This window comes from Pseudomonas sp. NBRC 111119, from assembly GCF_001320125.1.
Taxonomy (GTDB): domain Bacteria; phylum Pseudomonadota; class Gammaproteobacteria; order Pseudomonadales; family Pseudomonadaceae; genus Aquipseudomonas; species Aquipseudomonas parafulva.
This window is the reverse complement of sequence record NZ_BCAV01000032.1, coordinates 57,525-112,874: the sequence shown is the minus strand read 5'-3', so window position 1 is coordinate 112,874 and position 55,350 is coordinate 57,525. Positions and strand designations below refer to the sequence as shown.

Sequence of the window (55,350 nt, the reverse complement as noted above, 5' to 3'; positions counted from 1 at the left end):
GCGCGCCAACTTCATCACCGCCAACGACCGGCTATGGCTGCGGCGCGTGGACCGGGTGATGCGCAACCAGGAGGATGGCGTGCCCCCAATCGGCAAGTACAACGCCGGCCAGAAGTTGCTGTTCTGGACGCTGCTGGTGTGCATGTTGATTCTGTTGGTCAGTGGCGTGGTGATCTGGCGTGCCTACTTCAGCCAGTATTTCGGCATTGGCGCCATACGCCTGGCTACCTTGCTGCATGCCCTGGCGGCCTTCGTGCTGGTGCTCAGCATCATCGTGCACATCTACGCAGGCATCTGGATCAAGGGCTCGGTTGGCGCCATGCTGCACGGCTGGGTAAGCCGCGCCTGGGCGCGCAAGCACCATGAGTTGTGGTACCGCGAAGTGACGGGTGACAAGACGCCGTCCGATCACCGCAGAAAAGAAGGATGAACGCTTGAGCAGCATACTCGAACCCGGGCAGATCGAAGCGTCGGCGGTCATGCCGCCGTTTCTGCACTTGCCGCCGGCCAACCTGTTCGCCTTGCGCGCCGCCCGCCTGGAGCGCCTGGCTGAAGGCAACCCGCTGCGCCGCTACCTGCTGTTGGTGGCACGGCTGTGCCGCATTCAGCAGCAGCTTGTGGACAACCCACCCTCTGCATTGCCTGTTGCCGAGGACCGTCAGCGCTTGTGTATAAGCCACGGCCTGCCGCCCTTGGCGGCTGACAGCCTGGTCCGCGAAGGGGCCTGGCTGGCATGGTTGCAGGCGCTGTTGGGCCACTTCGACGAGCCTGCCGATAGCCCGCTGGGTACAGCGGTGCAGCTGCTGCGCAGAAGTGATGACAACCAGCGCAAGGGCTGGGGCATCGCCTTGCTCTCGGGGCAGTACGATGCGGTGCCGGCGGCCTTGGTGCCGTTCATGGGGGCTGCCTTGCAAGCGGCATGGTCCAGCTGGCTGCTGGCGTTGCCCGGCACCGAGCTCAAGCCTGCCGCCAGCCTGGCCCAGTGCCCGGCCTGTGGCTCGCCGGCCATGGCTGGGGTGGTGCGCAACCGCGGCAAGCATAATGGCCTGCGCTACCTGGCCTGCTCGCTGTGTGCCTGTGAATGGCACGTGGTGCGCGTCAAATGCGTGTACTGCGAGTCGAGCAAGGGCCTGCGCTACACCACCCTCGACGACGACCGCCACTCCCCGGGCAAGGCGCCGTTGCGCGCGGAGTGCTGCCCAGGCTGCAACAGTTACCTCAAGCAGCATTACCTGGAAAACGACGCGGCGGCTGAGCCACTGGCTGACGACCTGGCAACGCTGGCGCTGGACATGTGCCTGGACCAGGAAGGCTTCCATCGCCTGGCGCCGAACCTGATGCTTGCCCCAGGTCAGGGGTAGAGTGTCTACACTGTAAGACCGAGTCGCCTGCATCGTCGGCAAGCCGGCTCCCATAGGGGTTACAGAAAACGCCTGTGGGGCCGGCTCGCTGGCGACAAAGGCCAGTACCGCAAACGGACCAGCCCAGGGTAGTACCGCATGTCCCTCAGCTTAGCCAGCGACACCCCACGCCTGCCTTCCATCGATACACTGCTGCGTCACCCCGCCTGCCACCCGCTGATCGACCGCCACGGCCGCGACGCCGTCCTGGCCACGTTGCGTCAACTGCTCGACGACCTGCGCGAACCGGCCCGCGCTGGCGAACTCAGCGCCCCCGAGCTGGCTGGCGAAGTGCTGCTGGGCCGTGCCGGCGAGCGGCTGGCCAGCCAGCAACGCAGCCAGGTTCGCCGGGTGTTCAACCTCACTGGCACCGTGCTGCATACCAACCTCGGCCGGGCGTTGCTGCCTGAAGAGGCCATCGAGGCCATGCACACCGCGGCGCGCTACCCGCTGAACCTGGAGTTCGACCTGGCCACCGGCAAGCGCGGCGACCGTGATGACCTGATCGAGGGGCTGGTGCGCGAGTTGACCGGTGCCGAAGCCGTCACCGTGGTCAACAACAACGCGGCGGCGGTCATGCTGGCCCTGAACAGCCTGGGCGCGCGCAAGGAAGGTATTATCTCCCGGGGTGAACTGATCGAGATTGGTGGCGCCTTCCGCATCCCCGACATCATGGCCCGTGCCGGGGTCAAGCTGCACGAAATCGGTACCACCAACCGTACCCACGCCCGCGACTACGAGGCCGCTATCGGCCCGCGTACCGGTTTGCTGATGCGCGTGCATTGCAGCAACTACAGCATCCAGGGCTTCACGCACCAGGTGCCTACCGCAGAGCTTGCGCGCATCGCCCGTCAGCACCAGTTACCACTGCTCGAAGACCTGGGCAGCGGTAGCCTGCTGGACCTCACGCGCTGGGGCCTGCCGGCCGAGCCCACCGTTCGCCAGGCCCTGGCTGACGGCGCTGATATCGTTACCTTCAGCGGTGACAAACTGCTGGGTGGGCCACAAGCCGGCATTATCGTCGGCCGCAAGGAGCTGATCGCCCGTATCAAGAAAAACCCGCTCAAGCGTGCCCTGCGCGTCGACAAGATCACCCTTGCCGCGCTCGAAGCAGTACTGGCGCTGTACCGCAACCCCGACCGGTTGGCCGAACGCCTGCCCAGCCTGCAGTTGCTTACCCGTAGCCAAACGGATATCCAGGCGCAGGCCGAACGCCTGGAACCCGAGCTGAAGGCCCGCCTGGGTGAACAGTGGGCCGTGAGCGTGCAACCTGCCTTGGGTATGATCGGCAGTGGCAGCCAGCCTGTGGCACGCCTGCCCAGCGCCGCGTTGTGCGTGCGCCCGCTGGTGCCCAAGCGATTGCGCGGGCGCAGCCTGCATGCGCTGGAGCGTGCACTGCGCGAGCTGCCAGTGCCGGTCATTGGCCGCATTGACGATGACGCCTTGTGGCTCGACCTGCGCCAACTGGACGACGAGCCCCAGTGGCTGGCGCAGTTGCCCGGCCTGCACGTGGGGCCGGTGCAGTGATCGTTGGCACAGCCGGCCACATCGACCATGGCAAGACTGCCTTGCTGCAGGCGCTCACCGGCCAGGCCGGCGACCATCGCCAGGAAGAACGGGCACGGGGCATGACCATCGACCTCGGCTACCGCTATGCGGCGCTGGCGGAGGGCGCGCCGCTGACGGGCTTTATCGACGTGCCGGGTCACGAGCGTTTCATCCACAACATGCTGGCCGGTGCCCACGGCATCGACCTGGTGCTGTTGGTGGTGGCGGCGGACGACGGGGTCATGCCGCAGACCCGCGAGCACCTGGCGATCATCCAGCTGCTGGGCATCCCCCAGGCCCTAGTGGCGATCAGCAAAAGTGACCGTGTCGAACCTGAACGCCTAGCGCAGGTGCAGCGGCAGGTCAGCGAGCTGCTGGCGCCAGGGCCCTATGCCGGCGCGCAGCAGTTTGCAGTGTCGAGTATCACCGGGGCAGGGGTGGAGGCGCTGCGTCAGGCCTTGGTGATGGCGGGGCGTGATGTGCAGCGCCGCAGCGTGGCCGGCGGTTTTCGCCTGGCGGTAGACCGCGCCTTCGCCGTCACCGGTGCCGGTGTAGTGGTAACCGGTACCGCGTTGGCCGGGCAGGTAAGGGCTGGCGATACGCTGTTGCTGGGCAAGGCCGGCAAACCGGTACGCGTGCGCGGGTTACACGCGCAGAACCAGCCAGCGCTGGTGGCAGAAGCGGGGCAGCGGGTGGCGCTGAATATCGCTGCCGAGCGCCTGGCGGTAGAGCACGTGCGCCGGGGCGACTGGCTGGTGCCCCAGTGGCTGCATGCGCCCAGCGTAAGGGTAGACATCGAGCTGCACTTGCTACCGGGCGAGGGGCGGGTATTCGAACATTTCAATGCTGTGCATGTGCACCTGGGCACTCAGGATGTAACTGCCAGGGTTGCCCTGCTGGAAGGGCCAAGCCTTGCCCCTGGCCAGCGCATGTTCGCCCAGTTGTTGCTGAACGCACCCCTGCAGGCTGTGCATGGCGACCGCCTGGTGCTACGTGACCAGCGTGCCCAGCACACCCTGGGCGGGGGCATGGTGCTCGACCCGTTCGCCCCCAGCCGGCAGCGCCGCAGTGAACAGCGCCTGCAACAGTTGCAGGTGCTGCGTGATGCGCCAGGGCTTGAGCAGGCGCTGCCAGGGCTGCTGGCCAGTGCCGTCGGTGGCATCGACCCCCAGCGCCTGGAGCGGCAATTCAATCGCCTGCGCAATACCTGGGCATTACCCGAGGATGTCCAGGTGATCGCCACACGGCAGGGGCAGTTGTTGTTCGCCAACGCCCAATGGCAGGCACTGCGGCAAGAACTGCTCAGCCAGCTGGCGCTGTTTCACGTACAGGAGCCCGACCAGCTTGGCCCCGACCGCGACCGGCTGAGGCGCTTTGCAGCCATGCCCCTTGAGCGCCCGGCCTTCGTCAGCCTAGTGGATGAGCTGTTGGCGCAGGGCGACCTGGCCAGCAGCGGGGCCTGGCTGCACCTACCGGATCACAAGGTTCAGCTGAGCGACGCAGACACGGCGTTGTGGGCACGCTTGCAGCCCCGGCTGCTGGCAGGGCTGTACGACCCGCCCTGGGTCAGGACACTGGCGAGTGAAGAAAACTGCGCCGAAGCTGACGTCCGCCTGCTGCTGCGCAAGCTGGCCCGGTTAGGGCTGGTGCACCAGGTGGTGCGTGACCTGTTCTACCCGCAAGCCACGCTGGAGCGCATGGCAGAGCTGTTGCAGAGCCACATCGATGCCACGCCGGTAGTGCAGGTTGCGGCGTTTCGCGATATGTTGGGCATCGGTCGCAAGCGCAGTGTGCAGATTCTGGAGTATTTCGACCGTATTGGCCTGACCCGCAGGGTGGCCGACCAGCGCCACATTCGCGCTGACAGCGCCCTGGCCCACCAGCAGGCCAGGCACTGACTCAAAGGAAGGCAATCGCGCCCGGTGGCGCGGCCGGGCTTCAAACCCGGTTGGGGACGGCATCCGTTCCCGGGCAGGTTCGACTCCCGCTGCCTTCCGCCACTTCTACCGCTCCCCGCACAGCTCCAGGGCAAACCACTGCTCGGCCTCGTCGACGTTCAGGCCAGCGCCCAGCAGGGCGAACATCTTGGCCAGCGCAGCTTCGCGAGTCATGCCGCCGCCACTCACCAACCCCGCACCACGCAGGCGATTGCCTGCGGCGTAGGTGTCGAACACCACATCGCCTTCCGGGCACTGGCTGATGGCTGCCAGCAGCACGCCGCGCTGGCGCGCTTCACGCAGAGTGTCCAGTAGTGCCTGGTCATCTGACGGCCCGGTGCCGCTGCCGTAGCATTCCAGCAGAACGCCTTGCACGCCGCTGGCCAGCAACCCCTGCACGTGAGCGGCCTGCAGGCCTGGGAACACCGGTACCACCGCCAGGTTGACCGGCTGGCGAGGGTGGCGATAGGTCAATGCAGCGGGCAGTTCTGCTGCGCGCTCGCTGTGGCGATGACGGGGCAGCGCGGCGAAGGCATCGAAGGCCTCGCTGCGCAGCTTCGAGGCGTGGCAACCGTGCAGCAGGCGACCATGGAAGTAGAGCTGTACGCCGGCTTCAAGGCCCTGTTCGAACTGTTGCAACGCACCGCACAGGTTACCCCAGGCATCGCTGTCGGGGGCGCCTGCTGGCAGCATCGAGCCGGTCAGCAGCACCGGCACCGGCAGGCCCAGCAGCAGGAACGACAGCGCCGCAGCACTGTAGGCCAGGGTATCGGTGCCATGCAGCACCAGCACACCATCATGGCCGGCCACTTCCACCGCCTGCACGATGGCATCGCGCATGGCCAGCCAGTTGCGTTGCTGCATGTTGGCGCTGTCGAGCAGCGGGTTAAGTTCCTGCAAGGTCCACTGGACCTTGGGCGCGTCGGCCATCAGGGCGAAGTGGTCACGCATGCGGGCATCGAAACCGCCAGCGGGGGCCAGGCCCTCGGGGGTTTCAAGCATGCCGATGGTGCCACCGGTGTAGAGCACGAGGAGGTTCTTGACTGCACGCATGGAGAGCATCCGTAGCGGTGAGCGGAGAAAGAAAAGCCGCCCGCGAACGGGGCGGCTTGGCACGGCAGGGTATCAGCGCTGCAGTTCGGCCTGGCCGACTGCTTTGTCAGAAGCTGTGTCCACCTGCGGGTTGGCAGGCCATGCGTTGCGGTCCAGGTCCAGGTCGGCGAACTTGGCCGAGTCAAACACTGGCTGCTTGATACCCGCCTTGCGCTGGGTATCGTAGTCGCGCATTACGCGCAGGCCGACCTTGAACAGCAGGGCCAGGGCCATCAGGTTGACGAAGGCCAGGCAGGTCATGGTGATGTCGGCGAAGGCAAACACGGTCGACAGGTCCTGCATCGAACCCCATACCACCAGGGCCAGTACCAGTACCCGGAACACCATCAGCACTGCGCGGTTGCGGCTCAGGAACTGCAGGCTGTTTTCGCCCAGGTAGTAGTTGTAGAGGATGCAGGTGAACACGAACAGCGACAGCGCCACGCTGACGAAGATGCGGCCCCAGTCACCGACCACGGCGGCCAGCGAGTTCTGGGTCAGCACGATACCGTCACCTTCGAAGCCCGGGGTGTAGAAACCCGACAGCAGAATCAGCAGGGCGGTGCAGGTGCAGATCACGAAGGTATCGAGGAACACGCTGAACGCCTGCACCACGCCTTGCGCACCTGGGTGCTTGACGGCAGCCACAGCGGCCACGTTAGGCGCACTGCCCAGGCCCGCCTCGTTGGCGAACACGCCGCGCTTCACGCCCATGACGATGGCACTGCCCAGCAGGCCGCCAAAGGCAGGGTCGAGGCCGAAGGCGCTCTTGAAGATGGTTTCGAGCATGGCGGGCACGTGTTCGATCTGGGTGCCGATCACGTACAGGGTCACGCCGATGTAGGCCAGGGTCTTGATCGGCACCAGCAGGTCGGACACCGCCGCGATGCGCTTGATACCACCGATGAAGGTGATGGCCAGCAGCACCGCCAGCACGATACCGGTGTGGCGCGGATCGAAGTTGAAGGCGTTCTGCAGCGAGTGGGTCACGGTGTACGACTGCAGCCCGATGAAGGCGAAGCCGTAGGTGACCAGCAGCAGGATCGAGAACACGATCGCCATGCCCTTGTATTTCAGGCCATGCTGGATGTAGTAGGCCGGGCCACCGCGGTACAGGCCATCGCCGTCGGCGCGCTTGTACACCTGGGCCAGCGTACATTCGAAGAAGCTGCTGGACATGCCCACCAGCGCGGTTACCCACATCCAGAACACGGCACCAGGGCCGCCCAGGGTTACAGCGATACCAACACCTGCAATGTTACCGGCGCCAACGCGGCCGGCGAGGCTCAGCATCAGGGCCTGGAAGGAGCTCAGTTGGCCTGCCTGGCCACGCAGCGATTCCTTGAACACACCGAACATGTGTGCAAAGTGGCGGAACTGGACGAATCGGGAACGGATGGTGAAGTAGCTACCCAGCCCCACGATCAGCACGATGAGAAGTTTCCCCGAGAGGAAATCGTTGATTACTTCGAGCATTGGAAAATGACCTCGATTCTTATTCTTCGTATGGAAAGACCAGCGGACGGCAGGCGCACCGCTATTCGTTGGGGCGCATGGTTGGCCATGACAAGAGTGGTTACAATTTCGCGGGTTGCTCACACTTGATGCGACTTGATGCTACACTTGCGCCATTCGCGTCATCCGGGTTTTGCACATGAGCGATCATTTCGCTACCAATCTGAAGCTGGCTTGCAGCCACTACCGCTCTATTTCCGAAGTTTGCCGGCAGCTGTCGATCAACAGGGCCCAGTTCAACAAATACCTGAGCGGGCAGAGCCGTCCGACGGCTTACAACCTCAAACGCATCGGTGACTTCTTCGGGGTCGAGGATTACGAGCTCAACCTGCCTGCCGAGCAGTTCTCGCGTCTGATCGGTGCGCGCGTCTCAACCCTCGTCGAGCAACCTGACGACCCGATCAGCGAGTTGTTCCGGCCGCTGCATGAACACGCTGGCAACCTGTCGCGCTATTGCGGTTACTACTTCGAGTATTCCAACTGCATGTCGGTGCCGGGCACCATCCTGGTGTCGTTGGTGCACCTGTGGGAGGAGCGCGGGCGCTTTCTGTTCGAACGCCAGGAACGCCAGGAGCGCTCCACCGCCACCGACCAGCACGCCGAAGTGCGCTGCCGCTACCTGGGCGCCGCGTTCCAGTTGCAGGACCGGGTGTTTCTCATCGACTACGAGTCGCTGACCTACAACGAGATGAGCCAGACCATCCTGATTCCCAGTTTCAAGAGCCGCATCACGCGCCTGAATGGGCTGAAGTCGGGCGTGTCCAGCGGAGACCGTCGCAACCCTGCGTGTACGCGGGTGGTGTGGGAGTACCTGGGGCAGGAGATCAATCGCATCAACGCCTATCGCCAAGTCAAACTGTACCGCCCGGACGACCCCCGTATAGATGACGATGTACGGGAGCGGCTGAGTGTGGGGCCTCTGCGTAACAGTCTGTTTGAAATCGAGTAAGCGGCCATCTGTACTGAGCGCTCGGTCATGGCGCGTAAAGCGGCCTAACGCTTGACCGAGCCTGTGGTTGGACTTCCCCGCCCGGAAACCGCAAAATGGCCGCTTTCCTTTACTAACCTCTCCGGATCTGCTGACTCTATGCGTATGCGCCTGATGCTGTTGGGTGGTGGCAATGCCCTTGGGCAAGCGCTGATTCGTCTTGGGGCCGAGGAGGACATCGCTTTCCTGGCCCCACGCCCCCCCGAGGATGGCTGGGCGCCGGCCAGCCTCACTCAGCTGCTTGACGATCATCGCCCCGACGCGGTGATCAACCTGGCCTATTACTTCGACTGGTTCCAGGCCGAATCGGTCAGCGAACCGCGCCTGGCTCTACAGGAGCGTGCCGTGGAGCGGCTGGCCGAATTGTGCCAGCACCATCAGATCACCCTGGTGCAGCCTTCGAGCTACCGGGTTTTCGATGGCTCAAGGGCTACCGCCTATAGCGAAAAGGACGAACCGCTGCCACTGGGCCTGCGTGGCCAGGCACTCTGGCGCATCGAGCAAAGCGTGCGGGCGGCGTGCCCCCAGCACGTATTGCTGCGCTTCGGCTGGCTGCTCGATGAAACCCTCGAGGGCTCCCTGGGGCGTTTCCTGACCCGTGCGGAGCAGCCGCACGAGCTGCTGTTGGCTGATGACCGGCGCGGCAACCCAACGCCAGTAGACGATGCGGCCAGGGTCATACTGTCTGTGCTCAAGCAGCTGGACTGCAGTTCACCCCTGTGGGGCACATATCACTACGCCGGCAACGAGGCGACCACGCCGCTGGCGCTGGGCCAGGCCATCCTTGCCGAGGCGGGCAAACACCGCCAGCTGGCCGTGCAGGCGCCTACCGCCCAGGCCCATGCCGCACGCCCGGATGCCAGCGAAGAGCCGCAGAACGCAGTGCTGGCCTGCAAGAAAATCCTTCACACCTTCGGCATCAAGCCGCGGGCCTGGCGTGCCGGCTTGCCGGCCCTACTGGACCGGTTCTACCGTCATGTCTGATTCCCCAATCCTGATCACCGGCGGCGCCGGCTTCATCGGCTCGCACCTGTGCGATGCATTGCTGGATAAAGGCTATGCGGTACGCATTGTCGATGACCTGTCCACGGGCAAGCGCAACAACTTGCCACTGCAACACCCCCGGCTCGAACTGATCGAGGGTGATATTGCAGATGCCGCACTTGTCCAGCGGGCGGTTGAAGGTTGCCAGGCGGTCGTGCACCTGGCTGCTGTGGCCTCGGTCCAGGCCTCGGTGGACGACCCGGTGCGCACGCACCAAAGCAACTTCATCGGCACCCTCAATGTGTGCGAGGCCATGCGCGTGCACGGTGTGCGCCGCGTGCTGTTCGCCTCCAGTGCTGCGGTATATGGCAACAACGGCGAAGGCCAGGCAATTGCCGAGGATACCCCGAAGGCGCCGCTGACCCCCTATGCGGTCGACAAGCTGGCCAGCGAGCAGTACCTGGACTTCTACCGTCGCCAGCACGGCCTGGAGCCGGTGGTGTTCCGTTTCTTCAATATTTTCGGCCCGCGGCAAGACCCGTCCTCGCCCTATTCCGGCGTTATCAGCATTTTCAGCGAGCGTGCATTGCAGGGGTTGCCGATCACGGTGTTCGGCGATGGCGAGCAGACCCGTGACTTCCTCTATGTCGGCGACCTGGTGCGGGTGATGGTGCAGGCGCTTGAGCAAGCGCAGGTAGGGGAGGGCGCAGTGAACATCGGCCTGAACCAGGCGACTTCGCTGAACCAGCTGCTGGCGGCGTTGCAGCAGGTGATAGGCAGCTTGCCGGCCATCAGCCATGCCGCGCCGCGTGCGGGTGACATTCGCCATTCCCGGGCGGATAACCAGCGCTTGCTGACACGCTTCGAATTCCCCCAGGCCACTTCACTGACCGAAGGGTTGGCACAGCTTTTGAGCAACCCCGCTACATCTCGGTAGGAATAGGGGCTGCAATGAAACGGGGCCGCGATGCGGCCCCGGTCATGGGTTGGATCAGAACTTGTAGCCCAGGCCCACCATGTACACCCATGGGTCCACGTCCACATTGACCTTGGTCTTGCTGTAGCCCAGTGCGCTTGGGCCGTTGACGCTCGCCTTGGTGTCGATGTCCACGTACCACACGGCGGCGTTGACCAGCAGGTTGTCGGTGAGCATGTAGTCCATGCCCAGCTGGCCGGCGAAGCCGATGGAGTCTTGCAGTTTCAGGTTGCTGAAGCCTTGTTGTTTACGGTTGCTGCTCAGGTCTTCGTCGAAGAACAGGGTGTAGTTGATACCCACGCCAGCGTAGGGCTGGAACTTCGACGCGGCGTCCATCGGGTAGTACTGCAGCGACAGGGTCGGTGGCAGTTGCTTGATGTCTGCCAGTTTGCCGTCCAGGCCGCCACCCAGGCCTTTAACGCCCACGGTGTGCTGGAACGGGGTTGCAGCCAGCAACTCCAGGCCGACGTGGTCAGTGAGCATGTAGGCAAATGCCAGGCCCAGCTGAGTGTCGCTGTCCAGGGTCGCCTTCGTACCCGAAACCTTGTTGCCATCAAACTTCAGGTCGCTGCTGCTTTCATTGGGTGCGGTGGTGATGGCACCGGCACGGATGATGAAATCACCCGGTTGATAGGCGTGGGCGGCAGGGGCGGCGAGTGCCAGGGCCACGAGTGAGGCACTGAGCAAGGACTTGTTCATGGAAGCTCCCAGAGGACGTTAATAATCATGTAGTCCAATGGTACGGATGCAACTAAACAGAAAGTTTGACCCAGCTCAACGAAGCGTCTTCACCCCCTGCAAACAGCGTTTACTTGAGGTCATAGGCGTAAATTTTTTCGGCTTCCATCTGGTAACCGGCATCGGCAAGTTCACTGCTGGTGGCTTTTACCTGCATTCGGCCCTCGATCCAGTAAGGCTGGTAAAGGTCCTCCACCCGCACGCCCATCTCGCTGAAGATATGCACGATCTGGTTCGAAGGCGGTGGCGGCACGTGGATGCACGCGCCGTAATACGGAACCAGCAGAAACTCGGTGGTGCGGCCTTCCTCGCTCACTTCCAGCGGCACAATGTACCCCGGCAATTTGACCTGCTGCCCGTCCAGGCTCTGCACCACAGGCGCATTTGGCGCCTGCTGGCGGGCAGCGGGGGCAGACTCGGCAGAAAGCGCATTACTGAGCTGCGACATGTCGTGCAGCGGGGTGAGCTGCGGCGGGATGACCGGGGCGCCCTCGGGGATCAGGGCAGGCCAGTCGAGCTCCTTGGGCTCGGCGGCCCAAGCTGGCACCGCGGCGAGCATCAGCAGGGCCAGTAACCAGCGCAGTGCCGGCCTTTTCGCGGGCAAGCCCACACTGCTGTCAAGTAGCTGTCTGATCATTGAGCACGCACTCAAAGGTGGATCGACAAACCATCGGCCAACGATTGCCGATACGCTCGCCATGCCGGTACGCTACCCATCAGCAACGCCGCGCCAAGGATGATAGCCAGCAACGTCCACTCGTGGGCGCTCGGCAGCGCCAACGGCAGGCACAAGCCGTAGTTGGCCTGCACATACCCTTGCGCCAGGGCTATGCCCGCATACAGCAAGCCCAGCCCGGCGACGATGCCGACACCCGCCAGCGCCAGCGCCTCCAGCACCAGCAGCCCTGCAATATGCCACGGCCTGGCGCCCACCGAACGCAAGATCGCCATCTCCCGCCGCCGCTCATTGAGGCTGGTCAGAATCGCCGTAAGCATGCCGATCAAACCGGTCAGCACCACGAACAGCGACACCACGAACAGGGCCTGCTCAGCGGTGCCCATCAGGCTCCACAGTTCCTGCAGGGCCACCCCGGGCAAGATCGCCAGCAGCGGTTCGCTGCGGTACTCGTTGATTTCCCGTTGCAGGCTGAAAGTGGCGATCTTGCTGTTGAGCCCCAGCATGAAGGCGGTAATGGCGGTTGGCTGCAGGTCCATGGTGCGCGCCTGCTCAGCACTGATGCGCCCCGCCCCCCGGGCTGGCACCCCGTTGTGCCAGTCAATGTGGATGGCTTCCATGCCGCCCAGGCTGATGTGCAGGGTGCGGTCTACCGGGGTGCCAGTGCGTTTGAGCACACCGACCACGGTGAACGGCTTGTCGTCGTGTTTCACCAGGCTGATGGCTGCCACCCCGTGGGCCAGCACCAGCTTGTCGCCCAACGTGTAGTGCAGGGCTTCGGCCACTTCTGCCCCAAGCACCACCTCGAACGGGTCGGTGGCGAAGGCGCGGCCCTGGCTCAGTTCCAGGTGTTGACGCCGGCCGTACTGATAGTGCTCGAAGTAGTCGCCGGTGGTCCCCATCACCCGGTAACCGCGGTGCGAGTCGCCCAGCGAAATGGGGATGGCCCATTTCACCCGCGGGTCCTTGGCGTAGTGTTCGTAGCTGTCCCACCGAATATTGTTGGTGGCGTTGCCGATGCGAAACACGGAATACAGCAGCAGGTTGACCGAGCCGGAACGTGCGCCGACGATCAGGTCGGTGCCGCTGATGGTACTGGCGAAGCTGGCGCGGGCTTCGGTGCGCACGCGTTCCACGGCCAACAGCAGGCAGACCGAGAGGGCAATGGCAAACGCGGTGAGAAAGGCGGTAAAGCGCCGGTTGGCCAGGCTGGCCAGGGCAAGGCGAAACAGGTACATCAGACCTCCCGGGGCTTGGCGGCGCGGTTGAGTTCGGCCAGGGAAAGGTGGCGGTCGAACAGGGGCGCCAGGCTCTGGTCGTGGCTCACGAACAGCAGGCTGGCACCCGCCGCGCGGCACTCGGCGAACAGCAGGCTGATGAACGCCTCGCGGGTATCGGCATCCAGGGCCGATGTCGGCTCGTCGGCGATCACCAGTTCGGGCTGGCCGATCAGCGCGCGCGCAGCGGCAACCCGCTGCTGCTGGCCAATCGACAGGCTGTCGGCGCGCCGTGCCTGCAATGCACTGTCATCCAGGCCCAGGTGGGCCAGCAAGGTTTGCGCCGCTTGGGCGACGCTGCCGTGGCGCTGCTCGGCCCGCGTCTTGCGGCTGGCCGAGAAGCGGCACGGCAGTTCGACGTTTTCCCGTACCGATAAAAACGGCAGCAGGTTGAACTGCTGGAAGATATAGCCGGTGTGGTCCACCCGGAAGCGATCCCGGGCGCTTTGCCCCAGGCCGGCCAGGTCCTGGCCCAGCAACCGAATGTGGCCCCGTTCGGGCACGGTCACGCCGCCAAGCAACCCCAGCAACGTGGTTTTGCCACTGCCGCTGGGGCCTTTGAGAAACACGGCCTCACCGGCATCCAATTGGAATGCCGGCACATCCAGCAGCGGCGCCTGGCAAGGCCAGGCGAACACCAGGTCTTGCAGTTGTATCAGCGGCTGGCCCATTCAGAACGTAACCACGGCGTTGGCCGGTGTGGTTTCCAGCCCTTTCTGGCCGTTGGGGCCGATCAGTTGCACGTTGATTTTCTTGGTGGCCGGGAACGCCTTGAACAGCGGTGCCAGGTCTACTTGTGCGAGCTTGCCCGGGTTGCTGCAGGTGAGCTGGTAATGGGCCCCGATATCACTGTGCTGGTGGCTATGTTCATGGGCGTCACCGTCGTTGTCAGCCTTGGCGGCATCGCCGAACAAGGGGCTTTCCAGCGCTTGCTGGTCTTCCTTGCAGCCGGCGGCCGCAGCAAGGCCGAACAGCGTGAGGGGTTGTTCGAGCTGTTTGCGCACCGCCGCTACCTTGGCCTTGTCGGCATCGGTGCTTGCGGCGTGCTCGAAGCCCACCAGGTTCATCGCCGGGCTGTCCAGTTCCAGCTCCAGGCTGTTGCCGTCGAGTACGGCGTTGAGCTTGGCCACCCCGTGTTCATGGGCGCCGAGTGTGCCATGGGCATGGTCGTGATCATGGTCATCGTCATCATGGGCGTGGGCCACGGCCAGTGGCAGCAAGGCGAAGGGCAGGGCGAGCAGCAGACGACGCATGGAATGCTCCAGAACAGGTTGTGGATGTTGCGGTTATGTTATAACGAATTCTCCAGCGGCTACCAGCCTGCGTGGCGCAGGTTTCATGTTGCGGTAGCATGCAATGCATCAACCCGCTTCAAGGAATGCACCGTGAGAATACGTGGACAGATTGGCCAGTGGCCTGTGGACCTGACAATCGAACTGGCCCCTGAAGAGTGGGCCCAGCTCGGCCGGCAGGCTGAGCTGCCGGTTGCCCCGCAGCCTGTCCAGCCCCCAGCCGCAGCGGCGCCCCGCCAGGACGACGGCCAGTGGGCTGCAGCCCGCGATGTGTTGCGCGTGGCGGGGCAAATGAGCGGGCCGGAATTGCTCGACCGCCTGGAGGGCCTGGCCGGGAGCACTGCCGCAGGCAAGCGTCTGTTGGTGCGCTTGCGGCACTGCAGCGAGGTGAAGGTGGCAAGTGGCGAGGATGCGCCGGTGTATCACTGGGTAGGCTGAGAAGCCTAGAACACAGGGGCCGGCTGGCGGCCCCGGCACGGTTAGAACATGGCTGCCGACAGCTTGCGCCGGTAAACCCCCACCAGCGGGTGATCACTGCCCAGCAGCTCGAACACCTGCAACAGGGCTTTTTGAGGCAGGCCGTTTTCGTAAGCGCGGTTACGCTGGAACAGCTTCAACAGACCTTCCAGTGCAGCCTCGTACTGCTGGCGCGCCAGCTGCTGGATACTCAGCTGGTAGGCCGCCTCATCGTCTTCGGCGTTCTGCGCCAGCCGGCTTTTCAGGTCAGCCACTTCCGGCAGGCTCTCGGCCTGGCGCAGGAAGGTCAGTTGCGCCTTGGCACCGGCCAGTGCAGCCTTGTGTTCGTCGCTTTTGACCGCATCCAGCACCACCTGGGCTTCACCCAGCTCACCGCGCTCGGCCAGGCAGCGGGCGTACAAGATCAGCGCTTCAGCGTTGCTGTTGTCCTCAGCCAGCAGTGCCTGCAACAGCGCCTCGGCTTCGGCGAAGCGGCTTTCGGCAAACAGCGCCTTGGCGTGTTCCAGCGGCGACGCAGCGGCCGGGGCGGGCATTTGCACGTGGGGTTCAAGCAGGGCGCGGATTGCCGATTCAGGCTGGGCACCGGCGAAACCGTCCACCGGCTGGCCGTCCTTGAACAGCACCACCGTGGGCAGGCTGCGGATGCCGAACTGGGCCACGACCTGCTGTTCAACGTCGCAGTTGACCTTGGCCAGCAACAGCTCGCCCTGGTAGCCCTCGGCGATTTTTGCCAGCAGCGGCATCAGGGCCTTGCAGGGCGCGCACCACTCGGCCCAGAAATCCACCAGCACGGGCTTATGGAAGGAGTTCTCGATCACCAGCTGCTGGAAGTTGGCATCGGTGACGTCGAAAATGTAGGGCGTGTCTTGGGTCATCGCGACTCTCACAAACGGGTGTATGGCACCACTATAAGGGGTCGCGGCTGGCGTGGTACAGGCTGACCCGGCGGAATTCGTGCGGTTCGGCCAGGTCTGGCAGGGTCAGGGCGTCCAGTACCCCCAGTTGACGGTACAGCGGGTGGCTGAAGTCGCGCACCCTGGAGTCTGCCACCAGCGCCTGGCGGCCGCGGCCGAGAAAGGCATCCAGCAGCGGCAGGTTGGCGCGGTCGTACAGCACGTCGGCTATCAGAATGAGGTCGAAGCGGTCGTCTTCGGCAAAAAAATCGCTGCTGTAACCCAGCGTCACGCCATTGAGCGCCGCATTCGCTTGGCATGCCTGCAAGGCCAGCGGGTCGAGGTCGCAGGCCACAACCTCCAAGGCCCCCGCCCGCGCGGCCGCAATACCGGCGATGCCGGAGCCTGCGCCAAAATCCAGCACTCGCTTGCCCGCTACCCATTGCGGGTGCTCTGCCAGAAAGTGCGCCATGGCCAGGCCGCTGGCCCAGCAGAAGCTCCAGTACGGCGGCTCTTCCAGGATGCGCCGGGTTTCATCACTGCTGAAGGCCCGGTCCATGTTCTGCTCGTCGATCAGCCATAGCCGCAGGTCGCAGCCGGGCAGGTCGCTGACGACCAGGCGGGCTTCACCGATCAGCGCGCCAAGCGCCTGCGTCAGGGCCAGCGGCGCCACTCAAGGCGCCTTTTCGAAGCGCAGCGGGCCGGTGGCCTGGGTTTGCGCCTGGGCGATGGCCACCGGCGGCAGGTGCAGGATCAACTGGCCGGAGCGGCTGGCGCGGCCGCGCAGCTCTACACGTGCGCCGGCCGGGAAGGCTTCGGGGTTGAAACGCAAGTGGTAGGGCAGCGCCTGGCCAGTACCGGTCAGGTTGCTGCTGGCCAGCAGCCGTTGCGGGCGGTTGCGCTCGTCGATCACCAGCAGGGCGAGTTCAACCTCGGCCCCGGCCGGCACCTCCAGCAAGGTACCGCTCAACTCGCGCTGGTAGGCGGGCAGCGGGCCCAGCACTTCGGCAGGCTTGGCTTTGGCAACCGGCGTAGGCGCAGGCGGGGTGTCGGTCTTCGGCCTGTCGCTGCCACACGCGGCGAGCAGGGCGGCGCAGCACAGCACAACGAGTGCTCGGTGGTGCATGGAGGAGTCCTTAGCGGGCAGATTTCCCTTGGATGTTAACCCCTTTGGCTTGTCTTGCCAGTGCAATGCGCTACCATGGCCCTCCCTTTTTTTGTTGCCTGCCACCATGCACTGTCCCTTTTGCGGTGCCAACGACACCAAGGTCATCGATTCTCGCCTCGTTGCCGAGGGCGAGCAGGTGCGCCGCCGCCGCGAGTGCGTGGCCTGCGGCGAGCGTTTCACCACCTTCGAAACCGCCGAACTGGTACTGCCCCGGCTGATCAAGCAGGACGGTACACGCCAGCCCTTCGACGAAGACAAGCTGCGCGCCGGCATGCAGCGCGCCCTGGAAAAGCGCCCGGTGAGCGTCGAGCGCCTGGAAGCTGCGCTGGCGCACATCAAGAGCCGGCTGCGCGCCACCGGTGAGCGTGAAGTGAAATCCCTGGTGGTGGGCGAACTGGTCATGGGCGAGCTGCGCAAGCTCGACGAAGTGGCCTACATCCGCTTTGCCTCGGTTTACCGCCGCTTCCAGGACCTGGACGAGTTCCGTGAAGAAATCGACCGACTGGCCCGCGAGCCAGCCAAAGAGTGAACATGCAAAGCCCCTCTGCCGCCCTTGATGCCCACTACATGGCTCGCGCGCTGGAACTGGCGCGCAAGGGGCTGTACAGCACCCACCCCAACCCCCGCGTGGGTTGCGTCATCGTGCGCGATGGCCAGGTGGTGGGCGAGGGCTGGCACGTGCGCGCCGGCGAGCCCCATGCCGAGGTGCACGCGCTGCGCCAGGCTGGGGAGCAGGCCCGGGGCGCCTGTGCCTACGTGACCCTCGAACCCTGCAGCCACCATGGGCGCACCCCACCGTGCGCCGAAGCCCTGGTCAAGGCCGGCGTGGCGCGGGTGGTCGCAGCCATGCAGGACCCGAACCCGCAAGTGGCAGGGCGTGGCTTGCAGCGCCTGGCCGACGCCGGCATTGAAGTGGCCAGCGGTGTGCTTGAAGCCGAAGCGCGGGCGCTCAACCCAGGCTTTCTCAAGCGCATGGAGCACGGCATGCCGTTCGTTCGCGCCAAGCTGGCCATGAGCCTGGACGGGCGCACCGCCATGGCCAGCGGCGAGAGCCAGTGGATCACCGGCCCGGCTGCCCGCTCGGCCGTGCAGCGCCTGCGCGCCCGCTCCAGCGCGGTGCTGACCAGCGCGGCCAGCGTGCTGGCCGACAATGCGCGCATGACCGTGCGCGGTGATGAACTGGGCCTGGATGCCGACACCACTCAACTTGCCCTCAGCCGCCCCCCCTTGCGCGTGCTGATCGATGGCCGCCTGCGCCTGCCGCTGGACGCGCCTTTTTTCCAGGCCGGCCCGGCCTTGGTGGTGACTGCTGTCGCGGATGACCCGCGCTATGCCGCTGCAGGCCATGAACTGATCAGCCTGCCAAGCGACAATGCCCAGGTCGACCTGCTGGCGCTGCTGCACGCCCTGGGGGCCCGGGGCGTCAACGAAATCCTGCTGGAAGCCGGCGCTGGGCTGGTGGGGGCGTTTGCCCGGTACGGCCTGGTCGATGAGTACCAGCTGTTCGTCGCTGGCACCTTCCTCGGCTCACTCGCCAGGCCGCTGCTGGAGTGGCCATTGAGCAGGATGAGCGAGGCGCCGCGGCTGAAAATCACCGACATGCGTGCAGTAGGCGATGACTGGCGCGTCACAGCCGTCCCGCTGCCGCCGCCCGGCGTATAATGCCCGGCTTGCCCCGCGCAAAGCGTTTTTGAGGAAGACCCATGTTCACCGGCATCATCGAATCCATCGGCACCATACGCAGCCTCACCCCCAAGGGGGGCGACGTGCGTGTATACGTCGAAACCGGCAAGCTCGACCTGGCAGACGTCAAACTGGGGGACAGCATTGCCGTCAATGGTGTGTGCCTGACGGCGGTCGAGCTGCCCGGCAACGGCTTCTGGGCCGACGTCAGCGTCGAAACCCTCAAGCGCACGGCCTTCATCGACCTGAAGAGTGGCAGCAAGGTCAACCTTGAAAAGGCCCTCACCCCTACCACCCGCCTGGGTGGGCACCTGGTCAGTGGCCACGTCGACGGGGTGGGCGAAATCATCTCGCGCAGCGATAACGCCCGCGCCATCCAGTTCCGTGTGCGCGCACCCAGGGAGCTGGCCAAGTACATCGCCCACAAGGGTTCGATCACCGTCGATGGCACCAGCCTCACGGTCAACGAGGTCGATGGCGCCGAATTCGAGCTGACCATCGTCCCGCACACCCTGTCCGAAACCATCATGGCCGACTACCGCGCAGGGCGTCGGGTAAACCTTGAGGTCGACCTGCTGGCCCGTTACCTGGAGCGTCTGCTGCTGGGCGACAAGGCTGCCGAACCGAGCAAGGGCAGTGGCATAACCGAAAGCTTCCTGGCCGCCAACGGCTTCTTGAAATCCTGATTGAGAAGGGGGTGCCAGTGGCGCTCAACAGCATCGAAGAACTGGTCGAAGACATCCGCCAGGGCAAAATGGTCATCCTCATGGACGACGAAGACCGCGAGAACGAAGGCGACATCATCATGGCAGCCGAATGCTGCCTGCCCGAGCATATCAACTTCATGGCCAAGCACGCCCGCGGCCTGATCTGCATGCCGATGACCCGCGAGCGCTGCGAAACCCTGAAGCTGCCCCTGATGGCCCCGCGCAACGGCTCGGGCTTCGGCACCAAGTTCACGGTGTCCATCGAAGCGGCCGAGGGTGTCACCACCGGTATCTCCGCGGCCGACCGAGCACGCACTGTGCAAGCGGCAGCTGCCAAGGACGCCAAGGCCGAAGACATCGTCAGCCCCGGGCACATTTTCCCGCTGATGGCCCAGCCGGGCGGCACCCTGGCCCGCGCCGGCCACACCGAAGCGGCTTGCGACCTGGCGCGCATGGCCGGTTTCGAGCCCAGCGGCGTGATCTGCGAAGTGATGAACGACGACGGCACCATGTCGCGTCGCGCCGAACTGGAAGTGTTCGCTGCCGAGCACGGCCTGAAAATCGGCACCATTGCCGACCTGATCCACTACCGCATGATCCACGAGCGCACCGTGCAGCGGGTGTCCGAACAGCCCGTGGAAAGCGAGTTGGGTGAATTCAACCTGGTCACCTACCGCGACGCGGTGGAAGGCGATGTGCACATGGCCCTGACCCTGGGCAGCATCTGCGCCGAAGAGCCGACCCTGGTGCGCGTGCACAACATGGACCCACTGCGCGACCTGCTGCTGGTCAAGCAGCCGGGCCGCTGGAGCCTGCGCGCTGCCATGGCCGCCGTGGCCGAGGCCGGCAGCGGCGTGGTGTTGCTGCTGGGCCACCCGCTGGACGGCGATGTACTGCTGGCGCATATCCGCGAAAGCGCGGGCGATGCCCCGGTCAAGGCGCCCACCACCTACAGCACCGTCGGCGCCGGCTCGCAGATCCTGCGGGACCTGGGCGTGCGCAAGATGCGCCTGATGAGTTCGCCGATGAAGTTCAACGCGATATCCGGATTCGACCTGGAAGTTGTAGAATACGTGCCCTCCGAGTGACTTGAGGCGGCATTGACGCCCTGCAGCTCGAGTCCATACCCCTGTCGAGGCCGCCAGCAAGCGGCCTCGCGTTTGAAGATGAGAATATCGGAATGAACCTGAAGACCATCGAAGGTACCTTCATCGCCCCCAAAGGTCGCTATGCTTTGGTGGTTGGCCGCTTCAACAGCTTCGTCGTCGAAAGCCTGGTGAGCGGTGCCGTTGACGCCCTGGTACGCCACGGTGTCAGCGAAAGCGACATCACCATCATCCGTGCCCCGGGTGCTTTCGAGATCCCGCTGGTGGCACAGAAGGTCGCCCAGCAAGGTGCCTATGACGCGATCATCGCCCTGGGTGCAGTGATCCGTGGTGGTACCCCGCACTTTGAATACGTAGCGGGCGAATGCACCAAGGGCCTGGCCCAGGTGTCCATGGAGTTCGGCGTACCGGTGGCATTCGGCGTACTGACCGTCGATTCCATCGAGCAGGCCATCGAGCGCTCCGGCACCAAGGCCGGCAACAAAGGTGCCGAAGCCGCCCTGTCCGCTCTGGAAATGGTCAGCCTGCTGGCGCAGTTGGAGGCCAAGTGATTAGCGACGAAAGCGATCGTTTCAACCCGCGCGATCCTAAACCTGCGGATGCCGGCAAGCCGTCGAAGAGCGCCAAGCGTCGTGAAGCGCGCAAGCTTGCGACCCAGGCGCTGTACCAGTGGCATATGGCAAAGCATTCGTTGAACGAGATCGAGGCGCAGTTCCGGGTCGATAACGATTTCACCGATGTCGACGGCGCCTATTTCCGCGAGATCCTGCATGGGGTCCCGGCAAGCAAGGACGAGATCGACAACGCGCTGGTGCCGTGCATGGCCATTGCACTGGATGAACTGGACCCGGTTGAACTGGCCGTGTTGCGCCTGTCCACCTGGGAGCTGATCAAGCGCGTCGACGTACCGTACCGCGTGGTGATCAACGAAGGTGTGGAACTGGCGAAAGTGTTCGGGGCCACCGACGGCCACAAGTTCGTCAACGGCGTGCTGGACAAGCTGGCACCTGTGCTGCGTGAAGTTGAAGTCAAGGCTAACAAGCGCTGACTCCGGCGCTGGCTGCCATGGGTGAGTTCGAGCTGATCAACCACTACTTTGCCTCTGCGGCTTGCGCGCAAGGGGGTGAGGGCGTGGTGCTGGGGATCGGCGACGACTGCGCCCTGCTCAGCCTGCCACCCGGCGAGCAGCTGGCCGTGTCCACCGACACGCTGGTGGCCGGGGTGCATTTTCCCGACGCCTGCGACCCTGGCCTGCTTGGCCAGCGCTCGCTGGCTGTGGCAGCCAGCGATCTGGCCGCCATGGGCGCCACCGCCATCGGCTTCACCCTGGCGCTGACACTGCCCGAGGTCGGCCCGGCCTGGCTGGAGGCTTACGCCAATGGCCTCAGCCGCATGGCCCATCGCTGCCGCATGAGCCTGGTGGGCGGCGACACCACCCGTGGCCCGTTGAGCATCACTATCACCGTTTTTGGCCGTGTGCCCGCCGGGCAGGCACTGCGCCGCAGTGGTGCGCGCCCTGGCGACTTGCTGTGTGTCGGCGGCCCGCTGGGCAACGCGTCTGGCGCACTGCCGCTGGTACTGGGCCAGCGCCAGGCGCCTGCCGAGCAAACCGAGCCGCTGCTCAATCACTACTGGGCCCCCATGCCACAGCTCACCCTGGGGCAATGGCTGCGTGGCTCTGCCACGGCGGCGCTGGACATCTCCGACGGGCTGCTCGCCGATTGCGGGCACATCGCCAAGGCCTCGGGCGTGGCGCTGCAGGTGAACCTGGCCCAGGTGCCAGTGTCTCCTGCTTTGCAGGCATTTCTCGGGCATGACGCTGCGTTGCAGGCAGCGCTTACCGGGGGTGACGACTACGTGCTGGCCTTCACACTGCCGCCCGAGGCCCTGGCGCCGCTGGCCAGCCTGGGCTTTATCGAAGTGCATGTGATTGGCCGCGTACTGGAAGGGCAGGGCGTTACCTTGCTCGACCGCGACGGCCAGGACATCACCCCCGTGCAGCGGGGCTACCAACATTTTAGGGAGACACCGTGACCGACCACCCCAATCAGGTGCCTGCGGAGTTCGTTCCGCCTTCGGTCTGGCGCAACCCGTGGCACTTCATCGCCTTTGGTTTTGGTTCGGGCACTTTGCCCAAGGCTCCGGGTACCTGGGGCTCACTGGTAGCAATACCGTTCATCCCGCTGTGGCAGATGCTGCCAGACTGGGGTTACTGGTTGCTGCTGGGTGTAAGCATGCTGTTCGGCATCTGGCTGTGCGGCAAAGTGGCCACCGACTTGCGTGTGCACGATCACGAAGGCATTGTCTGGGACGAGATCGTCGGCATGTGGATCACCCTCTGGCTGGTGCCGGACGGGTGGCAATGGTTGCTGGCGGGCTTCCTGATGTTCCGTTTCTTCGACATCCTCAAGCCCTGGCCCATTCGCTGGATCGATCGCCACGTACACGGCGGTGTGGGCATCATGCTGGACGATATCCTGGCAGGCGTGTTCGCCTGGCTAGGCATGCAGGTGCTGGTTTGGGCGGTTGCCTGACACAGGGAGCGTAGGGATGGCCGTGAGGGCTGTGTTGCTGGCAATGCTGCTGAGTATTTGCCCTTGGGTGGCAGCAGGTGAACGCCTGCCCCAGCAAGTGCGCCTGGCCAGCGAAGAATGGCTGGACTATACGAATGCTGATGGCAGCGGGCTCGCCTGGGACCTGATGCGCAAGGTATTCGAGCCGGCCGGCGTCAAGGTGGTGGTGCAGAGCGCCCCCTATAGCCGGGCCATCGGCCTGGTCAAACGCGGCGAGGCCGATGCCTGGGTGGGTTCGTACAAGGAAGAGGACGAAGACAACCTCTACCCGCGCTGGCACTACGACATGGACCATATCTACGCCTTGGGACTGGCCAGCAAGCCAGCCCCCACCCTGGCGAACATCGGTGACTATCGCCTGGCATGGGTGCGCGGCTACGACTTTGGCAAGTACCTGCCGCGGGTTCGTGATTTTCGTGAAATCCAGCGCCGTGAAGGCATCTTGCCGATGCTTGAGCACGACCGGGTGGACTTCTACATAGACGCGCTTACCGAAGTCGACTATGTGTTGGGACAAAGTTCGCGGCCCGAGCATTTTCGCCGTACCCACGTGGCCGAACTACCGCTGTACCTGGCCTTTGCCCGTCACGACCAGGGCAGGGCCTTGCGCGACCTGTTCGACAAGCGCATGGGCGAACTGGTACGCAGCGGTGAGCTGAAGGCCATTTTCGAGCACTGGAAGCAGCCGTACCCGTTCGGGGCAGGCAGCGCCCCTCAGTGATCGCCTGCAAGCAGCGGTATATCGAATTTTTCGATATCAACCGCCCGTATTCAGCCAGCGCACAGTCGCCGACCTGCTGATACAATCGGCCCACGAGAAATCACCTACTTATGCCAGGAGCACAACGTGCCCGTCGTCTTTGTTGCCGCCTCTAAACTCCCGACCCCCTTTGCGACCTTCACCATGCATGGCTTTCTCGATGAAGCCACGGGCCGTGAGCACGTGGTGCTCAGCCTGGGTGACATCGCGGACGGGCAGCCGGTGTTGGGGCGTCTGCACTCCGAATGCCTGACCGGGGATGCCCTGTTCAGCCAGCGTTGTGACTGTGGGTCGCAGCTTGAAGCTGCCCTGCAGGCCATCGCCCGCGAGGGGCGCGGTGTGCTGCTGTACCTGCGTCAGGAGGGCCGTGGCATCGGCCTGCTGAACAAGATCCGCGCCTATGAACTGCAGGATGGCGGTGCCGATACCGTAGAAGCCAACGAGCGCCTGGGCTTTGCCGCCGACCAGCGCGACTACGGCATCTGCCTGCCGATGCTGGAGCACCTCGGGGTGAAGTCGCTGCGCCTGATGACCAACAACCCGCGCAAGGTCAAAGCCCTCACCGACATGAACATCATGGTTGCAGAGCGCGTGCCGCTGCACACCGGTCACAACCCGCACAACCGCTACTACCTGGCGACCAAGGCCGGCAAGCTGGGCCATATGCTGGGCAATGAACACCAGGGCGAGGTGCCCCAGGCGTGACCCGCGCCCAGGTCAAACGGCGCCTGGCGCTGGCCTGGTGGCAATACCTGGCGGTCGGCCTGGTGCCGTTGCCTGTCATGGCCTGGGCCTTCGGCGGGGGCGATGCGCTGATTCCGGTGCTGGCCATGCCGCTGTTCATCGCTGGCGCGGCCACCCTGTTCCTCAGCCTGCCGCGCTTCGGTGCTTACAAACTGGCCCTTATCGCCACTTCCAAGGCATTGGGCACCCGCGCAGAGCCTGCTGCCTGGATCGAGCTGGCACGGGCCCGGCGTATGGCCATGTTGTACGCGTGCTTCCCGGCCTGGGTCGGGGCGCTGTCGGTACTGGTAGGCCTTGAGACGGTACCGCGCCTGCTGCTGGCGTTGTCGACGCTGGTGCTGTTGTACCTCTATCGCATCCCACGCCAGCTCGGCTGATGCGCCTGTTGCTCGGGTTGCTGGCGCTGCTGGCATCCACCGCCATGGCGGCGCCGCCGCTGCGGGTCGTCAGCCTGGCGCCCTCCATGACCGAAATCATGCTCGAACTGCACGCTGATGACTTGTTGGTAGGTGTGCTCGACGGTGGCGAGCGGCCTGGCGCGCTGGCGGCGCTGCCCTCGGTTGGGCGCCAGGGCCAGTTGAACATAGAGCGCCTGGTCGGCTTGCAGCCAGACTTGCTGCTGCTGTGGCCGGGCAGTATTGGCCCCGCCCAGCGCGATCAGCTAAAGCGCCTGGGCATTGAAACCTTCAGTGCCGAACCTCGCACTGTCGACCAACTGATCGGGCAGATCGAGGCCATTGGCCAACAGGTGGGGCGTGGCGAGGAGGGCCGCCGGTACGCACAGGCACTGCGTCAACGGCTGCAGCAACTGCGTCAGCAATACCAGCGGCGTGAGCCGTTGCAGGTGTTCTACCAGGTATGGGACCAACCGCTGTATACCCTCGGTGGCCGCCAGGTGGTCAGCGACGCCCTGGCCGTGTGTGGGGCACGCAATGTGTTCGCCGACCTGAGCCTGCCGGCACCGCAGGTCAGCGTTGAGGCGGTGCTGGCGCGCAACCCCCAGGTGATTGTAGCCGGAGACCAAGCCCAGTTGGCCGGCTGGAAGCGCTGGCCGCAGCTGCGTGCGGTAGCCGATCAGCGCCTGCTGGTCTTGCCCGACAAAGGGCTGGAGCGGCCCAGCGGGCAAATGATAGAGGCCACAGCCCGCCTGTGTGCACTGCTGGCGGCTAAAGCGCCGGCGTCCAGGTAACGCTGAACAGCAGGGTGCGGCCTTCCTCGCGGTAAGTCGGGTTGGTCCCTTCATAACTGTAGCGTGCCCGGCCGTACGAGCGGCCCAGCAGGTTGTCCACCTTGGCCTCCAGCTTCAGCGCATCCATGGCCGCCCAGCTGCCGCGTAACCCCAGCAGCCCATAACCGCCGATGCGGTTACGGTTGCCCTCGTCGTCATAACTGCTGCTCACGGCCTGCCAGCTCGCCCCGACGTTGAAACGCCCCAGTTCCCTGTCCACATCCAGGCTCAAGGTACGGCGAGCGCGGCGGGCGAGGGTGTGGCCACTGTCGCGGTCACGTGGGTCGATCAGCGCCAAACCCAGCTGGCTATGCCAGGCGCCCCACTGCTGGGCCAAGGCCATTTCCAGGCCATTGATGCGTGCCGAGGCGACGTTGCGCGGTATCGAGCCCTCACCGAACACGATCGCATCGCGCAGGTCGGTGCGGTACAGCGAGGTTTCCAGCCGGCTGTCGGTCGTCAGCTGGCTGCGCCACTGCAGCTCGTAGCTGCGTGAGTGCTCAGGCTTCAGGCCAGGGTTGCTGTACTGCGGGTAGTACAGGTCGTTGAAGGTTGGGGCGCGGAAGCCCTCGCTGTACGACAGCAGCACATCGTTGCGCTGATCAAGCGGCAGGGTCAGGCTGCCGCTCCAGGTGGTCTGCCCGCCAAACTGCTGGTTGCGGTCGTGGCGGACGCCCAGCTCCGTGGCAAAACCTTCTGCCGCATACCTGTGCTGGATGAACACGGCGCGGTTCCAGCGGCTGTCCTGGGTGAAGTCGGTGCTGGCATGTACCCGGTCTTCGTACCAGTCTGCACCGGCCAGCAGGCTGTTGCGCTCGTCCAGCACCAGGTCATTCTGCCAGGTGACCTGGTCCCTGTAGGTATTGAAAACAGAGCGTTCGCTGCTGAGCTTGTCACGCTTGTCGTCGCGGTTTTCGCTGTGGGCCAGCTCCAGCCTGGAATGCCAGCCGTCGCTGAACTGGGCGTCCACATAGCTACCCAGGCTGCTCACGCTGAAGTCGGTGTAGGGTTGCTGGCCACTGACCTCGAAGGTGTCCATGTCGAAGCGGCCATAGGGGTTGTCGTATTCGCTGCGGCCCTGGCTGTTCAGCAGGTTCAAGCCGGCCTCGAAGCGTTCGCCAAAGGTGTGGCTCAGGCTGAGGTTGAGCGCTTTGTTGCGGTAGGCATCGTGGTCGCTGTCGCTGGCAAACGATGGGCCGGTCGCATCGATACCGGCGGTTTCATCCAGGCTGGCGCCAAGGTTGAAGCGTGTGGCTCCGTCGCCACCAGCCAGGCCAAGGCTGCGCTGGAACGTCTGGTGGCTGCCGGCTGCCACACGCAGGCGTGGCTGCAAACCGGCACCGTTGCTGCGCCGAGTGAAGATCTGGATAACCCCGCCAATGGCATCGCTGCCGTAAATCGCCGAACGAGAACCGCGCAGTACCTCGACCCGCTCGATCTGGTCCACATTCAGAAACTGCAGGCCGCTGTCACCGGAGGTAGCGTTGGCGATACGCACGCCATCGACCAGCACCAGGCTTTGTGCTGTCTTGGTGCCGCGGATAAAAATACCAGGCAGGCTGCCACGACCACCGGTGGGTGCCACTTGCACGCCAGGTACGCGGGTGAGCAGGTCGGTGACGCTGGTGGGTTGCAGGCGGTCGATATCGGTGCGGGTGAACACGGTATTGGCCGCGCTGGTGGCAGTGCGCGATTCCACCTGGCGGCTGGCGCTGATCAGCACATCGGGCAGCTTGAGGGCGTCATCACGCTCAGCCGCCAGTAGTGGCATCGGCAGGCACAGCAGGGTCGCGGTGAGGGTTGGGAGTTTCATTGGCTTTACCCTGGCAACCGCCGGCTTGCCGGCGATCGGGCCGCAAAGCGGCCCAGTAAATCAAAGGCCGAGCTTGCCCATGCGGGCTCTCACCGAAGCCTCTATCCCCGCCGCATCAAGCCCGCACTCGGCCAGCATCTGCGCAGGCTTGGCGTGCTCCACATACAGGTCTGGCAAGCCCAAGTGCAACAACGGCTTGGTCACCGCCTGGCTGGCGAGGAACTCACCCACCGCAGCCCCCGCGCCACCCATAATGGCGTTTTCTTCGAGGGTCACCAGCAGTTCATGGCTATCGGCCAACTGCAGCACCAACGCTTCATCCAGCGGCTTCACGAAGCGCATGTCGACCACGGTAGCGTCGAGCTGCTCGGCCACCTGCAGCGCTGGCGCGAGTTGCACGCCGAACACCAGCAGGGCCACTTTGCTCCCTTGGCGGCGCACCACGCCCTTGCCGATTTCAAGCGGCTCCAGGTCGTCGCTGATCGGCGCGTTCGGGCCGGTGCCACGTGGGTAGCGCACAGCCGCCGGGCCGTTGTACAGGTGGCCGGTGCTGAGCATCTTGCGCAACTCGTTTTCGTCGCTGGGGGTCATCACCAGCATGCCCGGGATACAGCGCAGGTACGACAAATCGTAGCTGCCGGCGTGGGTCGGCCCGTCTTCGCCCACCAGGCCAGCACGGTCGATGGCAAACAGCACGTCCAGGTTCTGCACGGCCACATCATGGATCAACTGGTCGTAGGCACGCTGCAGGAAGGTGGAGTAGATCGCCACCACCGGCTTGCTGCCCTCGCAGGCCATGCCGGCCGCCAGGGTAACCGCGTGCTGTTCGGCGATGGCCACGTCGAAATAGCGCTCGGGGTAGCGTTCGCTGAAGGCCACCAGGTCGGAGCCTTCCTTCATGGCCGGGGTGATACCCACAAGGCGGTTGTCGGCAGCCGCCATGTCGCACAGCCACTGGCCAAACACGGCAGAATACTTGGGGCCGCTGGCCTGCTTGGGCGCAGCGGGTTTGTCCGCTGGCTCAAGCTTGGTAATGGCGTGGTAGCCGATAGGGTCGATTTCAGCCGGGGCGAAACCCTTGCCCTTCTTTGTCACCACATGCAGGAACTGCGGGCCCTTCAGGTCCCGCATGTTGCGCAAGGTGGCGATCATGGTGGGCAGGTCGTGGCCGTCGATGGGGCCGATGTAGTTCCAGCCGAGCTCTTCGAAGAGGGTGCCGGGCACCAGCATGCCTTTGGCATATTCTTCGGTGCGGCGGGCGATTTCCCAAGCACCGGGCAGGCGCGACAGCACTTTCTTGCTGCCCTCGCGCATGCTTGCGTAGGTGCGGCTGGAGAGGATCTTGGCCAGGTAGTTGGACAGCCCGCCGACGTTGCGCGAGATCGACATGTCGTTGTCGTTGAGGATCACCAGCATGTCGGCGTTGACTTCCTGGGCGTGGTTCAATGCTTCGAAGGCCATGCCTGCGGTGAGCGCACCATCGCCGATCACGGCAATCGACTTGCGCCCACTGTTTTGCAGGCGGGCAGCAATGGCCATGCCCAGCGCGGCACTGATGGACGTACTGGAATGACCGACGCCAAAGGTGTCGTACTCGCTTTCGCTGCGGCGCGGGAAGGCGGCCACGCCGTCCTTCTGGCGCAGGCTGAGCATGCGGTTGCGGCGCCCGGTGAGGATCTTGTGCGGGTACGCCTGGTGGCCCACGTCCCATACCAGCCGGTCGTCCGGGGTATCGAAAACGTAGTGCAGGGCGATGGTCAGCTCGATCACGCCCAGGCCGGCACCGAAGTGCCCACCGGTCTGGCCCACGGTGTACAGCAGCTCCTGGCGCAGCTCGTCGGCCAGGCTCTCCAGGTCGGCTTCGGCCAGGCGGCGCAGGCCGTCAGGCGTGTCAGCGCGGTCGAGCAGCGGCGTGACCGGGCGTTCGCGGGGGATCTCTTGAAACGTCGTGGGCATCAGGCGAGTCGTTATAGGTGTTAAGACGCGGCAGTTTACCCCATTGGAGGAAAAGCTGCCCATTCACACGGGTGTCGCAGGGGCCGCAGGGTCAGTTGCGGCGTTCGACGATATAGCGCGCCAGCTCACGCAGCGGCTGGGCTTTTTCATCGAACCCTTCCAGTGCGACCAGCGCCTGGTCGCGCAGTTCGATCGCATAGGCCTTGGCGGCCTCCAGGCCCAGCAGCGAGGGGTAGGTGGGCTTGTCACGGGCAATGTCTGCGCCCTGGCGTTTGCCCAGGGTGGCGGTATCGCTCTCGACATCGAGAATGTCGTCTTGCACCTGGAACGCCAGGCCCACGGCCTGTGCGTACGCCTGCAACGCATCCAGTTGAGGTTGCTCGGCGCGGCCGCTGGCCAGGCCGCCCAGGCGCACACTGGCTTCGATCAGCGCACCGGTCTTGTGCCGGTGCATGAATTCCAGCGCCCGCTGGTCCAGCCTGATGCCCACTGAACCGAGGTCGATGGCTTGCCCGCCCACCATGCCGACAGGGCCCGCCGCCTTGGCCAGGGCTTGCACCATGGCCAGGCGAATGCTGTCGGCCTGAGGGCTCAGGCGTGGGTCCAGCAGGGCATTGAATGCCAGGCTCTGCAGGCCGTCACCGGCAAGAATGGCACAGGCTTCGTCGAAGGCTTTGTGGGTGGTCGGCTGGCCGCGTCGCAGGTCGTCGTCGTCCATGGCCGGCAGGTCGTCATGCACCAGTGAGTAGGCATGGATCAGCTCGACCGCACAGGCGGCGCCGTTGGCTTGCTCAGCCGGTGCCCCCAGCGCCTCGCAGGCGGCGTAGGCCAGCAGCGGGCGTACCCGCTTGCCGCCGTTCATCACGCTGTAGCGCATGGCGGCATAGAGCCGTTGCAGCGGTTCGCTGGGGGCGACGAACAGCGGTTCGAGGGCGCTGTCGACGCGCGCCTGGCAGGTAGCCTGGTAGGCGCCGATCATGCCTCGGGCTCCACATCGAAGGGCTGGGCGGCCAGCTCGCCGTCGCGCTCCAGCAGAATCTGCACCTTTTGCTCGGCCTGGGCCAGGGCGCCTTGGCAATCACGGGTCAGGGCGATGCCCTGCTCGAAGGCGGCCAGTGAGTCTTCCAGCGACAACTCGCCGTTCTCCAGGCGCTCGACCAGTGCTTGCAGCTCGGCAAGGGATTGCTCGAAATCGAGGGAAGCTTTTTTACGGGCCATGGCGGCTGTCTCGGTGGCATTCTGAACGCCGCGACACTAGCAGAGCGGGCCGGGGGGAGCAAACTTGAGCGGCGAAGCCCCGCCTGCCCGTGCAGCGTGCAGGCAGGAGGAGCCGGCCAGGGTATGGCGTGTCAGGCGGTTTCGGCCACCTGCTGCAGCTGTGCTTCGCGGTAGCGTGCCAGCTCGTCGATGGTCAGCATCGGCAGCCCGTACTGGCGCGCATACACGGCCACGTCTTCACCCCGCGCCATGCTGCCATCGGGGTTCATCAGCTCGCACAGCACGGCAGCGGGGCGCAGGCCTGCCAGGCGCGCCAGGTCCACCGAGCCTTCGGTATGGCCACGGCGCACCAGCACCCCACCATTACGTGCACGCAGCGGGAACACATGCCCTGGGCTGACGATATGGCGCTGCGCGGCGGTGGAGGCCAGTGCAGCGGCAATGGTAGTGAGGCGGTCCTGGGCGCTCACGCCGGTGGTGATGCCTTCTGCGGCTTCAATGGTGACCGTGAACCCAGTGCCGTGCCGGGCCTGGTTGTTCTGCACCATGGGCGGCAGTTGCAGGTCATCGACGGTGGTTTCGTCCAGGCACAGGCAGACGATGCCGCTGCAATCGCGAATCATCATGGCCATGGTCTGCAACGAAATGTTCTCGGCGGCGGCGATGATGTCCGCTTCGTCCTCGCGGTCGTCATCATCGAGCAACAGCACAGGGCGGCCAGCCTGGAAGGCGGCGATGGCAGCACTGACGTTGGGGAAGTGCAAAGGGTGCAACGTAGACATGAAACGCTCCTCGTGAAGGGTCGATGAACGTCTCGGGGCGAACACAATGCGCGCGCAGGGGCGCCCGTTGATGGCCCCTGCCTGACGCCTTCTTTCATCCGGACTATGACCGTCGGCCCTGGGTTCTCACCAGGTCTGCTGACCCCCGGCATGGCCGGGGCGCTCGCGGGCTCATCTTTCGATTTACCGCCGGTGGGGACTTTCACCCCGCCCTGAAGACCGGCCCAGCATATCGTACCGGCCTACGGCTTTGGCAAGCCTGAATGGCGAGGGCCTGGGCTACCGGGGCAGTGGGCGGTTGCCTTGCATGCCGCCCATGCCCTGGATCACCCAGCCCAGCGAGGCGGGCAGCATGGGCCCATGCCCGAGCCCCTGGAAGCGCTCGAACTGCACCTGCAGGCCTGCAATGTTGCCAAGGTACTGCAGCAGTTCGCGGCTGCGTTGCTCCGCGTCATCACCCAGGGTGCCTTGCGGGCTGCCAGGCTCGTCCGTACCGCGCATCAGCACCAACTGTGGCCGGGTAGTGCCCAGGCGCTGTTGCACACCTTGGGCTTCATCGATGATCGCACCGTCGTGCCACCACAATGAGGGGCTGGCGGCCGCGTAGACGCTGAACTCATCTGGCCGGGTGAACAGCGCGTGGAGCACGGCAAGGCCTCCGTAGGAGTGCCCCCACAGCGTCTGGCGCTGTGTGTCGATGGGCGCAACCTGCGCCACCATCGGCCGCATGCGGGTGCGCAGCAAGTCGAAAAACGCCTCTACGCCGCCGCTGGGTTGCCCGGTGAGCGGGTCTCGCTGGTCAGCCTGCCCGGCCAGCGCCGGAGTGTAGTCGTAGGTGCGGCTTGCCCGGTCGATGCGGTGGTCAGTCTGGTAACCCACCGCCACCAGCAGCGGTGCCTGGCCCTCGGCGAGCTTGGCCAGCTGGGCTTCGTCCAGTGCGCTGAGGGCGGCGTTGCCATCGAGCATCCACAGTACCGGGTAACCGGCAGCCGGTGCAGGGCGGTTCGGCGTGCCGACCCACAAGCGGTAGTGGCGCTTACCGTCGGCCGAGTCCAGGTCGAGCTGGCTGAAGCGGTAAGCCAGCCCGGGGCGGTGCAACAACGTCGTGTCCATCACCTGGTCGTGTTGGGGCTGGGCCGTGGCGCCGCAGGCGACGAAGGCCAGTGCGAGCGTCAGTGCCAGGATCAACTTGCTCATCGGGCGTCTCGTCAGGGGGCAAGGGTTGAATCGCCAGATGATAGACAGCCCCGCCAGCGCGTAAAGCGCCTTAACTTTCTAAACCGTCAGGTGCCATGGGCAGGGTCAGGTGCAGGTGCAGCCCGGGGTTGCCATTGCTGGCCCACAGCCGGCCACCCTGCAATTCGATGGCGCGGCGGGCGATGGCAAGGCCCAGGCCGAACCCTGTGCCACTGCCCGGCAGGCGTTGGTAAGGCGTGAAGATGCGCTCCAGCTCATGCTCGGGCACGCCCGTGCCCTGGTCACGCAGGCACAGGTGCCAGCTTCCCCCTTCGCGCCAGCCGTCCAGGCTCACCCGGCCTGCGGGCGGGGAGTGGCGAATGGCATTGCGCATCAGGTTTTCCAGGGCCTGGGCCAGGCTGTCCAGATGGGCCTGGACAACGCAGTCGCTACCGAGCGAGCACGGCAGGCGCTCCCGGCCCCAGCCACTTTCGAAGCAGATATCCTGGCACAGCGCCTCCCACACCGAAGCCATCAGCACAGGCTCGGTGGCCAGGCTGGGCTGTTCGGTATCCATCCAGGCCAGGTCGAGGGTGTTTTCCAGCAGCTTCTGCATATCGGCGACTTCGTAATCCAGGCGCTCGCGTAGTTGCACGGCTGGCAGGCCGCTGTCATGGGCGATACGCAGGCGTGCCAGGGGCGTGCGCAGCTCGTGGGACAGGGTGCGCAGCAGCAGGCGCTGTTGCTCCAGGCTGTGGCGCAGGCGGGTGGCCATGTGGTCGAACGCCTGCGCCAGCTCGCCCAGTTCGTCGTGGCGGCCGTGCAAATGCAAACCGGGGCTCTCCAGGTCGTTGGCGCGCAGGGCATCGGCGCGGTCACGCAGGCGGTTCAGTGGCGCCACAAGGTGCCTGTACAGCGCCAGGCCCAGCAGCAGCGCCAGCAGTGCCGGGGCAATACCGTGGGTGACCACGTGGGTCCAGGGGGTCAGCCCGGTGGGTAGCAGGCGCTCGGGCAGCTGCATCACCACCCGACCTTGCTCGGGGTGTTGCACGAAGGCGATGCTCACGTAGGGCAGTTCATCCTGAAGGCGTCGGCTCATGGGCCAGGCCAGCTTGCGCATGAAGGTGAGGTGGCCGGCCTCGTCGGCGGTCAGCGGCGTGGTGCCCAGGCTTTGCAGGTGCGGGCCTACCACTGCGACCCAGGTGCCCTCGGTTGCCTGCACGTGCTGGCGCCAGGCTTCGACTGCAGGCGCTCCACCGGCCGCCAGGGCCTGTTCGGCCTGTTGGCCATAGCGCGCCAGGTACAATTGGTCGGCCTCAGGCAGAAAGTAGCTGCCACGTTCAACACTCAGGCCCCACGTCCATATCAGCCAGGTCAGCAGCAGGCAGAAACTCACCTGCAGCAATGCCAGCTTCCATAGCAGCGGGTGACGGCGCATCACGCCTGCTCCTGGTCGACCAGCACGTAACCCTGGCCACGCACCGCCTGGATCTGCACGTGCTGCACGTCGATGTCGGCGAGTTTGCGCCGCAGGTTGCACACGTGCACGTCAAGGCCCCGGTCCAGGCGGGTATAGGCCCGGTGCAGCACGGTCTGATACAAAAACGGTTTGCTCAGCGGCTCGCCGGCATGGGCCTGAAGGGTTACCAGCAAGCGGAATTCGGACGGCGTCAGGCCGGCCGGTTTGCCGCCGTTCAGGGCATCCTGGCGGTCCTGGTCCAGCAGCAAGTCGCCAAGGGTTGCAAGGCGCGCGGGTTGGCGGGCAAACGCCGCCCGGCGTAGCAGCGCGTCCACCCGCGCATCCAGCTCTGCCAGGCTGAAAGGCTTGGGCAGGTAATCATCGGCGCCCCGGGTAAACCCGGTGATGCGGTCCTGCTCTGCGCCCAGCGCCGACATCAGCATCACCGGTACGGCCTGGCGATGGCGCAAAGCGTCGAGCAGGGTCAGGCCATCGATGCCTGGCAGCATGATGTCCAGCAACACCAGGTCGAACGTTGCCTGGGCGATGGCGCCAAGTGCCTGCTCGGCACAGGCGCAGGCCTGCACGCGAAACCCGCGGCCGAGGAAGTGGCGGTCCAAGTCGTGGCGCAGGCAAGGGTCGTCTTCGACGAGCAGCAGGGAGGTGGGCACGGGCAGCCTTGAATGAGAATGTCTATCAGTTGTGGATCATCCCACTGTCGCCCCGGCAGGGGCAATGCCCTGCGTGTGTTAAGAAGGTTAATCCTGCTGCACCCCTGATTTTGCTCCGGTATCGTTCGCAAAAAGCAACGTGTTTCGTTTGCGAATTATTTTTATTTGGGCGAAGGGTAGGTCATGAAGGGTTCAAACGGGGTGGGGCGTGTGCGTTGGGTAATGCTGGGGTTGATGGCGCCGTTTTCGTTGTCGGCACTGGCCGAAACGGTGGCGGTGCAGGCTTCGGCCGCAGACAGCGCGCTTGATCTGCCGGCCCTGACCATCGAGGGCAACCGGCTCTACGACATGCTGCCATCGGAGCAGACCGGCGGTTACAGCGTGGACGCCGCCACGGTGGGGACCAAAACGCCGGCTGCGCTGAAAGACATCCCGCAATCGATCACCGTCTATACCCAGGATTACGTCAAGGATCGCCAGTTCGTGCACCTGGATGACCTAGCCAAGTACACCGCCGGCCTGCGCACGCTGACCAACGACAGCGGCCGCTCCTCCATCTATGCCCGTGGCTACGAATACAGCGAGTTCAACATCGACGGCCTGCCGGCGCCCATGGCCAGCATCTTCGGTACCGTGCCGTCGCTGGTGGCCTTCGACCGTGTGGAAATCATGCGTGGCCCGGCAGGGCTGTTCAGCAGCACCAGCGAACTGGGCGGCATCGTCAACATGGTGCGCAAGCGCCCTACGGCCGAGTTCCAGGGCCATGTGGAAGGCCGCTACGGCAGCTGGGACACCAACCATGAAGAAATCGACCTGAGCGGGCCGCTGGACGATGCTGGCCGCGTGCGTGGCCGCCTGATTGCCTCACGCGACGACACCAATGGCGAGGTCGACTACAACGCCAACACCAGCAACAGTTACTACGGTGCGCTGGATGTGGACCTGGACGATGCCACCACCCTGTCGTTCGGGCTGATCCATGAGGTGAAGAACATCACCCCGCACAACGGCTACCCGGCGACACTGGCCGGCCAGGTGCCAGACTTCAGCCACTCCCGCTTCCTGGGGGCGGACTGGAACAGCTTCGACGGCAAGACCACCGACCTGGTCGCAGAATTGACCCACCGTTTCGACAATGGTGGTTATGGCCGGATCGCCGCCCGCGGCTCGCACCGTGATACCGATTACCTGTATGCCTTCACCGCCACCAATGCGGCCAATGGTGCCAACTCCGAACGCGCCAGCGCCCGGGATTTCACCCAGGACACCTACGCGCTGGACGCCAGCTACAGCCAGCCGTTCGAAACTTTCGGCCAGGTCAGTGAGTTCGTGGTGGGCAGCGACTACAAGAACTACGACACCGAGTACCTCAACGGCACCACCAACCTGGGGGCCATCAACGTCAATACCTACACGCCCAAGCGCTTCGCCAAGCCGTCGCCCAACTACAGCACCGAGACGGGGATGCAGGAAGAAGAATACGGCCTGTACTCGAAGGTAACCTTCCGCCCGGTCGAGCGCCTGGCGCTGATAGCCGGTGGCCGCTTCAGCTGGTACCGCGGCGACTTCTACACCACTACGCTCAAGACCGGCGCCACCACCAACGACAGCAAGCAGGTAGATGGCCATTTCACGCCTTACGGTGGGCTGGTCTACGACCTCACCGAGAACCACGCCCTGTACGCGAGCTACTCGCAAGTGTTCAAGCCGCAGTCTGCCACTGATGGCAATGGCCGTGTATTGAAGCCGCGCGAGGGCGAACAGTATGAGTTCGGCTTGAAAAGCAGCTACTTCGGTGGCGACCTCAATACACGGTTCTCGGTATTCCGGCTGACGGATGAGAACCGCGCGACCACGGTGTACGACGCCGACGGCGTAGCCACCAATGACTCGGCGGCATCAGGCAAGACCCGGGTGAAGGGCGCCGAGGTGGAAATAAGCGGCAAACTGACGCCGAACTGGGAATTGCTGGCCGGTTACACCTGGATGGAAACCGAAACGGTCAAGGGTGATGCCGAAACCACCTTCTTCATCATGCCGCGCAACCAGGCTTCGTTGTGGAGCAAGTACACCCTCAGCGAGGGGCCGCTGACAGGGCTGGCCATCGGCGGCGGCGTTTCGGCGATGAGCAACTTCAACTCGGAGAATGGCGGGGTTCGTATCAATGCACCGGGGTACGCTACCGTGGATGCCATGCTGTCGTACCCGGTGACCTCGAAGCTCACGGCCACGTTGAACGTGAACAACCTGTTCGACCGGGACTACCTGTCGCGGGTGGGGTCTACCTCGACGTTCAACTTCTACGGGCCGTCGCGCAGCATGATGGTGGGGGCGCGTTACGATTTCTGAGGGGGTGATGCGCCTTTGAATCGACCTTAAGCAGCCGAAAAAAACACATTGTAAAGCCGGCTTTAGGCCGGCGTACTTATGCGCCAAATGTATGATTTATAGGGGTTTATCCGATTTTTTTCCGTGTCCCCCACTTGTCCCCCCCAGGCTGGCAGCGCGTCACTTTTGTCGAGAAGAATGACACGGTGGTCCGATAGCGCCCACAGCTGTCGAAACGTCACGTGAATCCAGAGCGCAAGCAGCTTGCTAGGATGATGTTCCAGCTTAGCGCAGACCATGCTTATCTCTGCCTCAGGCAAATCAGCATCATCAAGGGGGTTGGCACGGCGCAGCATACGAGCGAGATGGGCATTCTCGAGCGCGCGGATCCGCGCCAGGCAGGCCGGGTCGAGCACCGCGCCGAGCAGTTCGTGCAGACGCTCGACCCATGCAACCAGATCCTTCCGGAACTGCTCGACCGCTGCCCTGTTGCCCGGCACCCCAACGCCCTCTGACAGCACGTAGATGTTCTATTGATTGAGTCAGCCTTGCGCTGGTGCGTCGCCCAGCTTAACGGTGCCACGTTCCGGCATCACCGCCGCCGTAACCTTGCGTCAATCGGCACGAAAACGAGGGTTTACTGCGTTGAAGGCGTTGAATAAAACCGCACTGATGCCCTTTGCAGAGTTCCCCGCGAGGGGCGCCAGTACGGTTCAGGTTTTACGCGATGCGACCGCCCCCATCGACATAGAGGGTCGAGCCGGTGGTGTAGCCGTTGTCGATGAGGAAGCCGACAGCCTTGGCGGCATCCTCCGCCAGCCCGACGCGGCCGACCGGCAGGCGATTGGCCACGTTGTCGAACAGCGAGGCGCGCTTGTCCTGCGCTAGGCCGTCCCACAGCTCGGTCGCCAGCAAGCCGGGCGATACGGTGTTGACGCGCACAGGCGCCAGCTCCAGCGCCAGGGCCCGGCCCAATGCTTCGAGGGCCGCGTTGATCGCAGACTGCAAGGCGCTGGCCTTGCCAGGGCGCACCGACAGGTAGCCGGCGACGAAGGTGAGTGAGCCCTGGGCACGCAGCGGGATGTACTTCGCCGCGCTGTAGGCGCCCCAGAACTTGCTGTCCATGGCCTGGCGCGCGGCGGCGTCGGGCAGTGTCGCGATGCTGCCCATGGGCGTGTCGGCGGCGCTTATCACCACATGGTCCCAGCGCGGGCCGTCAGCCAGGGCCTGGAGTTGCGCGGTATCGGTGATGTCGAGTTGCAGGTATCTGGCGCCAGCGCCGAGCTGTTGCCGGGCTGCCTGGAGTTTTTCCAGGTTGCGCGAGGCGATGGTCACCTGGGCGCCCAGGCGGTCGAGCAGCTTCGCCGTGGCAAGTCCAACGCCGGACGAACCGCCGATCACCAGCACCGATGTTCCTTTGAAGTCGAACATCAGGCGTTCTCCACCATGTCGCTGGAGCGCACACGGGCGTAGCTTTCCCGTTCCAGCTCGGTGATCTGCACGGCTATGTCGCAGTTACCAAGGGTCAGCGCCTGGTGGAAGTGTTCGGACAACACCCGCAGGGCGACCTGTGACATAGCCTTCTTCTGCTGTGCGCTCTTGCCGAAGAACGTCTCGATGTTCAACCGCACGAACGAGGCGTCGCCGTCGCCCAGGCCGATATGGAAGGTGTCGACCGGGAAGATCCGGGACTTGAAGTCCTGGGTGCGAAACTCACCGGCTTGGGCCAGTTGCACATGCAGGGCGTTGAATAGCGGTTGGCTGTCGGGGGCGGGGCCGGCGTTGATGGAGTACTCGAGGGTCAGGTGAGGCATGCTGAGATTCCTTGCTCAGGAGGTGGCTTTGGAAATGAGGACTTGGGGTTTGCTGAAGCCAGTCAGCACCAGGCCGACACACAGCAGCAGCGCCAGCGAGGCGATGATCAAGGCCGGGCCCATACCCTGGTCGAACGACTCCGCTGCGAAGTCGCCGAGTACCAGGCCCATGAACGCCACCCCGATCAACCCACCGATCTGCCGCGAGGCGTTGAGCACGCCGGAGGCGACACCGATATGCTGGCTGTCGGCACTGGACACCATGGCGTTGGTCACCGAGGGCACGGCCAGGCCGATGCCGAAGCCCGCTACGACGATCTGCACGACCATCGCGCCGTACCCATGACCGCCCAGCAGTGGCACGATGCAGGCGTATCCCAGCGCCGCTAGGCCGGTGCCGATCAGCAGGGTCTTGCGGAAGCCGCTGCGCACCATCAGCTTGGCGGAATAGAGGTTGGCTAGCATGATCGCGCCCGTCATCGGTAGCAGCGCCAGGCCGGTCTGCAGCGGCGAGTAGTGCCAGCTGTACTGGAAGTACAAGCTGAACAGGAACACCAGCCCGTAGAAGGCGAAATTGATCAGGATGCCGATTACGGCGGAGGTGGCGAACTGCTTGTTCGCGAACAGGTTCAACGGCAGCATCGGCGCCGCGACGCGGCGCTCGACCACGATGAACAGGGCGCTGGCGCCGATGAAGCCCGCGGCGCTGAGCAGAACCTCCTGGGACTGCAGGCCATGGCTGTTCACCTGAATCAATGCATAGGTCAGACAGCCCAGCGCCGCGACCGCGAGCACCTGCCCGGCGATGTCGATACTGCGTTCGACCAGCGTGGTTTTCTCCTGCACGAACACATAAGCGATGGTGATGCCCAGGGCCGCGATCGGAATGTTGACGTAGAAGATCGAGCGCCAGCCGAACATCGAGATCAGCACGCCGCCGAACACCGGCCCCAGCGCCAGGGCCATGCCACCGGCCGCGGCCCACAGGCCGATTGCGCCGCTGCGCTCGTTCGCGTCCGAGAAGGTCTGGTTGACGATCGCCAGCGACGCCGGCACTACCAGCGCCGCGCCGATGCCTTGCAGCAGGCGGAACGCGATCAGCAGGGTGAGGCTGTCCGCGGTGCCGCACAGCCAGGAGGCCAGGGCGAACAGGGCGAAACCGACCAGGAACACGCGCTTGGGGCCAAAGCGGTCACCCAGGGAGCCGGTGGTCAGCAGGAAGGAGGCGAAGGTTAGGGTGTAGCCGTTGACCACCCATTCCAGATGCGCGAGGCTGCCCTCGAACTGCGCGTAGATCTGTTGCAAGGCGACGTTGACGACGCTCACGTCGAGTATGACGATGACGAAGGCCAGGCAGGCGGACGCCAGGCTCAGTTTTCTTCTTAGCAAGGTATTCATTGTGCAACCCTCAGCAGGGGAATTTGACCGGGTAGTGATGTTTCCAGAAGCCCCAGCTTGGTCATGAGCGCGTAGTCGATTTCCTTGATGAAGGCGTCGGACATGGCTGGGCTGGCGTAGGAGTAGAGAAGCTGCAGGCGGCCGCGGAAGCAGGACAGGTGCAGCACGACGCTGTAGTTGGCGACGTTGCGGTTGACCGCGGTTTCGACGAAGTCCACGTGACGGTAAATAGCAGACGTGAAGTCGTTGACGCCGCTGTTGGTGATGCAGGGCCCGAGGAAGGTCTCGGCCGTGCACAGCGCCGAGACGTTCGCGCGGATGGCGGCGTGGCTCTGCAGGCTGGGGGCCCAGCCTTCGCTGGCCTTGGCCAGGGCGCCACGGTAGCGCAGGACTTGGGAGTCCAGCGGCAACGGAGTCGCCTGCATGGCGCAACCCAGTACGTGGATGTTGCAGCCCATACCGCTGGCCAGGGCTCCGGCGAAATGACGGCGAGAGTTGATGGCGGTGTACAGCTCGACCTGCTGCGTGCCCAGGCAACTGGCGTAAGCCTCGGCAAGCGCCGCGGCGAAGCACTCGTTCAGGGTGATGCCTCGCGCCTTGCACACGGTGATGATCGTGGCCGACAACCTTCGGTCGAGCGTGCGCCGGTGAATCCGCGTGTGCCGCTCGGCGACCGGCAAGGTCACGCAGTGGCGCAGGGTGGTATCGCCGGCGCCCTGCGTGCGGGGCGCGCTGCTCGACGGCTGCTGCAGGTGCTCTCGGCGGTTGGGCAACAGCGACGTCTGCTGCACGGTGCAGACATTCCACACCAGGATTTCCAGCAACGATTGCAGCAGCACTCGGGTGGAGTACGCGTCCGAGATCACATGGCTACGGGTGAGGTAAAGGTGCAGTGCGCCGGGTGCGAGGATCACCGAAAGCCGCCAGAGCCAGCCGTGCGGCAGGGGCTCATCTTCTGCTCGTGGGCCACCGGCATTTGCGGCACGTACCACGGTGGGCACCAGTCATTGGCATTGATGCGCGGGTGGCGGTTGCTGATCGCCTGATGACAGACGCCTTGCAGGTAGTCCTGTACATCTTCCCTGACCGTCTGGGTATCGAGCACGGCGTAGGGGTGGTCCATGATTTCGGGGTAATGGCGAATATAAGTGGCCCACAGTACTTTCATTGCCGGTATGCGATACTTCTGCAACCAATGCAAGGTATAGGGGATCTTCTTCGGCACGCCTGTGGTGCCACTGGTTTTCAACCAACGCATTACCGGGCTGCAGGTCAGTACGCCGCCTTTGCATTGGGCTTCCCGTTCCAAGTAAGGCTCGAAGTCTTCATAGCGCATGATCGGCAAATGTTGGCGGTACGAGTCTTCGTCGGTGACCGATTCGTTATAACCCTGTTCGCGCCAATGCAGGGCGTTGCGGCTGATAGCGATAATGTCTTGCACGACATCCCGCTGAGCATGTTTGGGATGTTGCAGCGACGTCATGTATCGCGAGTTGGCCATCACACACTCGTGCAAGAACTCATCTTTGCGTCCGTACCAATCGACGGGGCGACTTTTCCGAGACATCGAAATTTCCTTATTCCGTGATGACAGGTTCAGTTAACTAACGTTGCATCTTGCTCACTGCAGTGGTGGGTGTTCGGGGCGTTCAGCGGTCGACGAAGGCCATCATTCTTTCGTTGTAACGCGGGCCCGAAGCGGGCAGCTCGGTGGTCATCTGCTCCAGGGCGCGAAGGGTTTCGGCGGTCATCTGGACGCGGGTGGCCTGGGCGTTTTCCTCGAGGTAGTGGCGTCGTTTCGTCCCTGGGATGGGCACGATGTCTTCGCCCTGTGCGAGGATCCAGGCAATGGCCAGCTGCGACGCGCTCATGCCCTCAAGTTCGGCGAGAGTTCTGATTTCCCGGGCGATCGACATGTTGGTGTCGTAGTTGCCACCCTGAAGGCGCGGGTCTTGGGCGCGGAAATCCGATGCCGGGTACTGTTCGGCGCGCTCGACCGTACCTGTGAGGAAGCCCCGGCCCAGCGGGCAGAACGACACCAGGCCGATGCCGAGCTTTCTAAGCATCGGCAGCACATCCAGTTCGATGTTGCGCTCCCACAGCGAGTATTCGCTTTGCACCACCGAAAGCGGATGCACGCGATGAGCGCGCTCGATGGTGCCGACGCCCACTTCGCACAGGCCTAGGTACTTGACCTTGCCGGCCTTGACCAGCTCCCCCATCACGCCGACCACTTCCTCGATCGGGATGGTCGGGTCGAGACGGTGCTGGTACAGCACGTCGATGTAATCGGTGTCCAGCCGCTTGAGGCTGGCGTTCACCACATCGACAATATGCTCAGGGCGGCTGTTGACGCCGACGATCTTGCCGTCCTGTAGGTCGAAGCCGAACTTGGTCGCGATCACGGCCTTTTCACGAACGCCCTTAAGCGCCTTGCCGACCAGCACCTCGTTGGTGAAGGGCCCGTAGGCTTCCGCGCTGTCGAAGAAGTTCACACCGATGTCCAGAGCCCTGCGCAGGGTTCCGCCGGACTCGACATCATCGGGCTCGCCGTACCATTGGCTCATGCCCATGCAACCCAGGCCCAGACGCGACACCGTCAAACCTTGTGAACCGAGTTTTACCTGTTTCATATGTCCCTCCTGAAGGTGAGTTGTTGAACATCCATCTGCTTGATCTTGATCAAGGCGAAGTCATGCACTTCATTGCTGTCGAGGTCGATGCAGCGCAGCAGCCACTGCGCCGTGGTGTGGTACTCGGTGCTGCCGAAGTGGAGGTATTCCACGTGTATGTTTCTTTCCCGCTCCAGGCCTTGCCAGTTTTCGTAAGTGACTCTCATCGGTGCTCTCCGGGGCTGTTTCCTTAACGCCGGCCGATAGTCTGTCCTTTGCAAAATTTGGTAAAGCATTTACAATTAAAAACACTTTTTAGCCTGATTAAAAAATGAATAGTTGATTGCTATGGATAAATTGAAGGCCATGCAGGTATTTGTTCAGGTTGTTGACAGTGCCAGCCTCACCAACGCGGCGCACAAACTTAATGTTTCAGTGGCGATGGTCAGTAATTATTTGAAGTTCCTTGAAGGCGATTTGGGCGCGGTATTATTACTGAGAACGACCCGGAAGATATCCATCACGGATTACGGCGCGTACTACTACAAGACCTGCCGGAACGTATTCGACCTGATGCGCGAAAGTGAGGAAGTTGCTTCCCATTTCATTGAGAACCCTGAGGGTGTCCTCAATGTCTCGCTACCACGCTCATTTGGCATTTTTGGTTTTCTGCCGGCGCTCAACAAGTTTTATCAGGCGCACCCGAGGATTCGGGTCGACGTTTCGATCAGCGACGCCCTGGTGGATTTTTCCGAAAATCGCTTCGATGCCGCTGTGCGGCTGGGCGCGCTTTCGGACTCGTCGCTGGTGGCGCGGCCGCTGCGGCCCTATAAGTTGATCCTTTGTGCCGCGCCGGGCTATGTGGACAGGCGTGGCGCACCGTCGACGCCGCAGGAGTTGATCCTGCACGACTGTATCGCAACCTATTTCGACGGGCACAAGACCGCGTGGAATACCTTGCAGAACACCTGGGAGTTTTTGAGCGACGATGCCGAGTTCATCAAGGTGTCGGTTCCTGCCAAGATGCAGGTCAACGATGCCCAGGGCGTCTGCATCATGGTGTTGAGCGGGCAAGGCATCGCCCTACTGCCGGAAGTGGTCGTGAGCGGTTACCTGGCGACGGGCCAGTTGGTGGCGTTGCTGCCGGGCTACCAGATCCCTTCACGGCCCATGCACCTGGTGTACCGCAAGAGCTCCCACATGCCGTTCAAGTTGAAAGCATTCATCGGTTTTCTCATGGAGGAGTTTAGCTGAGCGCGGGCACTGGCTGCGCTTGTACGGGAAAGACCTTGGTCTGCCGACCGTCGGAAAGGCATTTTACCTTGGGCGTTCATGGGCATTTTTGAAAAAATCGGCAGTTTTCCGTGTTGGCTTTTGAAATCGGCCAAAGGCACTTTCCAGCTGTGTGGGTACCCGCATGCACAATCAAGATTCCCAGTGATGCCCGACTGCAAAATTGGCAATGGAGTCAACGCCTGGCGCACGGATCCACTTCCGAGCGCGCATACAGGAGCTTCAGGCCCGCATCTACCGGCTGGAGCTTGAGAAGAAAATACTAAACGAGGCCACTGCGCTCTTGATGGCCGAGGGACACGGGCGCAGACGTTGAAGTCGATTCGACAGTTGGCAAAGTACTACCCTGTTCAACGGTTGTGTTCAGTCTTCGAGCTACCCCGTCTTGTTAGTACGCCCCCTTGGCCCGGCGGCGTCATATCGATGTCCGCCGAGTGAGCCTACGCAGTCGTGTCAACGAGCTGTTCAACCAAAGTCGTGGCTCAGCGGGCAGTCGCAGTCTGGTTGCCATGCTCCGGGATGAAGGCGTTAACGTCGGGCGTTTCAGAGTCAGAAGATTGATGAAGGAATAAGGACTGATCAGCAAACAGCCGGGTTCTCATACGTACAAGAACGCCACGGTCGAGCGCCCCGACATTCCCAATGTGCTTGATCGTAAGTTCACCGTGGCTCAATTCTGTGTCCGAGAATTATTGACCACTACAGATGGTGCTGGACACCTTCGGACGAGGGCATGACTGAAGCGCCCGCCATATCAAGGTTATCGGCAGTGTGCGCGGAAGGGATAAGATTATTTCGGACAATTAAAAAGCCGGCTTGTGGCCGGCTTCTCGGGGACGCTTCCGGCTAATTTATGGTAAGCCGCAATCGCCTTAACAGGGTGGCCAGCAAAGGCCTGAAAAAGAAGGCAGATGCCCGTGTGGGGTATCGCCGAGCCCTCTGGGCCGCGGTTTGCACCGGGCGGGGCTGATGTGCGGCGTAGCATACAAGGCCCCAGCCATGATGCACAGCAAAAAATGGCACAGGGTGTGTCACCGCGGGCGTTGCTGGCGGAAGAACGCCCAGTGGAACACCCAGCCCAGAATCTCCAGCCCCTGGGCATGGCGTTGGGCGGGCGTGTAGCGCTCAACCGCATAGTTGTGCCGGTCGTGGCTGTGCAGGTACAGGGTGCCGTTCTGGCCAAGGCTGAGGTTGTGCACGCGCAAGGCCCCATTGAGCATCAAGGCATAGGTTTCGCCCTCGACAATCTGCGTCATGCCCATGTCGATTGCCAACGTCGCCTGCAGTGGAATCAGCGGCGCCATGTTGCCCGTGGGCATGGCCACGCACAGGGTATTGTCGGGGTGTACCCCCAGCCCCTTCAAGGCATTGGCGGGCAGGCGCAGGTGGCGGCCGGCTACCGGGCACAGCAGGCCACTGCGCAACTCATGGAAGGGCACATTCACCACCCGGCCGCGCTGCACCGACAACGGGATGGGCACCTGGGCAGGCGCAGGCCGCGGCGCGCAATTGCGCAAAATCGCATTGGGGTGCTTGATGCCCTCGCCGCTACGCAGCCAGCGACGGTGCACGCAGAACAAGTCGGCAAGTTCGTCCAGGCGCGCCAGTGGCACGCCGCGGTTGAACCAGTTGTTGACATGCTGTGGGGTCACGCCGCACTGGGCAGCGAAATCGGAGGCTGTAAGCCCGCATTCATGAAGAAGGGCCCTGAGGCGGTCACCGGATGTGTTCATGGCGCGAGTGTAGCGGCGAGGTGCCAGCAAGGATATGAACAGCAGGTTGACAGGGTTTGTAAGAAATACGGTGGTTTGTAAGGCCAAGACGTAAGACGTTGTAGGACCTGTTACCGGCCTCATTACACAGCGCGTGACGCTTTCAGCCGCCATAAAAAAACCCCGCCAAAGCGGGGTTTTTCATGCAAACGGTATCAGCCCTTGTAGGCAGCGACCGATTTGGTGATCGCAGCGCGGGCGGCGTCTGCGCCATCCCAGCCTTCGATCTTGACCCACTTGCCTTTCTCGAGATCTTTGTAGTTGGCAAAGAAGTGCTCGATCTGCTGGATCAGCAGGGCTGGCAGGTCGGTGTATTCCTTCACGTCCACGTACAGCTGCGACAGCTTGTCGTGTGGAACAGCGATAACCTTGGCGTCACCGCCGCCATCGTCGGTCATGTTCAGCACACCTACCGGGCGGGCACGGATGACCGAGCCTGGGGCTACCGGGTAAGGGGTGACCACCAGCACGTCCAGCGGGTCGCCGTCGTCAGCCAGGGTGTTGGGGATGAAACCGTAGTTGGCCGGGTAGAACATCGGGGTAGCCATGAAACGGTCGACGAACAGGGTATCGCTGTCCTTGTCGATTTCGTATTTGATCGGCGCGTGGTTGGCCGGGATCTCGATGGCGACGTAGATGTCGTTCGGCAGGTCTTTGCCCGCCGGAATCTTGCTGTAGCTCATTGGGCAGTGCCCCCGTGTTTGACCAAAAAAGTGGCGGCGATTATAGGCATATTCTGCCCGTGCATGCCACGCCTGGCCTGATGCAGCGGGGCGTCAGGCGGGGTGCTCACGGTACGCGGGGTGCTCCGCCTGCAATTGGTTGAGCCGGGCCAGCGGGTTCTGGCGGTAGAACAGCGACAGCTGCTGGTAGACCTGTGGGTAGGCCTGGTGCAGCAGGTCGGGCCCGCTGAAGAAGTACTCGCTGGCCACTGCGAAGAATTCAGCGGGGTTTTCTGCCGCATAGGGGTCGATGGCGGTTTCGGCGTCGGGGTTGGCGTCCAGTTGCCGGTTGAGGTCGTCGTAGGCGTGTTGCATGGCGCTGGCCCAGTGCTCGATCGACATGTCGCTGTGCAGGGGCGGCAGGCCATTGGCGTCGCCGTTGAGCATGTCCAGCTTGTGCGCCAGCTCGTGGATGACCAGGTTGTAGGCTTCCCAGCCACCGCTGGCCAGTACCCCGCTCCAGGCCAGGATGATCGGACCCTGCTGCCAAGCCTCGCCGCTGTGCTCGCCGTCCCAGGCATGCTCGATGCCACTGGCATCACGGTGGCGCTGGGGGCTCTTGAAGTCGTCGGGGTAGAGGATGATTTCGTGAAAGCCCTGGTACCAGTGCAGCTCGCCCAGGTGCAGCAACGGCAACTGGGCCTGGGCTGCCAGTACCAGGCGCTGCTGGTCGTCCAGCTCGACCCCCGGCAGGCATGTCAGGTGCTTGTCCAGCAGGAACAGAATGCAGGCTTCGCGCAGCCAGTGGTCTTCTTCGTCGCTGATGCCGTCGAGCATGGGCAGGCGCTCGCGCACGGCCTGCCATTGCTGGGGCGTGATGGGGTAGCGCGCCAGGGTTCGCTTGCGCCGCCAGGCGCTGAATGACCACATGGACGCGACGCCTGGCGGTCAGTGTGCCTTGGCCGTGCGGCCCAGGCGGGAGCGCAGCAGGCCCAGGATCATGGGGACCAGTGACAATACGATGATGCCCACCACCATCAGCGACAGGTGTTGCTTGATGAACGGCACATTACCGAAGAAGTAACCCAGGGTGACCAACCCACCCACCCACAGCAAGGTCCCGGCAATGCTGAACCCCAGGAAGCGGGGGTAGTGCATGTGAGCGATGCCGGCAACAAACGGGGCAAAGGTACGCAGGATGGGCAGGAACCGCGCCATGGTCACGGTCTTGCCACCGTGGCGTTCGTAGAAATCGTGGGTGCGCTGCAGGTAGTCGCGGCGGAAGATCTTCGAGTTGGGGTTGCTGAACAAACGCTCCCCGGCCGTTCGCCCGATGACGTAGTTGGTACTGTCGCCCAGGATAGCGGCGATCATCAGCAACCCGGCAAGCAGTACCGGGTCCATACCGCCCCCCGCGGCCACGGCGCCGGCGATGAACAGCAGCGAATCACCCGGCAGGAACGGCATGACCACCAGGCCGGTTTCGCAGAAAATCACGGCAAACAGAATGGCGTAGATCCAGGGGCCGTAATTGGTGACCAACAGGTCGAGGTACGCATCGAGATGCAGGATAAGGTCCAGCGGGTTGAAATCCATGTACAGCACCTGTGTTCTTGGTCGAAGGCTCGGTTAGCTGGGAGAGTGGAAACATTTCTCACATGACAAGTAGGCCATTATACGGCGAAGTCAGGATCATGCCCGGGGAGTTTGTAGCGGCGGGTTACGACGGAAGTCGTCCTCGGCTGGCCTTGTCGCGGGCATACCCGCGATAAGGCAACCGCAGGTCATTCCTGGCTGATGGGCAGGATGTAGTTGCGGAACTCGGTGTCCTCGCGAAACCCGATGGACTCGTAGGTCTTGTGCGCCACCTGGTTGTCGCTGCTGGTGGAAACCCGCATGCGCACGGCGTTGGTCTGGCGCGCCATCTTCTTTGCTTCGCGCATCAGGTGGTCAGCCACCAGCATGCGTCGGGAGTCTTCGGCCACATAGATGTCGTTGAGAATCCACACCCGCTTCAGCGACAGCGACGAAAAACTGGGGTACAGCTGGCAGAAGCCCAGCAGTTTGCTGTCATCGTCATCGGGCAATGCCAGGTAGATCACCGACTCTTCACGCGCCAGGCGCTTGCGCAGAAAGCTGCGAGAGCTGTCGGGGTAGGGCAGTTGGCCGTAGAACTCCCGGTATTTGACGAACATCGGGGTTAGCAGGTCGAGGTGATCTAGGGTTGCCTTGATGATGCGCATGTGCGGCCCTCAGCGTCCATGTGGAAAACAGTGCAACGCCAGCAGCGTCCAAGGCCATGCTGCCCAATGCCCGGGGCAAGTGCAATCTGCCCTACGTGACAGCTTGGTTAATCTTTGCCCAGCAGAAAGTTGCCCTTCTGGCTGGCCAGGTCGTCGCTTTCCAGGCTATGCACCTCGGCTTCGTCTTTAAGGTTCACGCCCGACAACTGGCGCCGGCAGGCTTCGCGCATCAGATACAGCAGGCGGTGCGCTGCCATGCCGTAACTCAGCCCCTCCAGGCGTACGTTGGAGATGCAGTTGCGGTAGGCGTCGGTCAGGCCTACCCGGGGGGCGTAGGTAAAGTACAGCCCCAGGCTGTCGGGTGAGCTGAGCCCCGGGCGCTCACCGATCAGCATGACCGTCATGCGCGCGCCCAGCAATTCGCCCACTTCGTCGGCCACCGCTACCCGGCCTTGTTGCACCAGCACGACCGGCGCGCAGGCCCAGCCGTCGTCGCTGGCCTGCTCTTCGAAGCGGGCCAGAAACGGCAGGGTATGGCGATGCACGGCCAGGGCCGACAAACCGTCGGCCACCACGATCGCCAGGTCGACCCCGCCGGGGTTTTGCTGGGCGTGCTGGCGCAGGGTTGCCGCCGACTCGTCGTTCAGCCGCCGCCCCAGGTCGGGCCGCTGCAGGTACTGGTGGCGGTCGCTTGCCGCGCTGTGCAGCAGCAGGCTGTGGCGGCCACGCTCGCTCAGCTGGGCCGCCAGGCCATCAGCATCGAATGGCAGGTGCACCGCATCGCGTGCCTGGGCATGGGCATACTGGAAATCCAATTGCGCGCCGGTGGGCAGGCTGGTGCCGGCACGGCCCAGGGCAATGCGCGCCGGGGTGAGGTTGCGCAGGGCCAGCCAGGGGTTGTCGGCAGTAGGTGTGTGTTTGTTCATGGTCATCCCTATGCGAGCTGCGCCAATGCCTGGCGGAACGCCGGCGGCAGGTTGTCACCGAAACGCACCCGGCCGTCGGCCTGGGTGAAGATGCCGGTGCGGGCCAGCCAGGCTTCGAACTCCGGCCCGGGTTTCAGGCCCAGGGTCTGGCGCGCGTACAGGGCATCATGGAACGAGGTGGTCTGGTAGTTGAGCATGATGTCGTCGGAGCCGGGGATGCCCATGATGAAGTTGATCCCGGCTACCCCCAGCAGCGTCAGCAGGGTGTCCATGTCGTCCTGGTCGGCTTCGGCATGGTTGGTGTAGCAGATGTCACAACCCATGGGCACGCCCAGCAACTTGCCGCAGAAGTGGTCTTCAAGGCCGGCACGGATGATCTGCTTGCCGTTGTACAGGTACTCCGGGCCGATGAAGCCGACCACGGTATTGACCAGGAAGGGCTTGAAGTGGCGGGCGACGGCGTAGGCGCGGGTTTCACAGGTTTGCTGGTCGACGCCATGGTGGGCATTGGCCGACAGGGCACTGCCCTGGCCGGTTTCGAAGTACATCAGGTTCTGGCCGAGGGTGCCGCGCTGCAGCGACAGGCCGGCTTCGTAGCCTTCCTGCAACACGTTGAGGTTGATGCCGAACCCGGCATTGGCGGCCTCGGTACCGGCGATGGACTGAAACACCAGGTCCAGCGGTACGCCACGGTTGACCGCCTCGATCGAAGTGGTGACGTGGGTGAGTACGCAGGCCTGGGTAGGGATGTCGTAGCGCTGGATGATGGCGTCGAGCATCTCCAGCAGTGCGCAGATGGAGGCGATGCTGTCGGTGGCCGGGTTGATGCCGATCATGGCATCGCCATTGCCGTACAGCAGGCCGTCGAGAATGCTCGCGGCAATGCCTGCCGGTTCGTCGGTGGGGTGGTTGGGCTGCAGCCGCGTCGACAGCCGCCCACGCAGGCCCATGGTGCCGCGAAAGCGCGTGACCACGCGAATTTTCTGGGCTACCAGCACCAGGTCCTGCACGCGCATGATCTTCGACACGGCTGCGGCCATTTCCGGTGTCAGCCCAGGTGCCAGTGCACGCAGGCTGGTCTCGTCGGCCTGCTCGCTCAGCAGCCAGTCCCGCAGGCCACCTACCGTCAGGTGGCTGACCGCGGCAAATGCCTGAGCATCATGGGTATCGATGATCAGGCGGGTGACTTCGTCGTCCTCGTAGGGGACCAGCGCTTCGTTCAAAAAGTGTGTCAGCGGGATGTTCGCCAGGGCCATCTGCGCGGCCACCCGCTCGCCATCGTTGCTGGCGGCGACGCCGGCAAGGTAGTCACCGGAACGCGCCGGGCTGGCCTTGGCCATCACCTCCTTGAGGCTGTCGAAGCGGTAGACCATCTGGCCGACCGTGTGCACGAAAGTTGCCATACAGGTTCTCCAGAGCCGCGGGCTGCCCCGCGGCAGGTGGCGATGATCAGTGCAGGGCCTGTTCGGCCTGCTGGATCGCGGCGAATTCCTCTTCCGGTGTGCCGGCTACCAGGTGGTGGCGGCTGTAGAAGGCAAAGTACGCGATCAGCACCGCATAGATCACGGCGGCGCCAATCACCACCCGCGGGTCTACCAGGAAGCCCGCGACCACGGCAATACAGGCCAGCACCAAAGCCAGGCCTGAGGTGAAGATGCCCCCCGGCGTGCGGTAGGGCCGCTCCATCTTCGGCCGACGGATCCGCAAGGTGATGTGCGCCGCCATCATCAGTACATAAGACAAGGTAGCGCCAAAAACCGCCACCAGGATCAGCAGGTCACCCTGGCCGGTCAGCGACAAGGCAAAACCGATGATGCCAGGGATGACCAGGGCCATCACCGGCGCCTTGCTCTTGTTGGTTTCCGACAGCTTGCGCGGCAGGTAGCCGGCCCGGGACAGGGCGAAAATCTGCCTGGAATAGGCGTAAATGATCGAGAAGAAGCTGGCAATCAGGCCGGCCAGGCCCACCAGGTTGACAAAGCTGCCCATCCAGGTGGAACCACCATAGGCCTTGGCCAGGGCCTCGACCAGCGGGTTGCCGGAGGCTTTCAGAGCTTCGGAGCCCGCGCCACCTGGGCCTACCACCAGAATCAGCAAGGCAAAGGCAACCAGCACCAGCATGGCGCCGATCAGCCCGCGCGGCAGGTCGCGCTTGGGGTTCTTGGTTTCTTCAGCGGCCAGCGGCACGCCCTCCACTGCGAGGAAGAACCAGATGGCATAGGGGATGGCCGCCCACACGCCCACGTAGCCGAACGGCAGGAAGCTGCTGGCGCCTGCGGCGTCGGTAACGGCGATGTCGAACAGGTTGGCTGCATCAAAATGGGGCACCATGGCCACCAGGAACACGGCCAGTGCAATGGCCGCGACGGCGGTGATGGCAAACATCAGCTTCAACGCCTCGCCCACGCCGAAGATGTGGATGGCGATGAACACCACGTAGAACACCAGGTAGATCAGCCAACCGCCGATGCCGAACAGCGACTGGCAATAGGCGCCGATGAACGTGGCGATGGCGGCGGGGGCAATGGCGTACTCGATCAGGATCGCCGTACCGGTCAGAAACCCGCCCCAGGGGCCGAATGCGCTGCGGGCAAAGCCGTAGCCGCCGCCGGCTGTAGGGATCATGGACGACAGTTCAGCCAGGGAGAAACACATGCACAGGTACATGGTGGCCATCAGCAAGGTGGCCAGGAACATGCCGCCCCAGCCACCTTGGGCCAGGCCGAAGTTCCAGCCGGCATAGTCGCCGGAAATCACGTACGCCACCCCCAGGCCGACCAGCAAAACCCAGCCTGCGGCGCCCTTTTTCAGTTCACGTTGCTGGAAATAGTCGGAGCCGACCTTTTCGAAATCGACGGAAGAGCCTGCCGGCGAGCCGGCGGAATGATCGCTTGGCATAATTTCACCTTTCAAAAAAAAGCGGCAAGCGGCAAGCCATAAGCTGCAAGACAAAGCGAACTGCGCCTGGCTCGCCATCTTCTTTAGCTTGGAGCTCGCTGTTTGAATTTATGTGGTTGTTATCAGTGGCGAGCGTTGAGCCACGAAGATCACTAGCAAACTTCTAGCCACAAGCGAGCAACAGGGGCAGCCATGATGCGGTCCGCCCCTCTTGCCGCTTGTAACTTGCAGCTTGCAGCTGCCCTTTTAGAAGAAGCCCAGCGGGTTGATGTCGTAGCTCACCAGCAGGTTTTTGGTTTGCTGGTAGTGGTCGAGCATCATCTTGTGCGTTTCACGGCCAACACCCGACTTCTTGTAGCCGCCGAACGCCGCGTGGGCCGGGTACAGGTGGTAGCAGTTGGTCCAGACACGGCCAGCCTTGATCCCGCGGCCCATGCGGTAGGCGCGGTTGATGTCGCGGGTCCACACCCCGGCACCCAGGCCAAACTCGGTGTCGTTGGCAATCGCCAGGGCCTCGGCCTCATCCTTGAACGTGGTCACGCTGACCACCGGCCCGAAGATTTCCTCCTGGAACACGCGCATCTTGTTGTTGCCTTTGAGCAACGTCGGCTGGATGTAGTAACCGGTGGCCAGCGAGCCCTCCAGTTTTTCCACCTTGCCGCCGGTCAACAGCTCGGCGCCTTCCTTCTGGGCGATGTCGAGGTACGACAGGATCTTCTCGAACTGCTGCTGGGAGGCCTGTGCGCCGACCATGGTGTCGGTGTCCAGTGGGTCGCCGCGCTTGATCTGCAGCACCTTCTTCATCACCACTTCCATGAACTGCGGGTAGATCGACTCCTGCACCAGTGCCCGCGACGGGCAGGTGCACACCTCGCCCTGGTTGAAGAACGCCAGCACCATGCCTTCGGCAGCCTTGTCGATGAAGCTCGGCTCGGCCTGCATGATGTCTTCGAAATAGACGTTCGGCGACTTGCCGCCCAGTTCGACGGTGGAGGGGATGATGTTTTCGGCTGCGCATTTCATGATGTGCGAGCCCACCGGGGTAGAGCCGGTGAAGGCAATCTTGGCGATGCGCTTGCTGGTGGCCAGCGCCTCGCCGGCCTCGCGGCCAAAGCCTTGCACCACGTTGAGCACGCCCTTGGGCAGCAGGTCGCCGATCAGCTCGACCAGTACGGTGATGCCCAGCGGCGTTTGTTCAGCAGGCTTGAGCACTACGCAGTTGCCGGCCGCCAGTGCCGGGGCCAGCTTCCATGCGGCCATCAGGATCGGGAAGTTCCAGGGAATGATCTGACCGACCACGCCCAGTGGCTCGTGAATGTGGTAGGCAACGGTGTTTTCGTTGATCTCGGCAGCGCCGCCTTCCTGGGCGCGTATGCAGCCGGCGAAGTAGCGGAAGTGGTCCACTGCCAACGGGATGTCGGCGTTCAGGGTTTCGCGGATTGGCTTGCCGTTGTCCCAGGTTTCGGTAATGGCCAGCACTTCGAGGTTCTGCTCGATGCGGTCGGCGATTTTCAGCAGCACGTTGGAGCGGTCCTGCACCGAGGTGCGGCCCCAGGCATCGGCGGCCGCGTGTGCAGCGTCCAGGGCTTTGTCGATGTCTTCGGCAGTGGAACGCGGGAAGTCGGCAATCGGCTGGCCGTCCACCGGGGACGTGGTGGTGAAGTACTCACCCTTTACCGGAGGAACGAACTCACCACCGATGTAGTTGCCGTAGCGGCTCTTGAAGGAAACCTTCGCGCCTTCGGTACCGGGATGTGCGTAACGCATGGTGTGTCTCCTGGCTATTGTGTTTGTGTGGAGTTACCAAGCGTAGAGCAAAGCGCGGGCCACTGTGCCTTCGCTCAACAAAATCAAAGGTTTGTGCCAGTTTTCGGTTGTTGCAGCCTGGCCCTTGTACCGCTGGCGGTACAGTTGGGCATGACACTGTGTACCGTTTACGGCACAACGTTGGGCCGCTGCATTGCAAACCCCTGCGCGGTGGAGGATGCTGGGGCGATGCACTCATCTGCGGAGCACAACAACAATGCAGAGCAACCCATTCACCCGCCACGCCCGGCAAGTGCACACGGTGGCCCACGGCGGCGCCAGCGAGGGTGGGGGCGACCCGTCCATCGCTCGCTCCTGGCTGCGTTGCCTGGAGGACTATCACCTCGACCCGGCACTGATCGAGGCCCCGGTGGTGCTGGAGCATGGCCGCCTGCAGGAGAGCCGCGAGCGCCTGCGCCAGGTACTGCAAATTGCCGAGCACGAGATGAACAGCCTGCACCAGCAGCTGTCGGGTGCCGGCCACGCGGTGCTGCTCACCGACGCACGCGGGGTGATCCTCAACTGCGTCACCGCGCCTGCCGAGCGGTGCAGTTTCGAGCGCGCCGGGCTGTGGCTGGGCGCCGACTGGAGCGAAGCCCGCGAGGGCACCAACGGCATCGGCACCTGCCTGGTCGAGCGCCAGGCGCTGACCATTCACCAGCATGAACATTTCCGTGGGCGGCACACCGGGCTGACCTGCTCTGCGAGCCCCGTGTTCGACCCCCACGGCCAGTTGCTGGCGGTGCTCGACGTGTCGTCAG

At 63.8% G+C, this 55,350-nt stretch carries 58 protein-coding genes, 1 tRNA gene, 1 pseudogene and 1 riboswitch (2 of these 61 running past the window's edge); of the genes and pseudogenes, 26 read left to right on the top strand and 34 right to left on the bottom strand.

From position 1 onward, the window contains the following. The 5 genes from APH25_RS14055 to APH25_RS14035 all read left to right on the top strand — a co-directional run. A protein-coding gene (locus tag APH25_RS14055; RefSeq protein ID WP_060482349.1) for a formate dehydrogenase subunit gamma crosses the window boundary here: on the top strand, positions 1–430 show its 3' portion. The gene continues 227 nt to the left of window position 1, outside the view; only the last 430 of its 657 coding nucleotides appear in the window; the start codon falls outside the window, past its left edge; its stop codon occupies positions 428–430. A 4-nt stretch (positions 431–434) separates the two neighbouring features. Beyond that, complete coding sequence (gene fdhE / locus APH25_RS14050) at positions 435–1,361, top strand: formate dehydrogenase accessory protein FdhE (protein WP_060482348.1); 927 nt, start codon at positions 435–437, stop codon at positions 1,359–1,361. A 138-nt stretch (positions 1,362–1,499) separates the two neighbouring features. Then, positions 1,500–2,927 carry an L-seryl-tRNA(Sec) selenium transferase gene (selA, locus tag APH25_RS14045; protein ID WP_028633067.1) on the top strand — a complete coding sequence of 476 codons (1,428 nt, stop codon included), beginning with the start codon at positions 1,500–1,502 and terminating at the stop codon, positions 2,925–2,927. Continuing rightward, positions 2,924–4,846, top strand: a complete 1,923-nt coding sequence (gene selB / locus APH25_RS14040) for a selenocysteine-specific translation elongation factor (RefSeq protein WP_060482365.1) — start codon at positions 2,924–2,926, stop codon at positions 4,844–4,846. Before selA ends, selB begins: the two co-directional genes overlap by 4 nt. 6 nt (positions 4,847–4,852) lie before the next feature. Then, positions 4,853–4,948 (top strand) — tRNA-Sec (locus APH25_RS14035). A gap of 3 nt (positions 4,949–4,951) precedes the next feature. Here the strand turns inward: APH25_RS14035 and APH25_RS14030 are convergent. Continuing rightward, positions 4,952–5,938 carry an asparaginase gene (locus tag APH25_RS14030; RefSeq protein ID WP_028633065.1) on the bottom strand — a complete coding sequence of 329 codons (987 nt, stop codon included), beginning with the start codon at positions 5,936–5,938 and terminating at the stop codon, positions 4,952–4,954. Between the two features lie 72 nt (positions 5,939–6,010). Beyond that, on the bottom strand, positions 6,011–7,453 hold the full coding sequence (locus APH25_RS14025; protein WP_060482347.1) for a sodium:alanine symporter family protein: 1,443 nt from the start codon (positions 7,451–7,453) through the stop codon (positions 6,011–6,013). 178 nt (positions 7,454–7,631) lie between these two features. Here APH25_RS14025 and APH25_RS14020 point away from each other — a divergent pair, with 178 nt between their 5' ends. From APH25_RS14020 to APH25_RS14010, 3 genes are all read left to right on the top strand, one after another. Continuing rightward, positions 7,632–8,441 carry a helix-turn-helix transcriptional regulator gene (locus tag APH25_RS14020; RefSeq protein WP_060482346.1) on the top strand — a complete coding sequence of 270 codons (810 nt, stop codon included), beginning with the start codon at positions 7,632–7,634 and terminating at the stop codon, positions 8,439–8,441. 138 nt (positions 8,442–8,579) lie between these two features. Then, positions 8,580–9,464 (top strand): sugar nucleotide-binding protein, encoded by an 885-nt coding sequence (locus tag APH25_RS14015; RefSeq protein WP_082428303.1) that lies wholly within the window; start codon positions 8,580–8,582, stop codon positions 9,462–9,464. After that, positions 9,457–10,401 (top strand): NAD-dependent epimerase/dehydratase family protein, encoded by a 945-nt coding sequence (locus APH25_RS14010; protein ID WP_060482345.1) that lies wholly within the window; start codon positions 9,457–9,459, stop codon positions 10,399–10,401. Before APH25_RS14015 ends, APH25_RS14010 begins: the two co-directional genes overlap by 8 nt. A 54-nt stretch (positions 10,402–10,455) precedes the next feature. Here the strand turns inward: APH25_RS14010 and APH25_RS14005 are convergent, their stop codons facing one another. The 5 genes from APH25_RS14005 to APH25_RS13985 form a co-directional block, all read right to left on the bottom strand. Beyond that, positions 10,456–11,139 carry an OmpW family protein gene (locus APH25_RS14005; RefSeq protein WP_060482344.1) on the bottom strand — a complete coding sequence of 228 codons (684 nt, stop codon included), beginning with the start codon at positions 11,137–11,139 and terminating at the stop codon, positions 10,456–10,458. 109 nt (positions 11,140–11,248) lie between these two features. Continuing rightward, the gene (locus tag APH25_RS14000) at positions 11,249–11,761 is read right to left on the bottom strand and encodes a DUF3299 domain-containing protein (RefSeq protein ID WP_156333170.1); all 513 of its coding nucleotides are present in this window, start codon (positions 11,759–11,761) and stop codon (positions 11,249–11,251) included. Between the two features lie 65 nt (positions 11,762–11,826). Continuing rightward, positions 11,827–13,092: an ABC transporter permease gene (locus APH25_RS13995; protein ID WP_060482343.1), complete on the bottom strand. Its 1,266-nt coding sequence runs from the start codon at positions 13,090–13,092 to the stop codon at positions 11,827–11,829. Continuing rightward, positions 13,092–13,802 (bottom strand): ABC transporter ATP-binding protein, encoded by a 711-nt coding sequence (locus APH25_RS13990; RefSeq protein WP_060482342.1) that lies wholly within the window; start codon positions 13,800–13,802, stop codon positions 13,092–13,094. Before APH25_RS13990 ends, APH25_RS13995 begins: the two co-directional genes overlap by 1 nt. Continuing rightward, the gene (locus APH25_RS13985) at positions 13,803–14,384 is read right to left on the bottom strand and encodes a DUF2796 domain-containing protein (protein WP_060482341.1); all 582 of its coding nucleotides are present in this window, start codon (positions 14,382–14,384) and stop codon (positions 13,803–13,805) included. Between the two features lie 132 nt (positions 14,385–14,516). On the opposite strand from APH25_RS13985, the gene APH25_RS13980 reads away from it, so the two are divergent. Beyond that, positions 14,517–14,861, top strand: a complete 345-nt coding sequence (locus APH25_RS13980) for a hypothetical protein (RefSeq protein WP_060482340.1) — start codon at positions 14,517–14,519, stop codon at positions 14,859–14,861. 41 nt (positions 14,862–14,902) lie between these two features. On the opposite strand, the gene trxA is transcribed toward APH25_RS13980, so the two are convergent. From trxA to APH25_RS13965, 3 genes are read right to left on the bottom strand one after another with little or no spacing between them, the layout of a single operon-like run. After that, the gene (gene trxA / locus APH25_RS13975; RefSeq protein WP_060482339.1) at positions 14,903–15,775 is read right to left on the bottom strand and encodes a thioredoxin; all 873 of its coding nucleotides are present in this window, start codon (positions 15,773–15,775) and stop codon (positions 14,903–14,905) included. A gap of 31 nt (positions 15,776–15,806) precedes the next feature. Further along, positions 15,807–16,466 carry a methyltransferase gene (locus APH25_RS13970; RefSeq protein ID WP_060482338.1) on the bottom strand — a complete coding sequence of 220 codons (660 nt, stop codon included), beginning with the start codon at positions 16,464–16,466 and terminating at the stop codon, positions 15,807–15,809. Continuing rightward, positions 16,467–16,919 carry a YbaY family lipoprotein gene (locus tag APH25_RS13965; RefSeq protein WP_060482337.1) on the bottom strand — a complete coding sequence of 151 codons (453 nt, stop codon included), beginning with the start codon at positions 16,917–16,919 and terminating at the stop codon, positions 16,467–16,469. A gap of 106 nt (positions 16,920–17,025) precedes the next feature. On the opposite strand from APH25_RS13965, the gene nrdR reads away from it, so the two are divergent. The 12 genes from nrdR to APH25_RS13905 all read left to right on the top strand — a co-directional run bounded on the left by nrdR (position 17,026) and on the right by APH25_RS13905 (position 25,723). Then, entirely contained in the window at positions 17,026–17,490 is a 465-nt protein-coding gene (nrdR, locus tag APH25_RS13960; protein ID WP_027915127.1) for a transcriptional regulator NrdR, read from the top strand. A gap of 2 nt (positions 17,491–17,492) precedes the next feature. Then, complete coding sequence (ribD, locus tag APH25_RS13955) at positions 17,493–18,623, top strand: bifunctional diaminohydroxyphosphoribosylaminopyrimidine deaminase/5-amino-6-(5-phosphoribosylamino)uracil reductase RibD (RefSeq protein WP_060482336.1); 1,131 nt, start codon at positions 17,493–17,495, stop codon at positions 18,621–18,623. A 41-nt stretch (positions 18,624–18,664) separates the two neighbouring features. Then, positions 18,665–19,330, top strand: coding sequence for a riboflavin synthase (locus APH25_RS13950; RefSeq protein WP_028633050.1), 666 nt, complete (start codon positions 18,665–18,667; stop codon positions 19,328–19,330). Between the two features lie 17 nt (positions 19,331–19,347). Further along, positions 19,348–20,439: a bifunctional 3,4-dihydroxy-2-butanone-4-phosphate synthase/GTP cyclohydrolase II gene (gene ribBA / locus APH25_RS13945; RefSeq protein WP_028633049.1), complete on the top strand. Its 1,092-nt coding sequence runs from the start codon at positions 19,348–19,350 to the stop codon at positions 20,437–20,439. A 92-nt stretch (positions 20,440–20,531) separates the two neighbouring features. Continuing rightward, positions 20,532–21,008, top strand: coding sequence for a 6,7-dimethyl-8-ribityllumazine synthase (gene ribE / locus APH25_RS13940; protein ID WP_028633048.1), 477 nt, complete (start codon positions 20,532–20,534; stop codon positions 21,006–21,008). Further along, a complete protein-coding gene (nusB, locus tag APH25_RS13935) occupies positions 21,005–21,505 on the top strand; it encodes a transcription antitermination factor NusB (protein WP_028633047.1) in 501 nt (166 codons plus the stop codon). Before ribE ends, nusB begins: the two co-directional genes overlap by 4 nt. A 17-nt stretch (positions 21,506–21,522) precedes the next feature. Further along, entirely contained in the window at positions 21,523–22,491 is a 969-nt protein-coding gene (gene thiL, locus APH25_RS13930; protein ID WP_060482335.1) for a thiamine-phosphate kinase, read from the top strand. Further along, positions 22,488–22,991, top strand: a complete 504-nt coding sequence (locus tag APH25_RS13925; RefSeq protein ID WP_028633045.1) for a phosphatidylglycerophosphatase A — start codon at positions 22,488–22,490, stop codon at positions 22,989–22,991. Before thiL ends, APH25_RS13925 begins: the two co-directional genes overlap by 4 nt. A gap of 16 nt (positions 22,992–23,007) precedes the next feature. Then, on the top strand, positions 23,008–23,751 hold the full coding sequence (locus tag APH25_RS13920; RefSeq protein WP_060482334.1) for an ABC transporter substrate-binding protein: 744 nt from the start codon (positions 23,008–23,010) through the stop codon (positions 23,749–23,751). A 126-nt stretch (positions 23,752–23,877) separates the two neighbouring features. After that, the gene (gene ribA / locus APH25_RS13915; protein ID WP_028633043.1) at positions 23,878–24,495 is read left to right on the top strand and encodes a GTP cyclohydrolase II; all 618 of its coding nucleotides are present in this window, start codon (positions 23,878–23,880) and stop codon (positions 24,493–24,495) included. After that, positions 24,492–24,911 carry a hypothetical protein gene (locus APH25_RS13910; RefSeq protein WP_060482333.1) on the top strand — a complete coding sequence of 140 codons (420 nt, stop codon included), beginning with the start codon at positions 24,492–24,494 and terminating at the stop codon, positions 24,909–24,911. The genes ribA and APH25_RS13910 overlap by 4 nt, the downstream gene beginning before the upstream one ends. After that, entirely contained in the window at positions 24,911–25,723 is an 813-nt protein-coding gene (locus APH25_RS13905) for a cobalamin-binding protein (RefSeq protein ID WP_060482332.1), read from the top strand. Before APH25_RS13910 ends, APH25_RS13905 begins: the two co-directional genes overlap by 1 nt. Here APH25_RS13905 and APH25_RS13900 read toward each other — a convergent pair. The 8 genes from APH25_RS13900 to APH25_RS13865 all read right to left on the bottom strand — a co-directional run bounded on the left by APH25_RS13900 (position 25,701) and on the right by APH25_RS13865 (position 34,837). Then, a complete protein-coding gene (locus APH25_RS13900) occupies positions 25,701–27,575 on the bottom strand; it encodes a TonB-dependent receptor domain-containing protein (protein ID WP_060482331.1) in 1,875 nt (624 codons plus the stop codon). The two genes, APH25_RS13905 and APH25_RS13900, sit on opposite strands and share 23 nt — an antisense overlap. A gap of 60 nt (positions 27,576–27,635) precedes the next feature. Next, a complete protein-coding gene (dxs, locus tag APH25_RS13895) occupies positions 27,636–29,531 on the bottom strand; it encodes a 1-deoxy-D-xylulose-5-phosphate synthase (protein ID WP_028633039.1) in 1,896 nt (631 codons plus the stop codon). A gap of 91 nt (positions 29,532–29,622) precedes the next feature. Then, positions 29,623–30,510 carry a polyprenyl synthetase family protein gene (locus APH25_RS13890; protein WP_060482330.1) on the bottom strand — a complete coding sequence of 296 codons (888 nt, stop codon included), beginning with the start codon at positions 30,508–30,510 and terminating at the stop codon, positions 29,623–29,625. Then, on the bottom strand, positions 30,507–30,749 hold the full coding sequence (locus tag APH25_RS13885) for an exodeoxyribonuclease VII small subunit (RefSeq protein ID WP_028633037.1): 243 nt from the start codon (positions 30,747–30,749) through the stop codon (positions 30,507–30,509). The genes APH25_RS13890 and APH25_RS13885 overlap by 4 nt, the downstream gene beginning before the upstream one ends. Before the next feature lie 131 nt (positions 30,750–30,880). Then, positions 30,881–31,531, bottom strand: a complete 651-nt coding sequence (gene ribB, locus APH25_RS13880) for a 3,4-dihydroxy-2-butanone-4-phosphate synthase (protein WP_060482329.1) — start codon at positions 31,529–31,531, stop codon at positions 30,881–30,883. An 82-nt stretch (positions 31,532–31,613) separates the two neighbouring features. Then, positions 31,614–31,755: riboswitch (FMN riboswitch) on the bottom strand. A gap of 55 nt (positions 31,756–31,810) precedes the next feature. Next, positions 31,811–32,728, bottom strand: coding sequence for an alpha/beta hydrolase (locus tag APH25_RS13875; RefSeq protein WP_060482328.1), 918 nt, complete (start codon positions 32,726–32,728; stop codon positions 31,811–31,813). A gap of 70 nt (positions 32,729–32,798) precedes the next feature. After that, complete coding sequence (locus APH25_RS13870; protein WP_060482327.1) at positions 32,799–34,145, bottom strand: sensor histidine kinase; 1,347 nt, start codon at positions 34,143–34,145, stop codon at positions 32,799–32,801. After that, positions 34,145–34,837, bottom strand: a complete 693-nt coding sequence (locus tag APH25_RS13865) for a response regulator transcription factor (protein WP_060482326.1) — start codon at positions 34,835–34,837, stop codon at positions 34,145–34,147. The genes APH25_RS13870 and APH25_RS13865 overlap by 1 nt, the downstream gene beginning before the upstream one ends. A 183-nt stretch (positions 34,838–35,020) precedes the next feature. On the opposite strand from APH25_RS13865, the gene APH25_RS13860 reads away from it, so the two are divergent. Both APH25_RS13860 and APH25_RS13855 read left to right on the top strand, forming a co-directional pair. Next, on the top strand, positions 35,021–37,186 hold the full coding sequence (locus APH25_RS13860; protein ID WP_060482325.1) for a TonB-dependent siderophore receptor: 2,166 nt from the start codon (positions 35,021–35,023) through the stop codon (positions 37,184–37,186). Positions 37,187–37,407: 221 nt separating this feature from the next. Then, positions 37,408–37,680, top strand: a complete 273-nt coding sequence (locus APH25_RS13855) for a hypothetical protein (RefSeq protein WP_177331180.1) — start codon at positions 37,408–37,410, stop codon at positions 37,678–37,680. A 205-nt stretch (positions 37,681–37,885) separates the two neighbouring features. Here APH25_RS13855 and APH25_RS13850 read toward each other — a convergent pair whose 3' ends face one another. The 7 genes from APH25_RS13850 to APH25_RS13820 form a co-directional block, all read right to left on the bottom strand. After that, positions 37,886–38,596, bottom strand: a complete 711-nt coding sequence (locus APH25_RS13850) for an SDR family oxidoreductase (RefSeq protein WP_060482323.1) — start codon at positions 38,594–38,596, stop codon at positions 37,886–37,888. Then, positions 38,596–38,979, bottom strand: a complete 384-nt coding sequence (locus APH25_RS13845) for a 5-carboxymethyl-2-hydroxymuconate Delta-isomerase (RefSeq protein ID WP_060482322.1) — start codon at positions 38,977–38,979, stop codon at positions 38,596–38,598. Before APH25_RS13845 ends, APH25_RS13850 begins: the two co-directional genes overlap by 1 nt. Positions 38,980–38,994: 15 nt before the next feature. Then, positions 38,995–40,377, bottom strand: a complete 1,383-nt coding sequence (locus APH25_RS13840) for an MFS transporter (protein WP_060482321.1) — start codon at positions 40,375–40,377, stop codon at positions 38,995–38,997. Beyond that, positions 40,374–41,291 carry a hypothetical protein gene (locus APH25_RS13835; protein ID WP_060482320.1) on the bottom strand — a complete coding sequence of 306 codons (918 nt, stop codon included), beginning with the start codon at positions 41,289–41,291 and terminating at the stop codon, positions 40,374–40,376. The genes APH25_RS13840 and APH25_RS13835 overlap by 4 nt, the downstream gene beginning before the upstream one ends. Then, complete coding sequence (locus APH25_RS13830) at positions 41,288–41,878, bottom strand: GH3 auxin-responsive promoter family protein (RefSeq protein ID WP_060482319.1); 591 nt, start codon at positions 41,876–41,878, stop codon at positions 41,288–41,290. The genes APH25_RS13835 and APH25_RS13830 overlap by 4 nt, the downstream gene beginning before the upstream one ends. A 148-nt stretch (positions 41,879–42,026) precedes the next feature. Next, the gene (locus APH25_RS13825; RefSeq protein ID WP_060482318.1) at positions 42,027–43,010 is read right to left on the bottom strand and encodes an aldo/keto reductase; all 984 of its coding nucleotides are present in this window, start codon (positions 43,008–43,010) and stop codon (positions 42,027–42,029) included. Next, positions 43,007–43,216 (bottom strand): hypothetical protein, encoded by a 210-nt coding sequence (locus APH25_RS13820; RefSeq protein WP_060482317.1) that lies wholly within the window; start codon positions 43,214–43,216, stop codon positions 43,007–43,009. Before APH25_RS13820 ends, APH25_RS13825 begins: the two co-directional genes overlap by 4 nt. Positions 43,217–43,337: 121 nt before the next feature. On the opposite strand from APH25_RS13820, the gene APH25_RS13815 reads away from it, so the two are divergent. Then, the gene (locus tag APH25_RS13815; RefSeq protein WP_060482316.1) at positions 43,338–44,243 is read left to right on the top strand and encodes a LysR family transcriptional regulator; all 906 of its coding nucleotides are present in this window, start codon (positions 43,338–43,340) and stop codon (positions 44,241–44,243) included. A 247-nt stretch (positions 44,244–44,490) separates the two neighbouring features. Continuing rightward, a pseudogene (locus tag APH25_RS25950) lies at positions 44,491–44,950 on the top strand (IS3 family transposase); the annotation flags it as partial. A 363-nt stretch (positions 44,951–45,313) separates the two neighbouring features. On the opposite strand, the gene APH25_RS13810 reads toward APH25_RS25950, so the two are convergent. The 9 genes from APH25_RS13810 to APH25_RS13770 form a co-directional block, all read right to left on the bottom strand. After that, on the bottom strand, positions 45,314–46,015 hold the full coding sequence (locus APH25_RS13810) for a helix-turn-helix transcriptional regulator (protein ID WP_060482362.1): 702 nt from the start codon (positions 46,013–46,015) through the stop codon (positions 45,314–45,316). A gap of 194 nt (positions 46,016–46,209) precedes the next feature. Further along, positions 46,210–46,737: an inorganic diphosphatase gene (ppa, locus tag APH25_RS13805; RefSeq protein WP_016484715.1), complete on the bottom strand. Its 528-nt coding sequence runs from the start codon at positions 46,735–46,737 to the stop codon at positions 46,210–46,212. 93 nt (positions 46,738–46,830) lie between these two features. Beyond that, entirely contained in the window at positions 46,831–47,646 is an 816-nt protein-coding gene (locus APH25_RS13800) for a zinc-dependent peptidase (RefSeq protein ID WP_060482315.1), read from the bottom strand. An 18-nt stretch (positions 47,647–47,664) separates the two neighbouring features. Then, positions 47,665–48,312, bottom strand: coding sequence for a DedA family protein (locus APH25_RS13795; RefSeq protein WP_060482314.1), 648 nt, complete (start codon positions 48,310–48,312; stop codon positions 47,665–47,667). A 188-nt stretch (positions 48,313–48,500) separates the two neighbouring features. Next, the gene (locus APH25_RS13790) at positions 48,501–48,959 is read right to left on the bottom strand and encodes a GNAT family N-acetyltransferase (protein WP_060482313.1); all 459 of its coding nucleotides are present in this window, start codon (positions 48,957–48,959) and stop codon (positions 48,501–48,503) included. A 107-nt stretch (positions 48,960–49,066) separates the two neighbouring features. Then, positions 49,067–49,885 carry an ethanolamine ammonia-lyase subunit EutC gene (gene eutC / locus APH25_RS13785; protein WP_060482361.1) on the bottom strand — a complete coding sequence of 273 codons (819 nt, stop codon included), beginning with the start codon at positions 49,883–49,885 and terminating at the stop codon, positions 49,067–49,069. An 8-nt stretch (positions 49,886–49,893) separates the two neighbouring features. Then, positions 49,894–51,288, bottom strand: coding sequence for an ethanolamine ammonia-lyase subunit EutB (locus APH25_RS13780; protein ID WP_060482312.1), 1,395 nt, complete (start codon positions 51,286–51,288; stop codon positions 49,894–49,896). 46 nt (positions 51,289–51,334) lie between these two features. Beyond that, positions 51,335–52,783: an ethanolamine permease gene (eat, locus tag APH25_RS13775; protein WP_028633025.1), complete on the bottom strand. Its 1,449-nt coding sequence runs from the start codon at positions 52,781–52,783 to the stop codon at positions 51,335–51,337. 246 nt (positions 52,784–53,029) lie between these two features. Further along, positions 53,030–54,550 (bottom strand): aldehyde dehydrogenase family protein, encoded by a 1,521-nt coding sequence (locus APH25_RS13770; protein ID WP_028633024.1) that lies wholly within the window; start codon positions 54,548–54,550, stop codon positions 53,030–53,032. 256 nt (positions 54,551–54,806) lie between these two features. Between APH25_RS13770 and APH25_RS13765 the strand changes: the two genes are divergently transcribed. Further along, positions 54,807–55,350: the beginning of a sigma-54-dependent Fis family transcriptional regulator gene (locus tag APH25_RS13765; RefSeq protein ID WP_060482311.1), read on the top strand. It continues 1,373 nt past the right edge of the window; only the first 544 of its 1,917 coding nucleotides appear in the window; the start codon lies at positions 54,807–54,809; its stop codon lies off the right edge, out of view.

What these genes read in the sequence shown, in the direction of transcription:
- selA (WP_028633067.1), top strand. Translation starts at nt 1,500, where the DNA reads ATGTCCCTCAGCTTAGCCAGCGACACCCCACGCCTGCCTTCCATCGAT.
- APH25_RS14030 (WP_028633065.1), bottom strand. Translation starts at nt 5,938, where the DNA reads ATGCGTGCAGTCAAGAACCTCCTCGTGCTCTACACCGGTGGCACCATC.
- APH25_RS14025 (WP_060482347.1), bottom strand. Translation starts at nt 7,453, where the DNA reads ATGCTCGAAGTAATCAACGATTTCCTCTCGGGGAAACTTCTCATCGTG.
- APH25_RS14020 (WP_060482346.1), top strand. Translation starts at nt 7,632, where the DNA reads ATGAGCGATCATTTCGCTACCAATCTGAAGCTGGCTTGCAGCCACTAC.
- APH25_RS14015 (WP_082428303.1), top strand. Translation starts at nt 8,580, where the DNA reads ATGCGTATGCGCCTGATGCTGTTGGGTGGTGGCAATGCCCTTGGGCAA.
- APH25_RS14010 (WP_060482345.1), top strand. Translation starts at nt 9,457, where the DNA reads ATGTCTGATTCCCCAATCCTGATCACCGGCGGCGCCGGCTTCATCGGC.
- APH25_RS14005 (WP_060482344.1), bottom strand. Translation starts at nt 11,139, where the DNA reads ATGAACAAGTCCTTGCTCAGTGCCTCACTCGTGGCCCTGGCACTCGCC.
- APH25_RS13995 (WP_060482343.1), bottom strand. Translation starts at nt 13,092, where the DNA reads ATGTACCTGTTTCGCCTTGCCCTGGCCAGCCTGGCCAACCGGCGCTTT.
- APH25_RS13990 (WP_060482342.1), bottom strand. Translation starts at nt 13,802, where the DNA reads ATGGGCCAGCCGCTGATACAACTGCAAGACCTGGTGTTCGCCTGGCCT.
- APH25_RS13985 (WP_060482341.1), bottom strand. Translation starts at nt 14,384, where the DNA reads ATGCGTCGTCTGCTGCTCGCCCTGCCCTTCGCCTTGCTGCCACTGGCC.
- trxA (WP_060482339.1), bottom strand. Translation starts at nt 15,775, where the DNA reads ATGACCCAAGACACGCCCTACATTTTCGACGTCACCGATGCCAACTTC.
- APH25_RS13965 (WP_060482337.1), bottom strand. Translation starts at nt 16,919, where the DNA reads ATGCACCACCGAGCACTCGTTGTGCTGTGCTGCGCCGCCCTGCTCGCC.
- nrdR (WP_027915127.1), top strand. Translation starts at nt 17,026, where the DNA reads ATGCACTGTCCCTTTTGCGGTGCCAACGACACCAAGGTCATCGATTCT.
- ribD (WP_060482336.1), top strand. Translation starts at nt 17,493, where the DNA reads ATGCAAAGCCCCTCTGCCGCCCTTGATGCCCACTACATGGCTCGCGCG.
- APH25_RS13950 (WP_028633050.1), top strand. Translation starts at nt 18,665, where the DNA reads ATGTTCACCGGCATCATCGAATCCATCGGCACCATACGCAGCCTCACC.
- ribE (WP_028633048.1), top strand. Translation starts at nt 20,532, where the DNA reads ATGAACCTGAAGACCATCGAAGGTACCTTCATCGCCCCCAAAGGTCGC.
- thiL (WP_060482335.1), top strand. Translation starts at nt 21,523, where the DNA reads ATGGGTGAGTTCGAGCTGATCAACCACTACTTTGCCTCTGCGGCTTGC.
- APH25_RS13920 (WP_060482334.1), top strand. Translation starts at nt 23,008, where the DNA reads ATGGCCGTGAGGGCTGTGTTGCTGGCAATGCTGCTGAGTATTTGCCCT.
- APH25_RS13905 (WP_060482332.1), top strand. Translation starts at nt 24,911, where the DNA reads ATGCGCCTGTTGCTCGGGTTGCTGGCGCTGCTGGCATCCACCGCCATG.
- APH25_RS13900 (WP_060482331.1), bottom strand. Translation starts at nt 27,575, where the DNA reads ATGAAACTCCCAACCCTCACCGCGACCCTGCTGTGCCTGCCGATGCCA.
- dxs (WP_028633039.1), bottom strand. Translation starts at nt 29,531, where the DNA reads ATGCCCACGACGTTTCAAGAGATCCCCCGCGAACGCCCGGTCACGCCG.
- APH25_RS13890 (WP_060482330.1), bottom strand. Translation starts at nt 30,510, where the DNA reads ATGATCGGCGCCTACCAGGCTACCTGCCAGGCGCGCGTCGACAGCGCC.
- APH25_RS13885 (WP_028633037.1), bottom strand. Translation starts at nt 30,749, where the DNA reads ATGGCCCGTAAAAAAGCTTCCCTCGATTTCGAGCAATCCCTTGCCGAG.
- ribB (WP_060482329.1), bottom strand. Translation starts at nt 31,531, where the DNA reads ATGTCTACGTTGCACCCTTTGCACTTCCCCAACGTCAGTGCTGCCATC.
- APH25_RS13875 (WP_060482328.1), bottom strand. Translation starts at nt 32,728, where the DNA reads ATGAGCAAGTTGATCCTGGCACTGACGCTCGCACTGGCCTTCGTCGCC.
- APH25_RS13870 (WP_060482327.1), bottom strand. Translation starts at nt 34,145, where the DNA reads ATGCGCCGTCACCCGCTGCTATGGAAGCTGGCATTGCTGCAGGTGAGT.
- APH25_RS13860 (WP_060482325.1), top strand. Translation starts at nt 35,021, where the DNA reads ATGAAGGGTTCAAACGGGGTGGGGCGTGTGCGTTGGGTAATGCTGGGG.
- APH25_RS13850 (WP_060482323.1), bottom strand. Translation starts at nt 38,596, where the DNA reads ATGTTCGACTTCAAAGGAACATCGGTGCTGGTGATCGGCGGTTCGTCC.
- APH25_RS13845 (WP_060482322.1), bottom strand. Translation starts at nt 38,979, where the DNA reads ATGCCTCACCTGACCCTCGAGTACTCCATCAACGCCGGCCCCGCCCCC.
- APH25_RS13840 (WP_060482321.1), bottom strand. Translation starts at nt 40,377, where the DNA reads ATGAATACCTTGCTAAGAAGAAAACTGAGCCTGGCGTCCGCCTGCCTG.
- APH25_RS13830 (WP_060482319.1), bottom strand. Translation starts at nt 41,878, where the DNA reads ATGGCCAACTCGCGATACATGACGTCGCTGCAACATCCCAAACATGCT.
- APH25_RS13825 (WP_060482318.1), bottom strand. Translation starts at nt 43,010, where the DNA reads ATGAAACAGGTAAAACTCGGTTCACAAGGTTTGACGGTGTCGCGTCTG.
- APH25_RS13820 (WP_060482317.1), bottom strand. Translation starts at nt 43,216, where the DNA reads ATGAGAGTCACTTACGAAAACTGGCAAGGCCTGGAGCGGGAAAGAAAC.
- APH25_RS13815 (WP_060482316.1), top strand. Translation starts at nt 43,338, where the DNA reads ATGGATAAATTGAAGGCCATGCAGGTATTTGTTCAGGTTGTTGACAGT.
- APH25_RS13810 (WP_060482362.1), bottom strand. Translation starts at nt 46,015, where the DNA reads ATGAACACATCCGGTGACCGCCTCAGGGCCCTTCTTCATGAATGCGGG.
- ppa (WP_016484715.1), bottom strand. Translation starts at nt 46,737, where the DNA reads ATGAGCTACAGCAAGATTCCGGCGGGCAAAGACCTGCCGAACGACATC.
- APH25_RS13800 (WP_060482315.1), bottom strand. Translation starts at nt 47,646, where the DNA reads ATGTGGTCATTCAGCGCCTGGCGGCGCAAGCGAACCCTGGCGCGCTAC.
- APH25_RS13795 (WP_060482314.1), bottom strand. Translation starts at nt 48,312, where the DNA reads ATGGATTTCAACCCGCTGGACCTTATCCTGCATCTCGATGCGTACCTC.
- APH25_RS13790 (WP_060482313.1), bottom strand. Translation starts at nt 48,959, where the DNA reads ATGCGCATCATCAAGGCAACCCTAGATCACCTCGACCTGCTAACCCCG.
- eutC (WP_060482361.1), bottom strand. Translation starts at nt 49,885, where the DNA reads ATGAACAAACACACACCTACTGCCGACAACCCCTGGCTGGCCCTGCGC.
- APH25_RS13780 (WP_060482312.1), bottom strand. Translation starts at nt 51,288, where the DNA reads ATGGCAACTTTCGTGCACACGGTCGGCCAGATGGTCTACCGCTTCGAC.
- eat (WP_028633025.1), bottom strand. Translation starts at nt 52,783, where the DNA reads ATGCCAAGCGATCATTCCGCCGGCTCGCCGGCAGGCTCTTCCGTCGAT.
- APH25_RS13770 (WP_028633024.1), bottom strand. Translation starts at nt 54,550, where the DNA reads ATGCGTTACGCACATCCCGGTACCGAAGGCGCGAAGGTTTCCTTCAAG.